This window comes from Streptomyces sp. NPDC003943 (assembly GCF_053605265.1).
Window position 1 is genome coordinate 1 of record NZ_JBSGIW010000065.1, and the last position, 46,927, is coordinate 46,927.

Here is a 46,927-nt window from a genome sequence, read left to right on the forward strand (position 1 = left end):
GCACCCACGAGTCCGTGGGTGCCGCCCTCTCACGCGTCCGGGATCCCTGTGTCTCAGCTGCGCGGCACGGCCTGCCCGCTCGCCCCGTCCACGACCGCGCGGCCGTCCAGCGGCGCGTCCAGCGTCACCGTCTTCGTGATCTCCATGGCGATCGCGATGCACGCCTTGCCCGGCTCCGCCGGCTTCTCGGCGATCCGCACGGTCACCTTCTGCGGGGTCTCGTCCGCCGTGACGGTGTACGTGCTGCACACCCCGCCCCAGAAGGTCACCGACAGCTGCCGGCCGCCCGCGTCCGTCCGGTACCCGCTGATCTGCCGCTCCGGCACCGCCGGCGGCGCCGGCTTCGCGGGCGGCTTCGGAGACAGGTCCTCCACCGCGGTCCGCACCACCGTGTACGGCTTGGCGCCGGGCTGCTCCCGCGCCTCGAACAGCCACGCCGGTACGAGGGAGACCTCGCCGCCCACGTCCTGCGCGGCCAGCCCGAAGACGGCGCCCGTGACGGTGACGACGTGCGGCTCCGGCGTCGGGCAGGAGGCGTCCGGCCGGCTCGGGTCGCCCTCGCCCTGCGCCTTGGCCGCCGGCGGGTCGATCGCGCAGCCGCCGATCGCGGCCGGGCCCGCGCCCTTCGCGTCCCTGTTCAGCTCGTCCAGGGCCTTCTTCGCCCCGATCACCGGATACGTGGCGCCCTTCGCCGGTTCGAGCAGCCGCCCGCTCCCGGCCACCACGGAGCCGTCGGGGCCCACCTGGACGCCGGTCGACCAGCCGTACGTGGGCAGGCCGTCGACGACCGGGTCCGCGTTCACCACCCGTACCGAGCCGTTCATGATCTGGCTCGCGTCCAGCTTGGCGTCGTCCTGGCCGATCGCCTTGAGGACCGGCGCCACCGCCGCCTTCGCCGCGGCCTCGCTCACCGGAGAGCCGCCGCCCGTCGGCGGCTTCGCCTCGCCCGGCGGCGGGCACGCCTTGCCCTTGAGGCAGGTGTCGCCGACCGGGCCGCCGGCGTAGCGGCTCACGGTCCAGCTCCCCGGCGCCCGCTCCGACACGTCGAGCCGCAGCCCGTCGCTGTCCTTCTCGGGCGTCAGCTGCCACACCCCGGACACCAGCCGGGGGGTTCCCGCGAGTCCGAGGGCCCGGGCCAGGCGGGTCACCTCGGCCGAGGTGACCCGGCCCTCGGGCCGGTGGACAGCGGCCGAGGAGGGCCCTTGGGGGAGGGGGCCCCGGGCCCGGTAGACGGTCCCGCCGGAACCGCTCGGGTCGGGTTCACCCGGCGCGATCCCCTGACCGCCGCCCTGCGTCGGTGCGGCGCGCACCGCCGCCGTACCCCCGGCCGCGCCGGCACCACCGCCGCCGGCACCGCCGTCGCCGCTGGCGGTGGCGGCGTAGTACACGCCTCCGCCGCCCACGAGGAGCACCGCCGCCGCCACCGAGGTGACAAGAAACGGGCGCTTTCCCGGCCGTGTCTCCGAACTGCTCACCATTCGCTCCTTCCCAAGGACACCCCTGGGACGGGAACGAGGGCCAACCGGTTCCGGTTCTGTGCTCAGATCCCGTACTCGGGGGTCGCGGCGATCAGCCGGGCCGACGCGGCCGGCACCTTCACGCCGTGGATCAGCGCGGGGGAGACCGGAGCGGCCTGCGGAACGGAGTCGGGGACCCAGTGCGGGGCCATCCGCGCGCCGTCCCCGCACAGCTCGGCGAGGCTGAACTCGGACTCCTGGGGCTCACGAGGAGCGGGGTACTCGGTCATGGCGGCACCGTACGCACGCCTCGGCTTCGGGGAAAAGCCCTACTCTGGGGTAGTTTCCACTGTTCGGCTTCCGCCCCCGCAGCCGGTAGCGTGAACTGTCATTACCGTCCTTCCCCACGGGAGCATCCAGCCGTGCGTATCGCAGTCACCGGCTCCATCGCCACCGACCACCTCATGACCTTCCCGGGCCGGTTCGCCGACCAGCTCGTGGCGGACCAGCTGCACACGGTCTCGCTCTCCTTCCTCGTCGACAACCTCGACATCCGACGGGGCGGCGTGGGCCCGAACATCTGCTTCGGCATGGGCCAGCTCGGGGGCAACCCGATCCTCGTGGGCGCGGCCGGTTACGACTTCGACGAGTACCGTGCCTGGCTCGACCGGCACGGCGTCGACACCGCCTCGGTCCGCATCTCCGAGGTCCTGCACACCGCGCGCTTCGTGTGCACCACCGACAAGGACCACAACCAGATCGGCTCCTTCTACACCGGCGCCATGAGCGAGGCCCGGCTGATCGAGCTCAAGGCCGTCGCCGACCGCGTGGGCGGTCTCGACCTGGTCCTGATCGGCGCCGACGACCCCGAGGCGATGCTGCGCCACACGGAGGAGTGCCGAACCCGCGAGATCCCGTTCGCCGCCGACTTCTCGCAGCAGATCGCGCGCATGGACGGCGAGGAGATCCGCACGCTGCTCGACGGCGCGACCTACCTCTTCTCCAACGAGTACGAGAAGGGCCTCATCGAGTCGAAGACCGGCTGGACGGAGGAGGAGATCCTCGGCCGCGTCGGCCACCGGGTCACCACCCTCGGCTCGCGCGGTGTCCGCATCGAGCGCGTCGGCGAGGACCCGATCGAGGTCGGCTGCCCGGAGGAGGACGCCAAGGTCGACCCGACCGGCGTCGGCGACGCCTTCCGCGCCGGCTTCCTGACCGGTCTGTCCTGGGGCGTCGGCCTGGAGCGCGCGGCCCAGGTCGGCTGCATGCTGGCCACGCTGGTGATCGAGACGCTGGGCACCCAGGAGTACACGCTGCGCCGCGCCAACTTCATGGAGCGCTTCACCAAGGCGTACGGCGACGAGGCCGCCGCCGAGGTCCAGGCCCACCTGGCCTGACCCGTACGACCCCTACGGGAGCCCCGGGGCGCGCGCCCCGGGGCTCCCGCGCGTCCACGGGCTACGCCACCCGCCGCACCACGTACGCCGTCCCGCCCTTCGGCGACGGCTGCTCGCCCACGTACTCCTGGCCCCGCATCTCGCACCACGCCGGGATGTCCAGTCGCGCCGCCTCGTCGTCCGAGAGGACCGTCACCGTGGCGCCGACCGGGACGTCGCCGATGACCTTGGCGAGTTCGATGACCGGGATCGGGCAGCGGCGGCCGAGGGCGTCGACCACGAGCGTGCCGGAGGTCTCCTCGGGCGGGGCGAACATCGCCGACGGGGCGCCGAGGCGGTCGCGCACGGAGGCCACCACGCCCGGGAGGACGTCGAGGAAGCGGTCCACGTCCGCCGCCGTCGTGCCCGCCGGCAGCGAGACCCGGACGTTGCCCTCGCTCAGCACCCCCATCGCGCGCAGCACATGGCTGGGCGTCAGCGTCGAACTCGTGCACGACGAACCGGACGAAACGGAGAAACCCTCCCGGTCGAGCTCGGCGAGCAGCGTCTCCCCGTCGACGTAGAGACAGGAGAAGGTGACGAGATGGGGGAGCCGGCGCACCGGATCGCCCACCACCTCCACGTCCGGCACCAGCTCCGGCACCCGCGCCCGGATCCGGTCCACCAGCGCCCGCAGCCGCGCCGCCTCGGCCGCCGCCTCCGCCCGTACCGCCCGCAGCGAGGCCGCCGCCGCCACGATCGCCGGCAGGTTCTCGAAACCGGGCGCCCGCCCCGACTCCCGTTCGTCCGACGGGCCTTGAGGGGCGAACCGGACACCCTTGCGCACCGCGAGCAGCCCGACCCCCGCCGGACCGCCCCACTTGTGCGCGCTCGCCGCGAGCAGCGACCAGCCCTCCGGCACCGGCCCCCAGCCCAGCGACTGCGCCGCGTCCACCAGAAGCGGCACCTCCGCCGCCCGGCAGGCCGCCGCGACCTCCGCCACCGGCTGCTCGGTGCCCACCTCGTGGTTGGCGGACTGCAGACAGGCGAGAGCGGTACGGGAGTCGAGCGCCGCCGCGAAGACCTCCGGGTCCACCGCGCCCGAACGCCCCACCGGCACCTCGGTCACCGTCCCGCCCGCCGCCGCGTGCGCCTCGCCGGCGTGCAGCACGGAGGAGTGCTCGACCGCCGACACCACGAGCCGCTCCCCGGCCCGCCGGCGCCCCGCGAGCGCCCCGGCGACGCCCGCGTGAACCGCGCGTGTCCCCGAAGGAGTGAACACCAGCTCGTCGGGTCGACAGCCGACCGCCTCCGCCGCGGCCTCCCGCGCCGCGTCGAGCAGCATCCGGGCCCGCCGCCCCTCCCGGTAGAGGCGGGCCGGATCGGCCCAGCCCTCGTCCAGGGCGGCGAGCAGCGCCTGACGGGCGACGGGGTGCAGCGGAGCCGCCGATGCGGCGTCGAAGTACGGCATCCCACGACGTTATCCCCGCCCACCGCCCGTGCCGTCGCCGCCCGCCGCCCGTGCCGTCCCCCACCCGGGACGACTCCCCGTCAGAAGGCCCGCCCGCGCCCCCGATAGGCGTGGCACACACGGCCGATCGGCCGCCCGGATCCCGCTTCCAACGCGCCGGAGTCCACCCCTTCGGGGGCCCGGACGGCGCGTTGGGCACCCTCCCCGCGCGACCCCAAATAGCGTCCAGTAGGGTTTGGTCCGCATAAACATCCAAACCCCTGCCCGCGGCCGGGGCGGCGACCGACCAGCGAGACGGACGGCCGTGGCAGCCGACCTCGCGGGCCGAGACTCTCGGGAAGGCGCTACGTGAGTCCCAACGGCTCCGACCGCTCGTCGCGGCGCCCGATGCGGCGGAAGCTGCCGCAGGTGCTGACTGCGGGCCTGATCCTGGCGACAGCCACCGGCTGCTCGTACAACTGGGAAGACTTCCCCCGCCTTGGTATGCCCACCCCGGTGACGGAGGAGGCTCCCCGGATCCTCTCCCTCTGGCAGGGTTCCTGGGCCGCCGCGCTCGTCACCGGCATCCTGGTGTGGGGCCTGATCATCTGGGCCACCATCTTCCACCGGCGCAGCCGCACCAAGGTCGAGGTACCTCCGCAGACCCGTTACAACATGCCCATCGAGGCGCTGTACACGGTCACGCCGCTCATCATCGTGTCGGTGCTCTTCTACTTCACCGCGCGCGACGAGTCCAAGCTCCTCGAGCTCACCCCGAAGCCGGCGCACACGATCAACGTGGTCGGCTACCAGTGGAGCTGGGGCTTCAACTACGTCGAGAACGTGCCCGGTGTGCCCGGCGACGCCCAGAAGGCTCCGAACCTCGCGGCGATTCCGGACAAGTTCAAGGCCGACTTCCCGGCGAACGCGGGCGGCGTCTACGACGCCGGCATCCCCGGCACCCGGAACCCGCAGACCGGCAACCCGGGCCCGACCCTGTGGCTGCCGAAGGGCGAGAAGGTCCGGTTCGTCCTGACCTCGCGTGACGTCATCCACTCCTTCTGGGTGGTGCCCTTCCTGATGAAGCAGGACGTCATCCCGGGTCACACCAACGCCTTCGAGGTCACCCCGACCCAGGAGGGCACCTTCCTCGGCAAGTGCGCCGAGCTGTGCGGTGTCGACCACTCCCGGATGCTCTTCAACGTCAAGGTGGTCTCCCCGGAGCGCTACCAGGCGCACCTGAAGGAGCTTGCCGCGAAGGGGCAGACCGGCTACATCCCGTCCGGCATCGCTCAGACGGACCCGGCCCGGAATGCGGAGAAGAAGAAGCTGTGAGCATTCTCAACGAACCCCACGGGGCGGCCGCGGCTGAGGACTCGTACGAGAACGAGCTCCCGGTACGCCGCAAGCAGCCCGGCAACGTCGTGGTCAAGTGGCTCACCACCACCGACCACAAGACGATCGGCACGATGTACCTGCTGACGTCGTTCGTGTTCTTCATCATCGGCGGCATCATGGCGCTCTTCATGCGCGCCGAGCTTGCCCGTCCGGGCACGCAGATCATGTCGAACGAGCAGTTCAACCAGGCGTTCACGATGCACGGCACGATCATGCTGCTGATGTTCGCGACGCCGCTGTTCGCCGGTTTCGCGAACTGGATCATGCCGCTGCAGATCGGCGCGCCCGACGTGGCGTTCCCGCGGCTGAACATGTTCGCCTACTGGCTCTACCTCTTCGGCTCGATCATCGCCGTGGCCGGCTTCCTCACCCCGCAGGGTGCCGCCGACTTCGGCTGGTTCGCCTACTCCCCGCTGTCGGACGCCGTCCGCTCGCCGGGTGTCGGCGCCGACATGTGGATCATGGGTCTGGCCTTCTCCGGCTTCGGCACGATCCTCGGCTCGGTCAACTTCATCACCACGATCATCTGCATGCGCGCTCCGGGCATGACGATGTTCCGCATGCCGATCTTCACCTGGAACGTGCTGCTGACCGGTGTCCTGGTCCTGCTCGCCTTCCCGGTCCTGGCGGCCGCGCTGTTCGCCCTGGAGGCGGACCGCAAGTTCGGTGCCCACGTCTTCGACGCGGCCAACGGCGGCGCACTGCTCTGGCAGCACCTCTTCTGGTTCTTCGGACACCCAGAGGTGTACATCATCGCCTTGCCCTTCTTCGGCATCATCTCCGAGGTCATCCCGGTCTTCAGCCGTAAGCCGATGTTCGGCTACATCGGTCTGGTGGCCGCGACCATCGCGATCGCCGGTCTGTCCGTGACCGTGTGGGCGCACCACATGTACGTCACCGGTGGCGTGCTCCTCCCGTTCTTCTCCTTCATGACGTTCCTCATCGCCGTCCCGACCGGCGTGAAGTTCTTCAACTGGATCGGAACGATGTGGAAGGGCTCGCTGTCCTTCGAGACCCCGATGCTCTGGGCCGTCGGCTTCCTGGTCACCTTCACCTTCGGTGGTCTGACCGGCGTCATCCTGGCCTCGCCCCCGATGGACTTCCACGTCTCCGACTCGTACTTCGTCGTGGCGCACTTCCACTACGTCATCTTCGGCACCGTGGTCTTCGCGATGTTCTCCGGCTTCCACTTCTGGTGGCCGAAGTTCACCGGCAAGATGCTGGACGAGCGCCTCGGCAAGATGACCTTCTGGACGCTGTTCGTGGGCTTCCACGGCACCTTCCTGGTGCAGCACTGGCTGGGTGCCGAGGGCATGCCGCGTCGTTACGCGGACTACCTCGACGCCGACGGCTTCACCACGCTGAACACGATCTCGACGATCTCGTCGTTCCTGCTCGGCCTGTCGATGCTGCCGTTCTTCTACAACGTCTGGAAGACCGCCAAGTACGGCAAGAAGATCGAGGTCGACGACCCGTGGGGCTACGGCCGTTCGCTCGAGTGGGCGACGTCCTGCCCGCCGCCGCGGCACAACTTCCTCACCCTGCCGCGGATCCGTTCCGAATCCCCGGCGTTCGACCTGCACCACCCTGAGATCGCGGCTCTCGACCAGCTCGAGAACAAGCCTCACGAGGTGGCGGCCCTCAGCGGCAGCAAGGAGGCCGGCAAGTGAAGATCCAGGGCAAGATGTTCATCTGGCTGAGCGTCTTCGTCCTCGCCATGGCGATCGTCTATGGCGTGTGGTCGAAGGAGCCGGTCGGTACGACGGCGCTGTTCCTGGCCTTCGGTCTCTGCATCATGATCGGCTACTACCTGGCCTTCACGGCCCGGCGGGTCGACGCCATGGCGCAGGACGACAAGGAGGCCGACGTCGCGGACGAGGCCGGCGAGGTGGGCTTCTTCGCCCCGCACAGCTGGCAGCCGCTCTCGCTGGCCGTCGGCGGTGCGCTCGCGTTCCTCGCCATCGCGATGGGCTGGTGGCTGCTGTACTTCTCGGCGCCGCTGATCCTCGTCGGCATCTGGGGCTGGGTGTTCGAGTTCTACCGCGGTGAGAACCAGAACCAGTAGCGGCTTCGGCAGCAGCACGAGCAGTACCCGGTAACACCCCGAGGGGCCCGGTCACTTCACTGGAAGTGACCGGGCCCCTCGTTTGCTCCACTCGGCGCGCCGCGCGCGAGGATCGTTCTTACCGTGAGGTCATGAACGACACGCCGCGCATTCGGACTGTTCTGAGCTGCACCCTTCTGGCCCTCACCGTCACCGCCGGCGCCACCGCGTGTGCGGGCTCCGAGGACCATCCGCTGTCGGCGAGGCCCTACGACGCGTCCGACGAGATCGCCTTCAACGCGCCCGACGGCGGGAAGAAGGCGGACCCCGACAAGCCCCTGGAGATCACCGCCAAGGGCGACGACGGACGGATCACCGACGTCACCGCCACCGACGAGACCGGGCACCACCTGGCCGGCGAACTCACCGCGGACGGCCGGAAGTGGCGTTCCACGGCCGCCCTCGCGGCCGGCGCCCGGTACACCGTCCAGGTGGCCACCGAGGACGAGGACGGCGCTCCAGGGGCCCGTACGTTCACGTTCGAGACAGCACCGGCCAAACGGGCCCTGACCGTCACGTTCGGCCCCGAGGCGGGCACGTACGGGGTCGGGCAGCCGATCACGGCCGAGCTGAGCCTCCCGGTGAAGGACAAGGCGGCCCGCGCCGTCGTCGAACGGGCCCTCAAGGTCCGCTCCACGCCCGCCGTCGAGGGCGCCTGGTACTGGGTGGACGACAAGAACCTGCACTACCGCCCGAAGGAGTACTGGCCCAGCGGCGCCACCGTCACCGCCACCGGCAACCTCGACGGCCTGAAGGTCGGCGACAAGCTCTACGGAGGCGCGTCCAAGGCGCTGAAGCTCACCATCGGCGACCGCATCGAGGCGGTCGCGGACGCCGGCGAGCACTACATGACCGTGAAGAAGAACGGAGAAGTGATCAATACCATTCCGGTGACCACCGGAAAACCGGGCTTCTCCACCCGAAACGGCATCAAGGTGGTGCTCGGCAAGGAGTACTACGTCCGGATGCGGGGCACCAGCATCGGCATCTCGGAGGGCAGCTCCGACTCGTACGACCTGCCGGTGTACTACGCCACCCGGGTCACCTGGAGCGGCGAGTACGTGCACGCCGCCCCCTGGTCGGTGGGCTCGCAGGGCGTCGCCAACGTCAGCCACGGCTGCGTCGGCATGTCGACCGGCAACGCCGCCTGGTTCTACGAGAACGTCCGCCCCGGCGACATCGTCCAGGTCGTCAACAGCGAGGGCGAGATGATGGACACCTTCGGCAACGGCTTCGGCGACTGGAACATGCCCTGGGACAAGTGGCACAAGGGCAGCGCCCTGGTGACGGACGGCGGATCGGACCCCGCCGCCACCGAGGACGCCAAGGCCCGCCTGCGGCCCTCCCTCTAGCCCGTACGGGCGGGGCTACGCGTCCACGGAGAGACGCGAACGCAGCAGGGCCGCCAGCGACGCCGCGAACTCCACCGGTTCCACCGGATGGGTGATCGCGGCGTCCGCGCGGCTCCAGGTCGCCAGCCAGGCGTCCTGCGGACGGCCGATGAGCAACAGGACGGGAGGGCAGTGGAAGATCTCGTCCTTGATCTGGCGGCACACGCCCATGCCACCGGCCGGCACCGCCTCGCCGTCGAGCACGCACACGTCGATGCCGCCCCGGTCCAGCTCTTCCAGGACCGCCGGCAGCGTCGCGCACTCGACGAACTCGACCGGGGGAACATCGGCGGCGGGCCTGCGCCCGGCCGCGAGGCGCACCTGCGCCCGGGTGTTCGCGTCGTCGCTGTAGACCAGGACCGTGGCGCTCGACTGCATCGTTCCTCCGTGAAGGTGGTCGGTCGTTGCGCGGATGCTACTCCGGTCCACACCCCGTCAACACCCGTTCAACACCTGTTCGAAGGGTGCCCGAGCCCCGTTCCGATGGGCCGTTCGGGCAGGACACGCGGCCCGGACACTCCGAACGGCACCCCCCGGAGTGAGGGCGGGATAAGCGACCGACATAATGTCGGTCGTGGCGACAGTAACGACAGTAGATACCGGGCACGCGCACCCGTCGGTCAATCGACCGAACCTCACCAGCGTCGGAACCATCATCTGGCTGAGTTCCGAGCTGATGTTCTTCGCGGCCCTCTTCGCGATGTACTTCACCCTGCGATCCGTGATGGGTCCGGAGTTCTGGACGGAAAAGGCCGACGCCTTGAACCTTCCGTTCTCCGCGACGAACACCACGATCCTGGTGCTCTCCTCCCTCACCTGCCAGCTCGGCGTCTTCGCCGCCGAGCGGGGCGACGTGAAGAAGCTCCGGACGTGGTTCATCATCACCTTCGTGATGGGCGCGATCTTCATCGGCGGCCAGGTCTTCGAGTACACCGAGCTGGTCAAGAAGGACGGCCTCTCGCTGTCCTCGGACCCGTACGGCACGGTGTTCTACCTGACCACCGGCTTCCACGGCCTGCACGTGACGGGCGGTCTCATCGCCTTCCTGCTGGTCCTCGGCCGGACGTACGCCGCCAAGAGGTTCACTCACGAGCAGGCAACCGCCGCCATCGTCGTGTCCTACTACTGGCACTTCGTCGATGTCGTCTGGATCGGCCTCTTCGCCACGATCTACTTGATCAAGTAATCGGTCTCCGCCTCCGGGCGCAGACACATCCAGCAAGCATCGACGCAGAAGATCCTGACACCGGGGTAATCCGTGAAAAAGCTCTCCGCACGACGACGCCATCCGCTGGCGGCGGTCGTCGTCCTACTCCTCGCGCTGGCGGCAACTGGGGGGCTGTACGCCGCGTTCGCGCCCGCGGGCACGGCCAAGGCCGACGACACCGCCCAGTCCCTCGCCATCGAGGAGGGCAAGAAGCTCTACTCCGTCGGCTGCGCCAGCTGCCACGGAACCGGCGGTCAGGGCACCTCTGACGGCCCGTCCCTGGTCGGCGTGGGCTCGGCGGCGGTGGACTTCCAGGTCGGCACCGGCCGTATGCCCGCCCAGCAGCCGGGCGCCCAGGTCCCGAGGAAGAAGACGATCTACTCGCAGGCTGAGATCGACCAGCTTGCGGCGTACGTCGCCTCCCTCGGCGCCGGCCCGATCGCGCCCAAGGAAAGCCAGTACAGCCCTGACGGTGCCGACATCGCCAAGGGTGGCGAGCTGTTCCGCACCAACTGCGCCCAGTGCCACAACTTCACCGGCGAGGGCGGCGCGCTGACCTACGGCAAGTACGCCCCCACGCTTGAGGGCGTGGACCCGAAGCACCTCTACGAGGCCATGCAGACCGGCCCGCAGAACATGCCCTCCTTCCCCGACACCACGATGCCGGAGAAGCAGAAGAAGGACATCATCGCCTACGTCCAGGCCGTCAACAGCGACAAGGCCGACAGCCCGGGTGGTCTCAAGCTGGGTGGCCTCGGCCCCGTCAGCGAGGGTCTGTTCGCGTGGATCTTCGGTCTGGGCGCGCTGATCGCAGTTGCCATCTGGGTCGCGGCCCACACCGCTAAGGCCAAGAAGTCATGAGTACCCAAGAGAATCCAGAAGAGAACCTGCCGACCGTGCAGGACACCGCGCACGGCGCGGTGAAGGTCGCCGACGACCCGTTCGCCGACCCGGGCCTTCCGCCCCACAAGCCGCGCATCCAGGACATCGACGAGCGGGCCGCCCGCCGGTCCGAGCGTGCGGTCGCCTTCATGTTCACGCTGTCGATGCTGGCCACGATCGGCTTCATCGCCTCGTACGTGATCTTCCCCGTCGACGCGATCGTGTACATCTGGCCGTTCGGCCGGGTGTCCTCGCTCAACTTCGCCCTGGGTCTGACCCTCGGTGCGGCGCTGTTCTTCATCGGCGCGGGCGCGGTCCACTGGGCCCGCACCCTGATGTCCGACGTCGAGATCGCCGACGAGCGTCACCCGATGGCGGCGGAGCCCGAGGTCAAGGCGAAGGTCATGGCGGACTTCGCGGCCGGTGCCGCCGAGTCCGGCTTCGGCCGCCGCAAGCTGATCCGCAACACGCTCTTCGGAGCGCTCGCGATGGTTCCGCTGTCCGGCATCGTCCTGCTGCGTGACATGGGTCCGCTGCCCGAGGAGAAGCTCCGCAGCACGCTGTGGGCCAAGGGCAAGCAGCTCATCAACATGAACACGCACGAGCCGCTGCGTCCCGAGGACGTCGCGGTGGGTTCGCTGACCTTCGCGATGCCCGAGGGCCTCTCGGAGCACGACGAGCACTTCCAGACCGAGATCGCCAAGGCCGCCCTGATGATCATCCGGATCCAGCCGGAGGACATCAAGGACAAGCGCGAGCTCGAGTGGTCGCACGAGGGCATCGTCGCCTTCTCGAAGATCTGCACCCACGTCGGCTGCCCGATCTCGCTGTACGAGCAGCAGACGCACCACGTGCTCTGCCCGTGCCACCAGTCCACCTTCGACCTGTCCGACGGCGCCCGCGTCATCTTCGGCCCGGCCGGCCACGCCCTGCCGCAGCTGCGGATCGGCGTGAACGACAAGGGTTACCTCGAAGCGCTCAGCGACTTCGAAGAGCCCGTCGGTCCTGCCTTCTGGGAGCGCGGATGAGCACCGTGACCAACACGCGTAAGCAGGCGCCCCGCGGTGAGCGGATCGCCGACTGGGCCGACGGACGCCTGGGGATCTACACGCTGGCCAAGGCCAACATGCGGAAGATCTTCCCGGACCACTGGTCCTTCATGCTGGGTGAGGTCTGCCTCTACAGCTTCCTCATCATCATCCTGACCGGCGTCTACCTGACGATGTTCTTCCACCCGTCTATGAACGAGGTGGAGTACATGGGACCCTACGTCCCGCTGCAGGGTCAGCTGATGTCCGAGGCGTTCAACTCGACCATGCACATCTCCTTCGAGGTGCGCGGTGGCCTGCTCATCCGGCAGATCCACCACTGGGCGGCGCTGATCTTCCTCGCCGGCATGTTCGTGCACATGATGCGCGTCTTCTTCACCGGCGCGTTCCGCAAGCCGCGTGAGATCAACTGGCTGTTCGGCTTCCTGCTGTTCTTCCTGGGCATGTTCACCGGCTTCACCGGTTACTCGCTCCCGGACGACCTGCTCTCCGGCACCGGTGTCCGCTTCATGCAGGGCGCGATCCTGTCCGTGCCGATCATCGGCACGTACCTGTCGATGTTCCTGTTCGGCGGCGAGTTCCCCGGCGGCGACTTCGTCGCCCGGTTCTACTCGGCGCACGTGCTGCTGCTCCCGGGCATCATGCTCGGCCTGGTGGTCGCGCACCTCATCCTGGTGTTCGTCCACAAGCACACCCAGTTCGAGGGCCCCGGCCGCACGAACAAGAACGTCGTCGGCATGCCGCTGCTGCCGGTCTACATGGCGAAGGCCGGAGGCTTCTTCTTCCTGGTCTTCGGCGTGATCGCGGTCGTCGCGGCCATCGCCTCGATCAACCCGATCTGGGCCATCGGCCCGTACCGCCCGGACCAGGTGTCCACCGGCGCCCAGCCCGACTGGTACATGGGCTTCGCCGAGGGTCTGATCCGTGTCATGCCGGGCTGGGAGATCAACCTGTGGGGCCACACGCTGGTCCTCGGCGTGATGATCCCGCTGGCGATCTTCCCGCTGGTCCTCGCGGCCATCGCGGTGTACCCGTTCATCGAGTCCTGGATCACCGGCGACAAGCGCGAGCACCACATCGCGCAGCGCCCGCGCAACGCTCCGACGCGCACCGCCTTCGGTGTCGCCTGGATCACCGCGTACATGATCATGCTGGTGGGTGGTGGAAACGACCTCTGGGCGACCCACTTCCACCTGTCGCTGAACTCGATCACCTGGTTCGTGCGGATCTTCTTCTTCGCCGGCCCGGTCATCGCCTTCATCGTCACCAAGCGGATCTGCCTCGGCCTCCAGCGCCGCGACAAGGACAAGGTGCTGCACGGCCGCGAGTCCGGCATCATCAAGCGCCTGCCGCACGGTGAGTTCGTCGAGGTCCACCAGCCGCTCAGCCAGGGCCAGCGCTACAAGCTCACGGCGCACGAGCAGTACGCGCCGGCCGAGCTGCCGCCGGCCGTCGACGAGAACGGCGTCGAGCGCAAGATCGGCCGCATGGAGAAGCTCCGGGTCAAGCTGAACCGGGGTTACTACGGCGGCGACAGCCAGGTCGCCAAGCCCACCGTCGAGGAGTACCGGGAGATCGAGAGCGGCCACGGCCACCACTGATCACCACTGACCTCCTGACGTAGGTCGCCACGGCGAGAGCCCCGTCCATTCGATGGACGGGGCTCTTTGCCGTTGCCCGAGATCGATAGGGTGGGGTCATCACGCCATCGCGTGCCATACGTCGTAGACCAGGAGCTGTCATGAGCGCTGTGAACCCCGCTGGAGGCGACACCGCGGCGGGCCGCTCCTGGCCCGCCCTGCTGAACGGACTGCTCGAAGGCCGGAACCTGTCCGCCGACGACACCGCCTGGGCGATGGACCTGATCATGCGCGGCGAGGCGACCGACGTGCAGATCGCCGGCTTCATGGTGGCGCTGCGGGCCAAGGGCGAGACGGTCGCGGAGATCACCGGCCTCGTCCGGACCATGTACGAGCACGCCAACGTCATCGAGGTGCCCGGTCCGGCCGTGGACATCGTCGGCACCGGCGGCGACGGCGCCAAGACGGTGAACATCTCGACCATGGCGTCCATCGTGGTGGCCGGCACCGGCGTGAAGGTCGTCAAGCACGGCAACCGCGCCGCGTCCTCCGCCTCCGGCTCCTCCGACGTCCTGGAGAAGCTCGGCATCAACCTCGACATCACGCCGCGGCGGGTCGCCGAGGTCGCCGAGGAGGCCGGCATCACCATCTGCTTCGCGGTGAAGTTCCACCCCTCGCTGCGGTACGTGGCCACGGCCCGCGGCCAGCTCGGCATCCGGACCACCTTCAACGTGCTCGGTCCGCTGACCAACCCGGCCAAGGTGCGGGCCCAGGCCGTCGGCGTCGCCGACCCGCGGATGGCACCGATCGTGGCCGGCGTGCTCGCCGAGCGCGGCAACTCCGCCCTGGTGTTCCGCGGCGACGACGGCCTCGACGAGCTGACCACCACCGGCACCTCCCGGGTGTGGGTGGTCCGGGACGGCGCCGTGCGCGAGGAGCGCTTCGACCCGCGCGACGTCGGCATCCAGCCGGTGACCCTGGACGCGCTGCGCGGCGGCGACCCGTCGTACAACGCCGACGTCGCCCGGCGGCTGCTCGCCGGCGAGACCGGGCCGGTGCGGGACGCGGTGCTGCTCAACGCGGCGGCGGCGCTCACCGCCCTGGAGCCGGGCGAGGGCACCCTGGCGGAGCAACTGGCCGCGGGCATCGCGAAGGCCGCCGAGTCCGTCGACTCCGGCGCCGCCCGGCGGGCCCTGGAGCGGTGGATCGCCGCCAGCAACGCCTGACGCCTCGTTCGGAGGCATATGAACGGACTGTTGCGACCCCGTCCCGGATGCCGGGACGGGGTTGCGGCGTCGTGATCGTCTGGCATAGGTTTTTCGACAGGTCATGAGTGACAGCCACAAAGCCCCGGCTGGCTGTCCGGCAACCCTCCGTCCGTGGCGGGGTGCCCCGGGTGAAGACCAGGCCGCACGAGCAGAAGCCTGCGGCAAGCGCGGACCCCTGCGCGCCACCCTGGGGTCCTTGGTCCTCTAGGGAGCGGTGTCTCGTGAGCAAGCGAATGCGTTAGGGCCCTCGGCCCCTCACCGAAATCAACACCCGTCCGCGGCAACCCTTTTCCGCGCCTCCGCGCGCAGCCGCCGCACGGGCACTCGTACGCCTTTTCGCGCCCTTTTCATGCCGGGAGACACCGCTATGTCCGCACGCCCGAACGCCGCCGCCGTCGCCACCACCGTCACCGCCGACACCTCCGCCGACCCCTGCTGCGACGCCCCGCTGCCGGTCCTCGGCCGGGACGTCACCGTCCCGCTCGTCACCGGCGGCGAGGTCACCTACGCGGCGCTCGACTACGCCGCCAGCGCCCCGGCCCTCCAGCGCGTGTGGGACGACGTCGCCGCCTACGCCCCGTACTACGGCAGCGTCCACCGCGGCGCCGGCTACCTCTCCCAGCTCTCCACCGACCTCTTCGAGAACAGCCGCGCCACCGTCGCCGAGTTCCTCGACTGCCGCCCCGGCGACCAGGTCGTCTTCACCCGCTCCACCACCGACTCGCTCAACCTGCTCGCCCAGGTCGTCCCCGCCGACTGCCAGGTCTTCGTCTTCGAGACCGAGCACCACGCCTCCCTGCTGCCCTGGCGGGACGCGCAGGTCACCTACCTCAACGCGCCGCGCACCCCGCAGCAGGCCGTCGAGACCCTGGAGCGCGCCCTCGCCGACCGTGAGCCTTACGGCCCCGCCCTGGTCTGCGTGACCGGCGCCTCCAACGTCACCGGCGAGCTGTGGCCGGTGCGCGAACTCGCCGCCGCCGCGCACGCGCACGGTGCGCGGATCGTCCTCGACGCCGCCCAGCTGGCGCCCCACCACCCCGTCTCCGTAAGCGAGTTGGACGTGGACTGGGTCGCGTTCTCCGGGCACAAGCTGTACGCCCCGTTCGGCTCCGGCGTGCTCGCCGGCCGCGCCGACTGGCTGCAGGACGCCGAGCCCTACCTCGCGGGCGGCGGCGCCTCCCGCAAGGTGGCCCGCCGGGCCGACGGTGGTGTGGACGTGGAGTGGCACACCACCGCGGCCCGGCACGAGGCCGGCTCGCCCAACGTCATCGGCGTCTACTCCATCGCCTCCGCCTGCAAGGCGCTCACCGAGGCCGGCTTCGACCGGCTCGTCGCCCGCGAGCGGCACCTCATCGCCACGGTCCGGGCGGGCCTCGCCGAGGTCCCCGAGGTGCGGGTGCTCTCCCTCTTCGGCGACGACTCCGACCGCGTCGGCGTCATCTCCTTCGTCGTCGAGGGCTGGAACAGCTCGCACTTCGCCGCCGCGCTCTCCGCCGAGTACGGCATCGGCGTCCGCGACGGCCTGTTCTGCGCCCACCCGCTGGTGCGCACCCTGCTCGGCAGCGACCCGCAGGACCCGGGCGAGTGCGGCGCCCCCGAGGCGGCGCCGGGGGAGAGGTCGCTCAACGCGATCCGGGTCAGCTTCGGCGCGGGCACGCCCGACGAGCACGTGGAGCGGTTCGTCGGCGCGGTGAAGCAGCTGGTCCGCGAAGGAGCCCGGTGGAAGTACCGCACCGAGGACGGCCGCTGCGTCCCGGACCGCGGCTGATCGGTCACTCGAACGGGTGAAGCCGGCCTCCCGCGGGGGAGAGGCCGGCTTCAGCCGTGCGTACGCGGGGTCAGGACTCCAGGCCGATGGCGAAGGCCGCGTCCAGGTCGTGCTGCGAGTAGGCGCGGAAGGCGACGTGCGTGTCGGTCCCCTCGACGCCCGGGATCTTGGAGATCTGGCCCGGGATGACATCGGCCAGGTCGTCGTGCCGGCCCACCCGGACCATGGCGATCAGGTCGTACGTACCGGTCACCGAGAAGACCTCGCTGACGCAGTCGATCGCGGCGATCTCCTCGGCGATCTCGGGGATGCGGTCCACGCTGGTCTTGATGAGCACGATCGCGGTGATCACGGCTGGCTTTCTCCCTCGGTGGCCGCGGCTGGTGGCTTCACTCTAGCCCGCCCGTCACCCACCACCACCCTTCGAGCGAATCGCTTCGCGAGCCCCTGCCCTTCCCCTGAAACGCGCCCACGCGTAGAGGAAGCCGAGCGCGAAGCCGATCACGTGGGCCAGATACGCCACCCCCGGCCCCGCCCCCGCCGAGCGCGCCGCCAGCCACTGGAGCACGAACCAGAAGATCAGCACGATCCAGGCCGGGAAGCGCAGCGGCAGGAAGAAGAGGAAGGGGAACAGGCTGGTCACCCGGGAGCGCGGGAAGAGATAGAGGAACGCCCCGAGCACCCCCGAGATCGCCCCCGACGCCCCGACCAGCGTCTGCTCGCTGTCGGCGTGCGCCACCGCGTACCCGAACAGCGCCAGATAGCCGCAGCCCAGGTAGAACAGGCCGTACTCGGCCGCGCCCATCCGCTCCTCGGCCATCGCCCCGAACACGTACAGGAACAGCATGTTGCCGAGCAGGTGCAGCCAGCTGCCGTGCACGAAGAGCGCGGTCAGCGGGGTGAGCAGGGCGCTCGGCCGGCCGGCGGTGAGCTCGGCCGGGACCACTCCCCAGCGCTGGAAGTACGCGCCCTGCGCCGCGAGCAGGGTGTCGCCCGTGCCGTAGGCGGGGTTCAGGCCCGCCACCGGGCTCGCCGCGAAGAGCAGCACGCAGGCGGCGATGATTCCGTACGTCACGGTCGGTCCGCTGCGGGCACTCCGCCACGCGCCGAGGGCCGCGCCCCGCCAGTCGATCATGGACAGATCATGGCGTACCGGTGCCCACCTGGACAGAGTGCCTCGCCGTGACACGGGGTACCCGGGAGGCCGTAGGGTTACGGGCAGTACCCCCGCAGTTCGACGGCGCACCGCGGGCCCGTAATGCCTCGTGCAAAGCCCTCACACTGAGCCTCGTACGGAAAGAGGACGGCAACGATGACGACGGTTCCCCTGCCGACCGCCGAGACCCGCTGGCGCTGCACCCTGTGCGGCAACCTGACCCGCTTCGACGTGACGCGCTCGTCCAAGGTCGTCGAGTACGTCCATCTGGACCTCGCCGGAGAGCCGAAGGTGGAGGAGCGCGAGGTGGTCAGTGAGACCATCGAGTCGGTCCGCTGCCGGTGGTGCAACGCGGTGGACCAGATCGAACTGGTGGACAGGCCGGGCGCCGCTTCCTGAGAAGCGGCCCGGCGAGGGCTTCGGAGCCCCGGCGAGGGCGACGGACAGGGAGAGGGTGACGGATCGTGGAGCAGCCCGCGCGCGGTGATGAACCGGCGGGCGGCGGCCCGGCAGGCGACGCTGCCGCCGAGGCGCTCGACCGACCGCTGCCCGAGGCCGTGCGGCGCAAGGTCGTCGCGCTCGTCGCCGACGCCTTCGGCGGCCTGACCGTCGCCGAGCTGCCCGCGCCGCTGCGCCAGTACGCCCGCTTCACCGCCTCCCGGCGGGCCAAGTTCGCCGGGAACGCGATGGCCGCCGCCCTGGAGAGCGATCCGCTGTTCCGGCAGCGCATCGGCGAGCGCTTCAAGGAGGCCCAGCCCGAACTGGCCGGCGCCGTCGAGTCCGGCGCCCCGCCCGCCGCCGCCGACCCCGTCGACGTGGCCGCGGCCGCCTATGTGCTGCGCCCGGCCGGCTGGGGCAAGCTCGTCGCCGCCGCCGGCGAGGAGGCCGAGCGCGCCGACGCCGAGCGCGCCGACGAACTGAGCCGGCGCGAGCTGGAACGGCTGCGCGAGGAGGTCCTGGCCGCCAAGGAGCGGGCCAGGTCCGAGACCGAGCAGCTGCGGCACGACCTGGAGGCCGCCCGCAAGGAAGCGGAATCGCTTCACCGCAAGCTGCGCAGCGCCCAGAGCGACGTCAAGCGCGGCGAGGCGGCGCTGCGCCGGGTGCAGGCCGAGATCGACACCGCCCGCACCGAGGCCGCCGCCCAGGTGTCCGCCGCCGAGAGCGAGACCCGGCGGCTCAAGGCCCGGCTCGGCGAGGTCGAGGCCGCCCTGGAGGCGAGCCGGCGGGCCGCCCGCGAGGGGCGCTCGGTGGAGGACATGCGGCTGCGGCTGCTCCTGGACACGGTGCTCGACGCCGCGCAGGGCCTGCGCCGCGAACTCGCCCTGCCCCCGGTGTCGATGCACCCGGCGGACACCGTGGACGCGGTGGAGCCCGGCCGGATGTCGCCGAAGGACATCGCGGCCCGCGCGCTGTCCGAGACCGACCCGGCGCTCCTGGACCAGCTGCTCGAACTGCCGCAGGCGCACCTGGTGGTGGACGGCTACAACGTCACCAAGACCGGCTATCCGACGATGCCGCTGGAGAAGCAGCGGCTGCGGCTGCTCGGCGGTCTGTCCGCGCTCGCGGCCCGCTCGGGCGCCGAGATCACCTGTGTCTTCGACGGCGCGGAGCTGGCCGCGCCGGTGCTGCTCGCGCCGCCGCGCGGGGTGCGGGTGCTGTTCTCCAAGCCCGGCGTCACGGCGGACGAGTTGATCCGCCAGCTGGTCCGGGCGGAGCCGCCGGGCCGTCCGGTGGTCGTGGTGTCCACCGACCGCGAAGTGGCCGACGGGGTCGCCAAGTCCGGTGCGCGGCCGGTCGCGTCCGCCTTGTTGCTGAAGCGGCTTTCGCGCCTCTCGTAAGACCTTGCCCTGTCTGCCTGTTGCGTCCGTTTTCTGCTCCGCGCAGGGTCAACCGGCCACTACTGCCCGTGCGGTGTCGGTAAATAAGTTGTGGCGTGAGGCAGATTTTGACCCTTGGGATTTGAACTGATCACAAGATGGTCACTAGGGTCATGGCTCGAACCTACGCGCGGTCGATCATCCATCCGGGATGGCAGCGTCGGTCCCGCCTGCCCCTGACCGGTTGGGCGGCTCTGAGGAAGAAGGAGCTCGCCTTCGTGGCGTCCCACCGTCGTCCCAAGCAGCCGAGCCGCACCCGTGTGACCGTGCTCACCGCGACCGCCGCCGCGGCCGTCGCGCTCTCCGCCCAGTCCGGTGCCCAGGCGGCCCCGAAGCCGAAGATCGACGAGGTCAAGGCCAAGGTCCACACCCTCAACGAAGAGGCCGAGGTCGCCACCGAGCAGTACAACCAGGCCAACGAGCGCCGGGAGACGCTGCAGAAGGAGATCAGCGCCCTCCAGGACAAGGTGGCCCGCGGCCAGCAGGAGCTCAACACCCTGCGCGGCCAGATCGGTTCGGTCGCCACCGCGCAGTACCGCTCCGGCGGCATCGACCCGGCGCTCCAGCTCTTCCTCTCCGCCGACCCGGACACCTACCTCGACAAGGCGTCCGCGATCGACCAGATCGGCGCCAAGCAGGCCGACGTGCTGGCCACCATCCAGGCCAAGCAGCGCACCCTCGCGCAGGAGCGGGCCGAGGCGGCGGGCAAGCTCGCCGACCTCGAGGACGTCCGCAAGACCCTCGGCGAGAAGAAGGCGAAGTTCCAGGGCAAGCTCGCCGAGGCGCGCAAGCTCCTCAACACGCTGACCGCCGCCGAGCGCGCCAAGATGCAGGAGGACGAGCAGCGCGCCAGCCGCTCCGCCGGTGACCGGGTCAACCTCGGCAACGAGGTGCCGGCCTCGCAGCGCGGTGCCGCCGCCCTCAACGCCGCCGCCACGCAGCTCGGCAAGCCGTACGTCTCCGGAGCCGAGGGCCCCAACTCGTACGACTGCTCCGGCCTCACCATGTGGTCCTACCGCCAGGCCGGCGTCAGCATCACCCGCACCACCTACACCCAGCAGAACGACGGCGTGAAGATCGGCCGCAGCCAGCTCAAGCCGGGCGACCTGGTCTTCTTCAACAACCTGGCGCACGTGGGCCTCTACGCCGGCAACAACACCGTCCTGCACGCCCCGCACTCGGGCGCGGTGGTCCGCTACGAGTCGATGGACACCATCGGCAGCTTCATGTTCGGCGTGCGCATCTGACGCACCGCCTCCAGGCGGACTCCGCCCCGGTGACACGCCCCTCCGAACGGGTGGTTTGCCGGAACCCCGGCTGACGCGACGCCCCGCTGGTGACCTGTGGTCTCCGGCGGGGCGTCACTTTGTGTGCCCGGCACCTTCGTTGGACGGGGGTTGATCACCGGCTACTGTCTGGCGCCTGCCAGTCCGCCGAGCAGTCCGCCGAGCCGAACGGAGCGCGATCCGTGGCGTCCCACCGACGACCCACCAGGGTCACCGTCCTCACCGCAGCCGCGGCCACCGCGGCCACGGCCCTCGGTGCCGTCCCCGCGCACGCCGACCCGGGCGGCGCGCTGCCGCAGACCACCCGCGCCACCCGCGCCACCGTCGACCGGCTTTTCGAGGAGGCCGAGCAGGCCACCGAGGGCTACAACAGGGCCGACGAGAAGGCCGACCAGCTGCGCCGCACGGTCTCCCAGGCGCAGGACCGGCTCGCCCGCGGCCAGGAGCGGATCAACCGGATGCGCGGCGCGCTCGGTTCGGTGGCCGGCGCCCAGTACCGCTCCGGCGGCATCGACCCGGCCCTCGCCCTGCTGCTCTCCGCCGACCCGGAGAACTACCTGGAGCGGGCCTCCGTGCTCGACCGGGTCACCGCCCGGCAGGGCGCCGCCCTCGACGAACTCCGCGGCGAACTGCGCAAACTGGCGCAGGAGCGCACCGAGGCCGGTCTGGCCCTCGCCGAACTGGAGCGCAGCCGCGCCGACGTGGCCCGCCACAAGCGCACCGTCGAACGGAAGCTCGCCGAGGCGCGCCGGGTGCTCGCCTCGCTCACCCCGGACGAGCGGGCCGGCTTCGACCGGGCGTCGCGCTCCGGCCGCGCCGCCCTCGACGAGGAGCTGCCGCCGCTCGGCGACCTCGGCCCCTCGCGCGCCTCCGCCGCGGTGATCGCCGCGCGCAGCGCCATCGGCAGGCCGTACGTGTGGGGCGCCGCCGGGCCGTCCGCCTTCGACTGCTCGGGCCTGATGGTCTGGTCGTACCGCCAGGCCGGCATCGCGCTGCCCCGCACCTCCCAGGCGCAGCGCAACGCGGGCCGGCACATCCCGCTCTCCCAGGCCCAGCCCGGCGACCTCGTCACCTACCGCAGCGACGCCAGCCACGTGGCCATCTACGCCGGCAACGGCCAGGTCATCCACGCCCCCTATCCGGGCGCCCGGGTCCGCTACGACCCGGTGAACATGATGTCCCACGTGACGGTGACCCGGGTCTGACCGGTTCCCGGCCTCCGCCCGTACGATCGAGGGCGTGGCAGGTCAGGGGAGGGGAGCGGCGCGCGGCGCGGGAGCGTGGCTGCTCGGCGCCCTGCTCCTGGTGGCCGGGTGCGCCGCCCCCGGGCCCTCCGGGCCGCCCCGCGGCGAGATCCAGACGCTGCTCGACCGGCACGCCGAGGCGTTGCTCGACCGCGACGAGCCCGGCTATCTCGCGGACCTCGACCCCGCCCTCGTGCCCGCCGCGCGCACCGAGTTCGAGCGGGTCGGGAAGATCCCGCTGGGCGGCTGGAGCTACCGCGTCACCGGTGTCGAGGCGGCCGCCGCGGGCCGGGCCACCGCGCGGGCCGAGCTGGGCTACCGCATCAAGGGCTACGACTCCGCGCCCGCGACCAGCGAGCGGATCGTGGACCTCGCCGAGCGGCGCGGCCGCTGGTACGTCACCGGTGACCGTCCCGCCGACGGCGCCCCGCAGCAGCTCTGGCAGCAGGGCGACGTGCGGGTGGTGACCGGCCGCCGCAGCCTGGTCCTCGGCGTCGGCCAGAGCGCGCGGCGGCTCACCGAGATCGCCGACGCGGCCGACCGGGCGGTGCCCGCCGTCGGCGACGCCTGGCCCGCGCCCTGGGCCGGCCGGATCGTGGTCCTCGTCCCGGCCTCGCTGGACGCCATGGGCAGGCTGCTCGGCGCGCCCGCGGCCTCGTACCGGGGCATCGCGGCCGTCACCACCGGCGAGATCGGCGGCGGCCCCAAGGCCCCCGCGGACCGGGTGATCGTCAACCCGGACGCGTACGCGGTGCTCGGCGCCTTCGGCAAGGGCTTCGTGCTCACCCACGAGACCACCCACGTCGCCACCCGCACCCAGACCACCGCGGCCACCCCGCTCTGGCTCTCCGAGGGCTTCGCCGACTGGGTCGCCTACCGCGGCACCGGCCGCACCGCCGTCCAGGCCGCCCCCGAACTGGCCCGCGCGGTGCGCGCCGGCAGGACGCCCGGGGCGCTGCCGGACGACAGGGCGTTCGCCTTCGGCGGCGACGCGGAGGCGATGGCCCGCGCCTACGAGGGCGGCTGGCTGGCCTGCGCGATGATCGCCGACCGGTGGGGCGAGGAGAGGCTGACCGCGTTCTACCGGGCGGTCGGTGCCCATCCGCAGCGCGAGGGCGCGGTGGAGAAGGCGCTGAACGACGTCCTGGACACCACACCGGAGGAGTTCACGGCGCGGTGGCGGACGTATCTGGCCGAGCGGCTCGGCTAGCCTCGGCGCTCTTCCGGTCCAGCTCGGCCAGGGTCTCGGCGAGCCAGGCCTTCTCCTCCGTGCCCGTCGCCCGGGCGATCCGCAGCATCCCGCGCCGGAACAGGTCGGGCTCGTCCTCGACGCGGACCGGCGCCCCGCCGTCGTAGAAGAAGCTGGCCGGTGCGTCGAGGAACGCCTGGCGGCGGCGCAGCACGGCGGCCTGCTCGGCCGGGTCGGGGAGGAGGCCCAGGAAGGCGAGCAGGGTGAAGAAGCGCTGGCCGTCGGTGATCTCGGCGTCCTTGGGTGAGCGCAGCCGGGCGAGCAGCTCGGCCCGGCCGTCCGGGGTGAGCGAGAGCATGCGGCGCTGGGCCGCGCCGCTGCCCGGCTCCGTACGGCTGTCGACCAGGCCGTTCTTCACCAGGCGGGTGATGGCCGGATAGAGCGCGCCGTCGCTGACCGGGCGGACGTGGCCGCTCAGGCCCTGGATGCGCTCCTTGAGCTCGTAGCCGTGCAGCGGCCGCTCGTAGAGGAAGCCGAGGATCGACAGCTCCAGCACCGTTCTGCTCCTTCGTCTTCGCGCTTGTCGGGAACCCGAGCGGCATGCTACCTCTTTTCGCTGTACCTCGAATCGAGGTACAGCGAAAAGAGGGGGAGATCTGTGAACCACCGCCGTACGCTCGTCCGGCTCGCCGGACCCGTCTACCTCGAACTCCTCGCCGGAGTCGCCGCCGGGATCATCAACATGGTCTGGGTCGCCCGGCTCGGCGGGGACGCCGTCGCCGCCGTCGCCGTGGCCACCAACGTCGAGAACCTGCTCCTCGGCGTCGTGCTCATGGCCGCCTCCGGCACCACCGTCCTCGTCGCGCGCGCCCGCGGCGCCGACGATCCAGGAGCCCTGCGCTCCGCGGTGCGCGGCGGCGCCGCACTCGGCGCGCTGCTCGTCCCGCCCGTCGCCGTCGGCGGCTGGCTGCTGCGCGACCCGCTCGCCGCGCTGCTGCTCGGCGGCTCCGGCCACCCCGCGCACGCCCTCGCCACCGCCTACTTCGCGATCTCGCTGCCCGGCATGGCCGTCTTCTTCGCCACCACCGTCCTCGACGGCGTCCTGAAGGGCACCGGCGACACCCGCACCCCGATGCGGCTCGCCTTCCTCGCCAACGGACTGATCCTGGTCCTCGACCCGCTGCTGGTGCACAGGTACGGGGTGGAGGGCGCCGCCGTCTCCACGGTCGTCGGCCGCACCGCCGCCCTTGCCGCCGGGCTCCTCGCGCTGCGCCGCAACGCCCTCCTGAAGGCCGCCCGAGCCGCCCGCCCGGCCGGCGGCACGCTCGCCGCGCTGCGTGGCACCGCCGCCCTCGGACTGCCCATGTCCGTCGACTTCGTCGTCCGGATGGGCGGCGCGCTCGCGCTCGTCTCGGTCATCGCCCGGCTCGGCGTCACGGAGATCGCCGCCTACGGCATCGCCACCAAGGCCATGTACGTCGCCACCATGGCCTTCTACGCCGTCCGCCAGGCCGCCTCCATCCACACCGCCCACCTGCTCGGCGCCGGACACGACGAGCGCGGGCCCGTCGGCCGGCAGGCCCTCGTCCTCGGCGGACTGCTCGGCGCGGGCGCGGCCGCGCTGCTGCTCCTCGGCGCCGGGCCGGTGATGCGCGGCTTCGGCGCCGAGCCGGCCGTCGCGGCCGCCGGCGCCCTGTTCCTGCGCTGCCTCGGGCCGTATCTGCTGCTCATGGCCGGGTTCATCGCCCTGGCCGGGGTCTTCGAGGGCAGCGGCGACTCACCGCGGCTCGCGCGGATCACCGTCGCCGGCGTGCTGCTGCAGCTGCCGCTCGCGTACGTGCTGTCCGGACCGCTCGGCCTCGGTCTCGCCGGGATCTGCCTGGCCATGGCCCTGGCGATGGCGGCCCAGTGCACCGCCCTCGGCCTGCTGCGCCACCGGACGCACGGCGCGGCCGCCACCGGTCAGCGGGCGGAGGCCGAGACCCGGGTCCTGTCGAGGTCGGTCTGAGGGTCGCGGTCGGTCTGACGGCCGGTCTGTCGGCTGCCGCCCGGCTGCACGGGGATCCGTGCCGCGGCCGCGGCCGCGGCCGCGGCCGCGAGTCGCGGCTCGGTGACCGTCTGCCGCCACAGGATCCGGCAGGCCGACAGCGAGGCCGCGACGAGCAGACCGTTGCGCAGGAGCAGCAGCGCGATGCCCAGCAGGTCGCTGTGCGAGACGTGCGAGAACCACACCGGGAACTCGAACTGGGTCACCGCCGTCGCCCACAGCACCAGATGCGCGGGCCGGCGCATCCGGCTCGCCCGGTACACCAGGCACACCGCCGCGAGCCCGACCAGCCAGATCATGTACTGCGGGCTGATCACCCGGCTCGTCGTCACGAACAGCAGCACCGCCGTGAAGGCCGCGTCCGCCACCGTCGTCGACGTGCGGTGGCGGGCCCGCAGCCGCCACACGAGCAGCCAGGCGAAGGCGGCGCCGGTCAGCACCATCGCCGCCGCCGACACCACGTGCACACCCGGGCCCAGGAACTCGATCGAGCCGTAGTTCATCCGGGCCTCGCCCGGCCAGCCGAAGTTCCGGGCCACATGGAAGACCAGCGCGCCCAGCGACTCGACCTCCGTGCCCCGGTCCCGCTGGAAGCCCAGGAACGCGAGGGCCCCCGGCGCGGCGAGCACGCACAGCGTCACCACTCCGGCCGCCGCGCCGACGGCCGTCGCCCACGAACGGGCCGTGGCCCGGCCCCGCCGGCAGCCCGTCAGCAGCAGCACCGGCCACACCTTGAGCGTCGCGCCGAACCCGGCGAGCGCGCCGAGCACCGCCGGGCTGCGCACCGCCGCGAGCAGGCCCGCGACCGCGACGGCGGTCACCATCAGGTCGTAACGGGAGTACGCGGTCGGGCCGAGCAGCGGCACCGCGGCCAGCCACAGCCAGGCGCCCCGCATCGACCGGCCCGGGCGCCGGCCCGCGAAGACCAGGAGACCGAAGACGAAGGCGTCGCAGAGCAGCGCGAGCACGAAGAAGGCGGCCGAGTAGCCGAGGAAGGGGAGGAGCGCGGGGGAGAGGATCGCGAGGGCGGCGGCCGGCGGGTACTGCCAGGTCACGTCGTCGAGGGGGTACGTGCCGGTCCGCAGGACCTCGTACCAGCCCTGGTAGATCTGCTCGACGTCGCTGGTGACGTCGGGGCCGGGTATGACGACGATCCGGAAGACGGTGAGGAGTATCAGAAGACGGGTGAGGCCCCAGAAGATGAGGGGCTTGCGTATGCCGGTGTCGTCGGCGCTCGCCGTGGTGCCGGCGACCGCACCCGCAGCCGTGTCCGAACCCGTTCCCGCGGCTGTGGCCGTACCCGCGGCCGTGTCCGTAGCCGTTTCCGTAGCCGTGACAGTGCCTGCTCCGCCGCCCGTCATCCTGTCTTCGTCCTGTCCTGTCGGTCCGCCGGGGCGGAGGGTGGTGGTGCCGGGCTCGGGGCGCGATCGCGGTACTGTCGGCCACGATGCACAAGACCCTGATCGTAACCAACGACTTTCCGCCACGCCCTGGCGGAATCCAGGCATTCCTGCACAACATGGCGCTGCGTCTCGATCCCGATCGGATCGTGGTCTACGCCTCCACGTGGAAGCGCAGCCGCGAGGGGATCGAGGCGACCGCCGCGTTCGACGCGGACCAGCCTTTCACGGTGATCCGCGACCGCACCACCATGCTGCTGCCGACGCCCCGGGTCACCGCGCGGGCCACGGCGCTGCTGCGCGAGCACGGCTGCGAGTCGGTCTGGTTCGGCGCGGCCGCCCCGCTCGGCCTGATGGGCCCGGCGCTGCGGCGCGCGGGTGCGAAGCGGCTCGTCGCCACCACGCACGGGCACGAGGCGGGCTGGGCGCAGCTGCCGGCCGCCCGGCAGCTGCTGCGACGCATCGGCGAGGGCACGGACACCCTCACGTACCTCGGCGAGTACACGCGCTCGCGGATCGCCTCCGCCCTCACGCCGGCCGCGGCGGCGCGGATGACGCAGCTGCCGCCGGGCGTCGACGAGAAGACCTTCCACCCCGACTCCGGCGGCGCCGAGGTGCGCGAACGGCTCGGGCTCAGTGACCGCCCGGTGGTCGTGTGCGTGTCGCGGCTCGTGCCGCGCAAGGGGCAGGACACGCTGATCCTCGCCATGCCGGAGATCCTGCGCCGGGTGCCCGACGCGGTCCTGCTGATCGTCGGCGGCGGCCCGTACGAGAAGGAGCTGCGCGCCCTCGCGGACCGCACCGGCGTCGCCGCCTCCGTCCGCTTCACCGGCGCCGTCCCGTGGTCCGAACTCCCCGCCCACTACGGCGCCGGCGACGTCTTCGCCATGCCGTGCCGCACCCGCCGCGGCGGCCTCGACGTCGAGGGCCTCGGCATCGTCTACCTCGAAGCCTCCGCCACCGGCCTCCCGGTCGTGGCCGGCGACTCCGGCGGCGCCCCCGACGCCGTCCTCGACGGCGAGACCGGCTGGGTCGTCCGCGGTGGAGTCCCGGAGGAGACCGCCGACCGCGTCGCCACCCTCCTCCTCGACCCCGACCTGCGCGCCCGCATGGGCGAGCGCGGCCGCCGCTGGGTGGAGGAGCGCTGGCGCTGGGACCTCCTGGCGGAGCGCCTGCGGGAACTGCTGTAGGGACGGGCGCCAGGCGCGCGGCCCGGCGCCCGGCTCCGCCGGGCCGTGCCGCGCTACCCCGGCAGGTAGTCCGTCAGCGCGCACCCCGCCACGAGCAGCTTCTCGTTGCGGTAGCCGTCCGGGACCTTGAAGCCCTTCTCGCAGGTGAAGAGCAGCAGGCCGGCCTTCACCAGGGACTTGGCCGCCGCCGGGTCCGTCGTGGCCACGGCGAAGTCCTGGCCGAGCAGGAAGCGGGTGGCGTGGCCCGCGGCGGCGGCCTTCTTGGCGGCCTGCTGGAACTTCTCCATGTCGGAGAGGGACAGCAGGGTGAGCGTGTCCTCGGCGTCGTTGCCGCACACGCCGCGCTCCTTGACGGCCCAGGCCGGGTCCTTCGCCTCCAGGCCCATGGTGCCGCTGTCGCCGGTGCCGGTGCGCAGGTCGCTGCACATGGCGTGCGCGCCGACCAGCTTCTCGATGGCCGCCATGTCGCCGGCCGCGGGCAGGCCGGCGTCCTCGCCCCAGGAGCTGCACCCGGTGAGCGTGACGAGGGCGGTGAGGGCCGTGCCGAGGACGGCGGCGGTGCGCTTGAGCCGCATGACTGCCTTTCATGTCGTGTGATCGGAACGCCTGTACGGAGCCGTCCGATCCGAACGGCCGTAAGGAGCCGTCCGTACGGAACGGTCTGTGCGGAATGGTCCGTTCCGGACCGAGGTGCGCGAAACGCCCCCGGCCGGCCCGTGCCCGGGCCCACCAGGGGCGTTTCGACGACCGTCAGACCGGTCGGACCAGTCGGACTGTCAGGCCGAGTAGATCGCCTCGATCTCGTCGGCGAAGTCCTTCGCCACCACATTCCGCTTCAGCTTCAGCGACGGGGTGATGTGCCCCGCCTCCTCCGTGAACTGCGCCGACAGGATACGGAACTTCCGCACCGACTCCGCCTTCGAGACCGCCGCGTTGCCGTCGTCCACCGCCCGCTGGACCTCGGCGAGCAGCTCCGGGTCCTCGCGCAGCGACGCCGCCGTCGAACCGGCCGGCTTGCCGTGCTCGGCCGCCCAGCGGCCCAGGAACTCCTCGTCGAGCGTGACGAGCGCGCCCACGAACGGACGCCCGTCGCCGACCACCATGCACTCACCGACGAGCGCGTGCGCGCGGATCCGGTCCTCGATGACCGCCGGGGCGACGTTCTTGCCGCCCGCCGTCACCAGGATCTCCTTCTTCCGGCCGGTGATCGCGAGGTAGCCGTCCTCGTCGAGCGTGCCGATGTCACCGGTGTGGAACCAGCCGTCCGCCAGCGCCTCCGCCGTCGCGGCCTCGTTGTTCCAGTAGCCGGTGAAGACGTGCTCGCCGTGCAGCAGCACCTCGCCGTCGTCGGCGATCCGGACCACCGAACCCGGCAGCGGCTGCCCGACCGTGCCGATCTTCTGCCGGTCCCACGGGTTGAACGCGGTCGCCGCGCACGACTCCGTCAGGCCGTAGCCCTCCAGGACCGTGAAGCCGATGCCCCGGAAGAAGTGGCCGAGCCGCTCGCCCAGCGGCGCGCCGCCGGAGATCGCGTACTCGCCGCGCCCGCCGAGGACGGCGCGCAGCTTCCCGTACACCAGCTTGTCGAAGATCTTGTGCTTCAGCCGCAGACCGAAGGACGGGCCCTGCGGGGTGCTCAGCGCGCGGCTGTACGCGATCGCCGTGTGCGCGGCCCTGTCGAAGATCTTGCCCTTGCCGTCGGCCTGCGCCTTGGCGCGGGCCGAGTTGTAGACCTTCTCGAAGACGCGCGGGACGCCGAGGATCAGCGTCGGCTTGAAGGACGCCAGCTCGTCGGTCAGTGTCTTGATGTCCGGCAGACAGCCCAGCTTGATCGGCGCCATCACGCAGCCGACCTCGATCAGCCGGCCGAAGACGTGCGCGGCCGGCAGGAACAGCAGCGCCGAGGACTCGCCGGTCCGGAACAGCGGCTTCAGCCGCTCCACCACGTTGCCGCACTCGGCGAAGAAGGCACGGTGGGTCAGCACACAGCCCTTGGGGCGGCCGGTGGTGCCCGAGGTGTAGACGATCGTCGCCGGGTCGTCCGCGTGCGCCGTGGACATCCGCTGGTCGAGCAGCTCGTCGGAGACGTCCGCGCCGGTGGCCGTGAGCTGCGCGACCGCGTCGTCCTCGATCTGCCAGAGGCCCTTGAGGCCCGGCAGGTTCGCCTGCACGGACTCCACGGCGGCCCGGTGCGCCGCGCTCTCGACGAGCACCAGCGTCGCGCCCGAGTCACCGAGGATCCACTGGATCTGCTCCGGCGAGCTGGTCTCGTACACCGGCACGGTCACCGCGCCCGCGCTCCAGATCGCGAAGTCGAGCAGCACCCACTCGTAGCGGGTACGGGAGAGCAGCGCGACCCGGTCGCCCGGCTCGATCCCGGCCGCGATCAGCCCCTTCGCCGCGCCCCGGACCTCGGCGAGGAACTGCTTCGCGGTGACGTCGACCCAGGCGCCCGCCACCTTCTTCGCCATCACGGCGACATCTGGGTGCTGGGAGGCGTTGCGGCGGATGAGATCCGTCAGGTTGCCGTCCGTGGGGACCTCGTACAGGGCCGGAAGGCTGAACTCGCGCAAGACTGCTGCTCCTCATCGGGCGCCGGGGCCACGGCTCTGTGTGATGCACCGGTGCGGTCCAAGATCGGGCAGGGTGCTCTGGGTGGGGGTGAGCACGACTGGACTGCCCGGACGTTACCCATCAGTACGTGGTTCCCGATAGGGGGTCCTGGCCAGATGTTCCATGCGTCACACATATATGGCGTTCCTGGCCGCACAGTAGTCGACCGCTTTCCCGACTCCCAAGTAACCGCAGGTCGCAACCCCTAGGCTGACGTCATGAGGATCAACGTGGTGAGCGACGTGCACGGCAACACCGCAGCCCTCGCCCGGGCGGGGGACGGCGCCGACGCGCTGATATGCCTCGGCGACCTGGTGCTCTTCCTCGACTACGCCGACCACAGCCGCGGCATCTTCCCCGACCTCTTCGGCGTCGAGAACGCCGACCTCATCGTCGAGCTGCGCACCGCCCGCCGCTTCGACGAGGCCCGCGACCTCGGGCGACGGCTCTGGGGCGAGCTCGGCATCGACCGCGCCGCCGCCATCGAGTCCGCCGTCCGCCGCCAGTACGCCGAGATGTTCGCCGCCTTCCCCGACCCGACGTACGCCACCTACGGCAACGTCGACGTGCCCGGCCTCTGGCCCGAGTTCGCCGGCCCCGGCACGAGGGTCCTCGACGGCCAGCGCGTCGAGCTCGGCGGCCTCGTCTTCGGCTTCGTCGGCGGCGGCCTGCACAGCCCCATGCGCACCCCGTACGAGATCTCCGAAGAGGACTACGCGGCCAAGGTCGAGGCCCTCGGCGAGGTCGACGTGCTCTGCTCCCACATCCCGCCGGACGTCCCCGAGCTCACCTACGACACCGTCGCCCGCCGCTTCGAACGCGGCAGCCGCGCCCTCCTCGACGCCATCCACCGCGTCCGCCCCCGCTACGCCCTCTTCGGCCACGTCCACCAGCCGCTCCACCGCCGGATGCGGATCGGCGCGACCGAGTGCGTCAACGTCGGGCACTTCGCGGCGACAGGGCGCCCGTGGACGCTGGAGTGGTGACAGCGGAGTGGTGACGGGGCCCCGAGAGCGGCGCGATAGCCTTCACGCTGAAGACTGAAGACGAGTCGCGTCCATACGAGGAGCCCCCGCGATGGCGGAACACACCAGCTCGAGCATCACCATCGAGGCGGCCCCGGCCGAGGTCATGGGCGTCATCGCCGACTTCGCCCGCTACCCCGAGTGGACGGGCGAGGTGAAGGAGGCCGAGGTCCTGGAGACCGACCCGGCCGGCCGCGCACAGAAGGTCCGCCTCCTCCTCGACGCCGGCGCCATCAAGGACGACCACACCCTCGCGTACACCTGGACCGGCGACAACGAGGTCTCCTGGACCCTCGTCAAGTCCCAGATGCTCCGCGCCCTCGACGGCTCCTACCGCCTCGCCCCGGCGTCGGGCGGTGCGGCCACCGAGGTCACGTACCAGCTGACGGTGGACGTCAAGATCCCCATGCTCGGCATGATCAAGCGCAAGGCGGAGAAGGTCATCATCGACCGCGCACTGGCGGGCCTGAAGCAGCGCGTCGAATCGGGCAAGTAGCCCCGACCCGACCCAGGCACCCGGGCTGCCCCCACGCCCGCTGCGGGGTTGCCCCCGCCTCGGGGCGTCGCTCACCCCACCACCCCCGTTGTGGGCATTCGTTCCGCTGGGGCGGAACGGGTGGGCACAACGGAACGGCGTCCCGTGCCGGGCCTAGGCTCCTCGCGCGTTGACGCCCGCCCCGACGGCGACGCGGTCGTGGTGCGGGTCCAGGCACAAGGGGCGGAGGCGCTGCCAAGCGCGATGTTCCGTGTGCCCACCCGTCCCGCCCTGCGGGACGATTGCCCACACAAGGGGGGCGGGGGTGGGCGGCGGACGGCTGCCCACGCCGGCCGGGCGGGGCGAGACGGTTGACCACGGCGAAGGCCGCGCGCGAGGCGCGCCCGGGCGCCGGGGCCGGCGGGCGCCGCCGGTACCGTCGGCGCATGCGGATCATTCTTGTCACCGGTACGGGCGGCGCCGGCCGTACCACCGTCGCCTCAGGCACCGCCCTCGCCGAGGCCCGCGCAGGCCATCGCGTGCTCCTCGTCTCCGGCGAGGAGTCCGGGCTCCCGGTGGGCGAGGCCCCGGCGGGGAGCCCTCGCCCGGTGCGGCTGACGGAGCCGGGGAGTCCCGAGGGCGGCGGTACGGCCGAGGAAGGCATCGCGCACCCCGCCGGCGGCGCGGCCGAGAGCGGAGCCCCGGGCGCCACCGGCGGCGGCGCGGCCGAGCAAAGCGCCCCGCCCGCCGCCGCGCGCCCCGCCGGCAGTCTTCACGTCCTCGTTCCCGACCCCGTCGGCGACTTCCGGCGTGAGTTCCTCGCCTTCCAGGCCCGCTCCACCGCCGCGCTCGACCTGCTCGGCGCCGCGCCCCTGGAGGAGGCCGAGCTGACCGAGCTGCCCGGCAGCGGGCAGGTCGCGCTGCTGCGGGCGCTCAGGGACGCGGCGGCCGGGGACTGGGACCTGGTCGTGGTCGAGCTGCCGCCGGTGCGCGAGGCGCTGACGCTGCTCGCGCTGCCCGAGCAGCTCCGCCGCTATCTGCGCCGCCTGCTCCCGCCCGAGCGCCAGGCCGCCCGCGCGCTGCGCCCGATGCTCGCCCAGCTCGCCGGCGTACCGCTGCCCGCGCAGTGGCTGTACGAGACCACCGGCCGCTGGGAGGCGGAGCTGGCCGCCGTCCAGGACGTCGTCGACTCCCCGCGCACCGCCGTCCGGCTCGTCGTCGAACCGGGCCCCGCCGCCACCGGCGCCCTGCGCACCGCCCGCCTCGGGCTCGCGCTCCAGGGCCTCGCCCTCGACGGCGTCGTCGCCAACCGCGTACTGCCCGACGGCTCGGCCGACCCGTGGTTCGCCGGGCTCGCCGCCGAACAGCACCGCCACCTCGCCGCCCTGCGCGAGGACCACCCGGAGCTGCACGAGCTGCCGCACCTCGGGCGCCAGGTCCGCGGCCCCGAGGACCTCGTCCTGCTCGCCGTGCCGGTCGCCCTGGCCCGTACGAAGGCGCCCGCCTGGACCGTCGAGGACCGGCGCGCCGAGGACGGCATCCTCGTCTGGCACGTCCCGCTGCCCGGCGCCGTCAAGGACGGGCTCTCCCTCGTCCGCCGCGGCGACGAACTCCTCCTCGCCGTCGGCCCGTTCCGCCGCGCCGTCCCGCTGCCCGCCGCACTGCGCCGCTGCACCGTCACCGGCGCCGGACTCGTCGACGGCGACCTGCGGATCCGGTTCACCCCCGACCCCGGCCTCTGGCCGAGGACCGCTCCCTGAGCCCCTCCCGGGCGTGTACCGTCGACCGTAGAAGCCCAAAGGAGTACGCCATGAGCGACAGCGACCAGGACGCCTGGGCCAAGGCCTGCGCCGAGGACCTGGAGGCCGAGAAGGCCCGTCGCCGCGCCCGGCAGGGCGAGGAGCCGGGCACCCCGGCCGAGGAGTTCCGCAAGCTCTTCGAGGCAGTCGCCGACAAACTCTCCGGAACCCTGGGCGGCACGCTCGGCGGCCCCGCCGCCGGCCAGGCCGCGGCCACCGTCCAGCAGGTCGTCCAGCAGGCGAAGGCCCTCGTCGAGCCCGTCATCGAGCGCAACCCGCAGGTCTTCGACCACCTCGCGGCCGCCGGGAACGAGCTGCTCGCCGCCTACCGCTCCGCCGTCCAGGGCCACGAGTCGCGCTGGACGCGCGGCGACACCCGGGAGGCGACGGGAGCCGGCGCCGACACCGACACCACCCCGAAGGACGAGGTCAAGGACGAGGGCAGGGACGACCGCAAGGACGAGGGCCCCGGTACCGGCCAGCACATCGACCTGGACTGATCCCGGACTGCTCAGGAGGCCGGTCCTCCTCGGGTACGGTGGGCCTTAGCGGGGCTCGACCGAAAACTGAGGGACACATGGGACTCACCATCGGCGTCGACATCGGCGGCACGAAGATCGCGGCCGGCGTGGTCGACGAGGAGGGCAACATCCTCGACACGCACACCGTGCCCACGCCGCCGACCCCCGAGGGCATCGTCGACGCCATCTGCGCCGCGGTCTCCGAGGCCGGCAAGGGGTACGAGATCGAGGCCGTCGGCATCGGAGCCGCGGGCTACGTCGACGACAAGCGCGCCACCGTCCTCTTCGCGCCGAACATCCACTGGCGGCACGAGCCGCTGAAGGACAAGGTCGAACAGCGCGTCGGCCTTCCCGTCGTCGTCGAGAACGACGCCAACGCCGCCGCCTGGGGCGAGTACCGCTTCGGCGCCGGCCAGGGCCACGAGGACGTCATCTGCATCACGCTGGGCACCGGCCTCGGCGGCGGCATCATCATCGGCAACAAGCTGCGCCGCGGCCGCTTCGGCGTGGCCGCCGAGTTCGGCCACATCCGGGTCGTCCCGGACGGCCTGCTGTGCGGCTGCGGCAGCCAGGGCTGCTGGGAGCAGTACGCCTCCGGCCGCGCCCTGGTCCGCTACGCGAAGCAGCGCGCCGCCGCCACCCCCGAGAACGCCACGGTGCTCCTCGGTCTCGGCGACGGCACCCCCGAGGGCATCGAGGGCAAGCACGTCAGCGAGGCCGCCCGCGCGGGCGACAAGGTCGCCATCGACTCCTTCCGCGAGCTCGCCCGCTGGGCCGGCGCCGGCCTCGCGGACCTGGCGTCGCTCTTCGACCCGTCGGCGTTCATCGTCGGCGGTGGCGTCTCCGACGAGGGCGAGCTGGTCCTCGACCCGATCCGCAAGTCCTTCCGGCGCTGGCTGATCGGCGGCCGTTACCGGCCGCACGCCCAGGTCCTCGCCGCGAAGCTCGGCAACAAGGCCGGACTCGTCGGCGCGGCCGACCTGGCCCGCCAGGGCTGAGCAGGCCCTTCACGCCGGTGCCCGCCGCGCCCTCTGGGGCTCGGCGGGCACCGGCGTCTATGTTGACCGCATGGCGATCAGTGAGCTGCCCAACTCCCGCACCGAACCCGACGGTTCGGCCGTCGTCCGGGTCCTCTCGTACAACGTGCGCTCGATGCGCGACGACGAGGACGCCCTCGCCCGGGTGATCCGGGCCTGCGCCCCCGACCTGGTCTTCGTCCAGGAGGCCCCGCGCTTCTTCCGCTGGCGCAAGCACGCGGCCCGGCTCGCCGCCAAGTGCGACCTCGTCATCCTGAGCGGCGGCGCGACCGCCGCCGGGCCGATGCTGCTGTGCTCGCTGCGGGCCACCGTCGAGCACACCGAGGACGTGCTCCTTCCGCTCACCCCCGGCCGGCACCGACGCGGCCTCGCCACCGCCGTGGTCCGCCTCGGCGGCGCGCGCGTCGGGCTCGTCAGCTGCCATCTGAGCCTGTACGCGGACGAGCGCCACGCCCAGGCCGGCCTGCTCCTGGACCGGGTGGCCGCGCTCGGCACGCCGTACGCGATCGTCGCCGGCGACCTCAACGAGCGCCCCGGCGGCCGCGCCTGGACCCGCCTGACCAAGGAACTCCAGGACGGCCGCGCGGCCGCCCCCTGGGGCACCGAACCCACCTGGCCGGCCCAGGCCCCCGACCGCCGCATCGACGCGATCCTCGCCACCCCGGGCGTCGAGTTCCTGGCCTGCGGCGTCCCGACCGACCTCGACCCGAAAGACCTGCAAACGGCGACGGACCACCTGCCGGTGCTGGCGGTGGTCCGTATCCCGGCGAGCCCGGCCGGGGCGTCGGCCTGAGCCCCGGCGTCGGCGGCCGGAGGCGGCCGCAGCCCTCCGAAGCCCGTGAGGCGCCCCGGCGCCGAGCGGTGCGAGCGCGGGCGTCGGGAGGCCCCGGCGGCTACACCACCGCGCCCCGGCCCGGGTCGTCGAAGCCGTCGTCGTCCTCGTCGTCGCTCTTCATCCGGGCCACCAGGGTCACGAAGCCGCCCAGGAAGCCGCCCACGCACAGCGTGGTCAGCCACCAGGTCATGTCCCACTGGAGCAGCACGGCGAGCAGCATCAGGACCGGGCCGCCGACCACCGCGAGCCAGGCGAACTTGGTCGTGGTGTCGGCCTCCGGCAGCGGCGGCGGCTCCGGCGGGACGAAGTGGCCCTCGTCGGCCGCGCCGCCGTCGCCCTCGTCCGGTTCGGCCGGCGAGTAGTCGCGCGGGCCGCCCGTGCCCACGCCCGGCGCGAACACGATCGACGAGCCGAGCGCCGGCCTGTCCGGCTCGGCGGGCGGCTCCGGCTTGCGGAACTTGTCCGGCTTCTCCGGCGACTCGGAGGCGGCGCCGCGCCCCGGCGCCACCGTCCCGCCGTCGTCGGGCGCGTCCGGCAGGTCCGGCAGCGCCAGGTCCTGCACCGGACGGTCCGGACGGAAGGGGCGCGCGCCCGGAGGGTCCGCGGGCTCCTCGCCGTACCCGGCGACGATCGCGGCCCAGGCCGCCTCCTCGTCGATGGGCTGCGGCTCGCGCTCCCCGTCCTGCTGATCAGCCACCGCTCGCGCTTCCCTTCTCGACGTCCTCGACCATGCCGACGTACTCGGCCTTTCCGACCTGCTCGACCTGCTCGACCTATGTGGTCGTCTCGGCCAGCTCGACCTGCTCGACCCACGTGGTCGTCTCGGCCTTGTCGGCCTGCTCGACCTACTTGGTCTTCTCGGCCTTCCCGGCCTTCTCACCGGAGAGCTCCGGAGCGAGCCGGGTCACGAACGCCCAGCTCTCCTCGAAGATCCGCTCCGCGTCATGGTCCAACGTCGCCACGTGGTAGCTCTGTTCCAGCAGGATCTCCTTGACGTCCGTCGACGACACCCGGCTGAGGATGCGCGCCGAGTCGGCCGGCGGCACCACATGGTCCTGCGGGCTGTGCAGCAGCACCATCGGCTGCGTGACCTGCGGCAGCTCTCCGTCGACGACCTGGAAGAAGCGCCGCAGCGAGTGCGCCGCGTGCAGCGGCACCCGCTCGTAGCCGGTCTCGGCCACGCCCGGCTTCGCGATGTCGCTGGCGATGCCCTTCGTGGACGGGACGAGGTGACGGACGACCGGCAGCGCGCGCGCCATGACGCCGTGCACCTTGTTGCCCGGGTTCACGAGCACGATGCCGCTGATCGCGTCGCCGTGCCGCGCGGCGAGCCGCAGCGTCAGCGCGCCGCCCATCGACAGGCCCATCACGAAGACCCGCGTGCAGCGCGCGGTGAGCTCGCGCAGCTCGCGGTCCACCTCCGCGTACCAGTCGTGCCAGGTGGTGAGCTGCATGTCCTGCCAGCGGGTGCCGTGTCCGGGCAGCAGCGGCAGCGAGACCGTCAGCCCGCGCCCGGCCAGATACTCGGCCCAGGGGCGCAGCGACTGCGGGGAACCGGTGAATCCGTGACAGAGGAGGACGCCGACCTCTCCGCCCTCGTGGCGGTACGGCTCGGCTCCAGGAAGGACCGACACGGGGTCTCCTGTTCGGTGTTCGACTACGGAAGGGGAAGGGTTTCACCGTACGCGACCGGACCGACACCGACCAGGGCCGTTCGCACGAAGCAGCGGCGCCCGCGGCGGTCCCGTCCCGCCCTCAAGGGATAAGGTCGTCGTGACGGCACACGGAAGGCATGACGAGTTGATCTACGGCGCTATGAAGTTCTCCCTCGGAGGGTCCCTGAAGATCGCCTTCAGGCCCTGGGTGGAGGGCCTCGAGAACATTCCCGCCGAGGGGCCGGCGATCCTCGCGAGCAACCACCTGTCCTTCTCGGACTCCTTCTTCCTGCCCGCCGTGCTCGACCGCAAGGTCACCTTCATCGCCAAGGCCGAGTACTTCACGAGCCCCGGCGTCAAGGGCAAGCTGACGGCCGCCTTCTTCAAGGGCGTCGGCCAGCTCCCGGTCGACCGCTCCGGCGCGCGCGGCGCGGGCGAGGCGGCGATCAAGGCCGGCATCGAGGTCATCGAGTCGGGCGGCCTGTTCGGCATCTATCCGGAGGGCACCCGCTCGCCCGACGGACGGCTCTACCGCGGCAAGCCCGGCGGTCTCGCCCGCGTGGCGCTCGCCACCGGCGCGCCGGTGATCCCGGTCGCCATGATCGACACCGAGAAGATCCAGCCGCCCGGCAAGATCGTGCCCAAGCTGATGCGCCCGGGCATCCGGATCGGCAAGCCGCTCGACTTCAGCCGCTACCAGGGCATGGAGGGCGACCGCTTCATCCTGCGCTCGGTGACCGACCAGGTCATGTACGAGATCATGAAGCTGTCCGGCCAGGAGTACGTGGACATCTACGCGACCGCCGCCAAGCGGCAGATCGCGGACGCCGAGAAGGCCGCCAAGGAGGCCGTCAAGGCCGAGATCGCGGCACGGGAAGAGTCCGGCGCCTGACCCTCTAGGAGGGGGCGCCCGGGGGTGGTGGGGGAGATGGCCAGGCGCGAACGTGTCGTGCGCATGTCGGTGGAGCAGCCGCTGTGGCGCGCGCTCACCGCGTACCGCGTCCTCACCATGGGGTACGCCGTACTGCTGTGCGTCTTCGGCTGGCGGCACTACGAGCGGCCCTGGGTCGCGGTCGCGTACCTCGCCGTGCTGTGCCTGTGGACCCTCGCCACGCTTCCCCAGGTGGCGAACGCGGCCAGCTGCACGAGGCGCTTCCTGGTCGCCGACCTCACCATCGCCCTCACCGGCATCCTGCTCACCCCGCTCGCGGACGAGCAGGTGCGGTCGGTGGACAGCTCCACCCTGCCGTCGATATGGACCGCCGGTGCCGTCCTCGCCTACGCCATCAAGGGCGGCTGGCGCTGGGCCGGCCTGGCGTCCTCGCTGGTCGCCGTCGCCAACGTCGTCGAGCGAGGCCACCCCACCCGCGACACCCTGCACAACGTGCTGCTCGTCTGGGTCGCCTCGATCGCCATCGGTTACGTGGTCGAGGTCGCCCGCGCCTCCGAGCGCACCCTCGCCCGCGCCCTGGAGATCGAGGCCGCGACCCGCGAACGGGAGCGGCTCGCCCGGGACATCCACGACAGCGTGCTCCAGGTCCTCGCCATGGTGCAGCGGCGCGGCACCGCCCTCGGCGGCGAGGCCGCCGAGCTGGGCCGGATGGCCGGCGAGCAGGAGGTCGCGCTGCGCACCCTGGTGGCCGGCGGGCTCATCCGTACCTCGTACGTCTCCGAGGACGAGTCCGAGGGCGCGGTCGTACGGCTGGTGGAGGAGCCGGAGGGGCCGGAGTCCGCGTCGGAGGACGTCGACCTGCGCACCCTGCTCGCCCCGCGCGCCGGTGCCCGGGTCACCCTCGCCGACCCCGGTGCCCCCGTTCCGCTGCCCGCCCCGGCCGCCCGCGAACTGGCCGCGGCCGTCGGCGCCGCCCTGGACAACGTGCGGGTGCACGCGGGCGAGGCGGCCCGGGCCTGGATCCTGGTCGAGGACTGGGGCGACGAGGTGATCGTGACCGTACGGGACGACGGCCCCGGCATCCCCGAGGGCCGGCTGGTGCAGGCCGAGGGCGAGGGGCGGATGGGCGTGGCCCTGTCCATCCGGGGCCGGCTGCGTGACCTCGGCGGCACCGCCGAGCTGATCTCGGTCCCGGGCCAGGGCACCGAAGTGGAACTGAAGGTCCCGCGCGCGCCGCGGGAACAGCGGGGGAAGGCAGGAGCGAAGTGAGCGAGCAGCAGGCAGTGGAACAGCAGCGGCCGATCAGGGTCATGGTGGTCGACGACCATCCGATGTGGCGGGACGCGGTCGCCCGCGACCTCGGCGAGGCCGGCCTCGACGTCGTCGCCACGGCGGGCGACGGCGAGCAGGCCGTCCGCCGCGCCGCCGCGGCCGACCCCGACGTCCTCGTCCTCGACCTGAACCTGCCGCTCAAGCCGGGCGTCCAGGTCTGCAAGGAGCTCGTCGGCGCCAACCCGCGGCTGCGCGTCCTCGTGCTCTCGGCGAGCGGCGAGCACGCCGACGTCCTGGAGGCCGTGAAGTCCGGCGCCACCGGCTATCTGCTGAAGTCGGCCAGCACGGAGGAGCTGCTCGACGCGGTCCGCCGCACCGCCGTCGGCGACCCGGTCTTCACGCCGGGCCTGGCCGGCCTGGTCCTCGGCGAGTACCGCCGGCTCGCCTCCGAGCCCGCCCCGGCCACCGGCGCCGACGAGCCGAAGGCCCCGCGGCTCACCGAGCGCGAGACCGAGGTGCTGCGCCTGGTCGCCAAGGGCCTGAGCTACAAGCAGATCGCCGAACGGCTCGTCATCTCCCACCGCACGGTGCAGAACCACGTGCAGAACACCCTCGGCAAGCTCCAGCTGCACAACCGCGTGGAGCTCGTCCGGTACGCCATCGAGGTCGGCCTCGACGACGCCTGACCGCCGGGATCCCCCTCGGGATTCACTCTCTTCGCCGTCTCGGGGCGGCCCGCGCCACCACTAGCGTGGGCCGCATCCCCTCAGGAGCCCCACGTACGGCGAAGGAGCGTGCCCATGCGCGTCGGTGTGCTGACCGGCGGAGGCGACTGCCCCGGACTCAACGCGGTGATCCGCGCCGTGGTCCGCAAGGGCGTCCAGGAGCACGGCTGGAGCCTCACCGGCTTCCGCGACGGCTGGCGCGGGGTGGTCGAGGGCGACACCGTCCCGCTCGACGTCCGTGCCGTCCGCGGCCTCCTGCCGCGCGGCGGCACCGTGCTCGGCTCCTCCCGCACCGACCCCTTCGCCCTCCCCGACGGCGTCCGCCGGATCCGGGAGCAGCTGGCCAAGCACCGCACCGACGCGCTGGTCGTGGTCGGCGGCCGCGGCACCCTCGGCGTCGCCGCCCGGCTGCACGCCGAGCACGGGCTGCCCTGTGTGGGCGTCCCCAAGACCATCGACAACGACCTGTCGGCCACCGACTGGACCTTCGGCTTCGACACCGCCGTCGGCATCGCCACCGAGGCCATCGACCGGCTCCACACCACCGCCGACTCGCACCGCCGGGTCCTGGTCGTCGAGGTGATGGGCCGCCACACCGGCTGGATCGCGCTGCACGCCGGACTCGCCGGCGGCGCCAACGTCATCCTCGTGCCCGAGCAGCGCTTCGACCTCGACCAGGTGCTCGCCTGGGTCGCCTCCCGCTTCTCCGCCACCTACGCCCCGATCCTCGTCGTCGCCGAGGGCGCCCGGCCGCGCGCCGGCGGGCCCGGCGCGGGCCCGGTGGGGGCGTGGCTGGCCGCCGAGATCGAGCGGCGCACCGGCAAGGAGGCCCGCACCACGGTCCTCGGCCACGTCCAGCGCGGCGGCAGCCCGAGCGCCTTCGACCGCTGGCTGGCCACCCGGTTCGGACTGCACGCGGTGGACGCGGTCAGGGACGGGGCGTACGGGACGATGGTCGCCCTGCGCGGTACGGAGGTGGTCCGGGTCCCGCTGTCGGCGGCGACCGGCCGGCTCAAGACGGTCGACCCGGGGCGGTACGCGGAGGCGGGGATCTTCTTCGGCTGAGCCGCCCGCGACGCCGAGCCGTATATTCACCCTTGAGCGGACAAAACCGGCACGACCCAGGAGGGGCCCGTGGAGATCCTGGCATTCGGCGTGCAGACGGACGAGAAGCCGCTCATGGAGAAGGCGTTCGAGGGCCGTCACGAGGTCCGCTGCCTGGGCGTCTTCCTCACCGAGGACACCGCCGCCATCGCCGCCGGCCACGAGGTCATCTCCACCAGCGTCAACGCCGACCTGAACCACCGGGTGCTGCGGACCCTCGCCGCCGGCGGCACCCGGATGATCGCCCAGCGCTCCACCGGCTTCAACAACATCGACCTCGACGTGGCCGAGCGGCTCGGCCTCACCGTCGCCCGCGTCTCGTACTACTCCCCGTACTCCGTCGCCGAGTTCGCCTGGACCCTCGCCATGGCGGTCAACCGGCGGATCGTCCGCGCCTCCAACCGGACCCGCGACTTCGACTTCCGGCTCGACGGACTCATGGGCCGCGACCTGCGCGGCCGGACGGTCGGCGTGCTCGGCACCGGCAAGATCGGCGAGGCGTTCACCCGGATCGCCCACGGCTTCGGCATGCGGCTGCTCGGCTGGGACATCGCCGAGAACCCCGCCTGCGTCGAACTCGGCATGAAGTACGTGGACAAGGAGCGCATCCTCACCGAGGCCGACCTCGTCAGCCTGCACGTCCCGCTGCTCCCGGCCACCCACCACCTCGTCGACGCCGCCGCCCTGCGCTCCATGAAGGACGACGCCATCCTGGTGAACTCCAGCCGCGGCGGCCTCGTCGACACCGAGGCCCTCGTCGGCGAACTGCGCGCGGGCCGCTTCACCGGGGTCGGCCTCGACGTGTACGAGGCGGAGGCCGGGCTCTTCTTCCTCGACAAGTCCCTCGCGGGCGTCGAGGACGACACGCTGGCCCGCCTGGTGACCTTCCCGAACGTGGTGGTCACCTCCCACCAGGCGTACTACACGGCCGAGGCGGTCGGCCAGATCATCGACACCACGGTCCAGAACGTCCTCGACTACCGCGCGGGACGGCACAGCGAGAACGTCCTGGTACCGAGGGGCTGACCCTCAGACGAGCACACCCGCCAGGAGCGACGCGGTCACCGCGGCCCCGTCCATCGTCAGCACCGACTCCGGATGGAACTGGACGCCCGCGAAGCCGGGTCCGCGCAGCGCGTGCACCTCGTCCGTCGCCGTGTCCCGGCTCACCTCGATCCGGTGCAGCGCCAGCTCCGTCGCCGTGCGCTCGTCGCACCGCGCCGTGAAGCTGTTGTAGAAGCCGACCGTCTGCTCCTGCCCGAACAGGTCGATCCGCACCTGCGCGCCCTGGAACGGCGTCTGCTTCCGCACGATCTCCAGGCCCAGCTCGGCCGCGATCAGCTCGTGGCCCAGGCACACGCCGAGCAGGCCGTGCCGGTGCTCGCGCAGCAGCTCCGCGGTCAGCCCGCGCAGAAAGCGCATCTTCGGGTCGGCCGCGTCCTGCGGGTCGCCCGGGCCGGGGCCGAGGACCACCGGACCGTCGTGGGCGAGGGCCAGCTCGCGAAGGCCCGGCTCGTCGTAGCGGAGGACGGACACGTCCAGGCCGGACGAGCGCAGCAGATGCGCCAGCATCGCCGTGAACGTGTCCTCGGCGTCGACGACCAGCGCGTGCCCGGACAGCTCCGCCGAGCTCCCCCAAGCTCTCAACTCCGTTCGAGCAGGGGGGTCCCCCATCTGCATCCGCAGCCAGAACGGCGCCAGGTCCGCCCGCCGGGCGTCGAGCGCCGCCCGCACCCGCGGGTCCTCGGCCAGCCGGGCCGGCGCCGCGCCCTCCTCGCGCGGCCGCCCCTCCCGCACCCCGAGCGCGGCCAGCACGCCCGCCGCCTTCGCGTGCGTCTCGGCGACCTCGCCCGCGGGGTCCGAGTGCCGGACGAGCGTGGCGCCGACGGGTACCCGCAGGGTGCCGTCGGCGGCGATGTCGGCGGTACGGATGAGGATGGGGGAGTCCAGGGTCTGCGCCCCGTTCTCGTCGGTGCCGAGCAGCGCGAGCGCGCCGGCGTAATAGCCGCGGCCGCCGACCTCGTGGCGCCCGATGACCCGGCACGCGTTCTGCAGCGGTGAGCCGGTCACGGTCGCCGCGAACATCGTCTCGCGCAGCACCTCCCGCACGTCGAGCGAGGAGCGGCCGCGCAGCTCGTACTCCGTATGGGCGAGATGCGCCATCTCCTTCAGCCGCGGTCCGATCACCACCCCGCCCCGGTCGCCGACCGTGCACATCATCTTCAGCTCCTCGTCGACGACCATCGACAGCTCCTCGGTCTCCTTGCGGTCGGCCAGGAACGCGAGCAGGTCCTCGGGCGTCGGCGCGGCGCCCGCCGGATAGCGGTAGGTGCCGCTGATCGGGTTCATCACGACCGTGCCCCCGGACATCCGCACGTGCACCTCCGGGCTGGCGCCGACGAGCGTGCGGTCCCCGGTGTGGACGACGAAGGTCCAGTACGCGCCGCGCTCGCCCGCGAGCAGCCGCCGGAACAGCGCCAGCGCGTCGGCCCGCCCGAAGCCCGGGATCTCGCCGGTGAAGGTGCGCCGGATGACGAAGTTCGCGCCCTCGCCGCGCCCGATCTCCTCGTCGATCACCCGCCGCACGATCCGCCCGTACTCCTCGTCGGACACGTCGAAGCCGCCGCCCTCGACCCGTACGGCACGGTCCGGGAGCTGCGCGAGGGCGTCGGCGAGCGGCAGCTCGTACGCCTCCTCGGCGGCCAGGACGGCCAGCGGCGTGCCGTCGTCGCGCACGTCGAACCCGCGCTCCCGGATCTGCCGGAACGGCACGAGCGCCAGCGTCGGCAGCTCACGGCGCACGGGCAGCTCGGCGAGCCGCTCGGCCTCGTGCACGGGGCCGATGAGCACCTCGACGGTGTCGTGGTCACGGCCGGGGGTGCGGCGGCGCAGCAGCGCGAACGGGGGGCAGGAGTCGTCGAGGAGACGGGAGAGGTCGAAACGGGGGAGATCCATGGGCGTTCCTTCCGGGGATCGGGGCGATCGGGGAGAGGAACGGCCTCGCGGGTACGAGAAAGGCCGCCCCTCGGGCGGCCTTCGCGTGGTTTCGGTGTACGCGCAGTCAGTGGGCCGCCGGATGAGCGGTCCACCACCAGTTCTGGGTCGTCTGCGTGAACATGGCGCCGATCGTAGCCCACGCCCCCGTGTCGGGTCCGTCTGTTTCGTCGCTTCCGCTGTATTCGTCTCATCAGGCGGTCACTGGCGTGGACGAGGGCCTCGGACCCGTACTGTGGTGACGTGACCGTGAACGCTGATACCCACGCCGTCGCCAAGGCGACCTGGCGAGACCTGCCCGCGGCGCAGCAGCCTGAGTACCCCGATGCCGAGGCTCTGCGCGACGTCGTCGCGGAGCTCGAGTCCTATCCTCCGCTCGTCTTCGCCGGCGAGTGCGACCAACTGCGCGCCCGGATGGGAGCCGTCGCCCGTGGCGAGGCGTTCCTCCTCCAGGGTGGCGACTGCGCCGAGGCCTTCGACGCCGTCTCCGCCGACCACATCCGTGCCAAGCTGAAGACGCTGCTCCAGATGAGCGCCGTCCTCACGTACGCGGCCTCCGTGCCCGTCGTGAAGGTCGGCCGCATCGCCGGGCAGTACTCCAAGCCGCGTTCCAAGGGGACCGAGACCCGCGACGGCGTGACGCTCCCGACCTACCGGGGCGACTCCGTCAACGGCTTCGACTTCACCGAGGCCGCCCGGGTCCCGGACCCGGAGCGCCTGAAGCGGATGTACCACGCGTCCTCGTCGACGCTGAACCTGGTCCGCGCCTTCACCACCGGTGGCTACGCCGACCTGCGCCAGGTGCACGCCTGGAACCAGGACTTCGTGAAGTCGTCCCCGTCGGGCCAGCGCTACGAGCAGCTGGCGCGCGAGATCGACAACGCGCTGAACTTCATGAAGGCGTGCGGCACCGACCCGGCCGAGTTCCGCGCGGTCGAGTTCTACGCCTCGCACGAGGCGCTGCTGCTCGACTACGAGGGCGCGCTGACCCGTACCGACTCGCGCACCGGCAAGCTGTACGACACCTCCGGCCACATGGTCTGGATCGGTGAGCGCACCCGCCAGCTGGACCACGCGCACATCGAGTTCTGCTCGCAGATCGCCAACCCGATCGGCATCAAGCTCGGCCCGACCACCACGGTGGACGAGGCGCTGACGTACATCGACCGCCTGGACCCCGAGCGCGAGCCGGGCCGGCTGACCTTCATCGTCCGCATGGGCGCCGACAAGGTCCGCGACAAGCTCCCCGAGCTGGTCGAGAAGGTCACCGCCTCGGGTGCGACGGTCGCCTGGGTGACCGACCCGATGCACGGCAACACCTTCGAGGCCGCCTCCGGCCACAAGACGCGCCGCTTCGACGACGTGCTCGACGAGGTCAAGGGCTTCTTCGAGGTGCACAAGGAGCTGGGCACCCACCCGGGCGGCATCCACGTCGAGCTCACCGGTGACGACGTCACCGAGTGCGTGGGCGGCGGCGACGAGATCTTCGTCGACGACCTGCACCAGCGCTACGAGACGGCCTGCGACCCGCGGCTCAACCGCAGCCAGTCGCTGGACCTGGCGTTCCTGGTGCACGGTCTCGCCCAGGTCGCTGATGCGCACCGTGATCGGCCCGGCGATCTCGCGCAGCAGCTCGCGGCGCCCGGCCTCGTCCCGCCGCG

General features: G+C 72.1%; 43 protein-coding genes, 1 pseudogene and 1 riboswitch. Of the genes and pseudogenes, 30 read left to right on the forward strand and 14 right to left on the reverse strand.

The genetic code is table 11. From position 1 onward, the window contains the following. Positions 1-53: 53 nt before the first annotated feature. Both ACWEV0_RS24585 and ACWEV0_RS24590 read right to left on the reverse strand, forming a co-directional pair. On the reverse strand, positions 54-1,478 hold the full coding sequence (locus ACWEV0_RS24585) for a hypothetical protein (RefSeq protein WP_453151592.1): 1,425 nt from the start codon (positions 1,476-1,478) through the stop codon (positions 54-56). A 62-nt stretch (positions 1,479-1,540) separates the two neighbouring features. Further along, entirely contained in the window at positions 1,541-1,747 is a 207-nt protein-coding gene (locus tag ACWEV0_RS24590; protein ID WP_403798473.1) for a hypothetical protein, read from the reverse strand. A 132-nt stretch (positions 1,748-1,879) separates the two neighbouring features. Between ACWEV0_RS24590 and ACWEV0_RS24595 the strand changes: the two genes are divergently transcribed. Next, on the forward strand, positions 1,880-2,854 hold the full coding sequence (locus tag ACWEV0_RS24595) for a carbohydrate kinase family protein (RefSeq protein WP_453151593.1): 975 nt from the start codon (positions 1,880-1,882) through the stop codon (positions 2,852-2,854). Between the two features lie 61 nt (positions 2,855-2,915). Here the strand turns inward: ACWEV0_RS24595 and ACWEV0_RS24600 are convergent, their stop codons facing one another. After that, positions 2,916-4,304, reverse strand: coding sequence for an aminotransferase class V-fold PLP-dependent enzyme (locus tag ACWEV0_RS24600; RefSeq protein ID WP_453151594.1), 1,389 nt, complete (start codon positions 4,302-4,304; stop codon positions 2,916-2,918). 348 nt (positions 4,305-4,652) lie between these two features. On the opposite strand from ACWEV0_RS24600, the gene ctaC reads away from it, so the two are divergent. From ctaC to ACWEV0_RS24620, 4 genes are all read left to right on the forward strand, one after another. Beyond that, positions 4,653-5,618 (forward strand): aa3-type cytochrome oxidase subunit II, encoded by a 966-nt coding sequence (gene ctaC / locus ACWEV0_RS24605; protein ID WP_451610310.1) that lies wholly within the window; start codon positions 4,653-4,655, stop codon positions 5,616-5,618. Next, positions 5,615-7,351 carry an aa3-type cytochrome oxidase subunit I gene (gene ctaD, locus ACWEV0_RS24610; protein WP_453151595.1) on the forward strand — a complete coding sequence of 579 codons (1,737 nt, stop codon included), beginning with the start codon at positions 5,615-5,617 and terminating at the stop codon, positions 7,349-7,351. The genes ctaC and ctaD overlap by 4 nt, the downstream gene beginning before the upstream one ends. Beyond that, on the forward strand, positions 7,348-7,746 hold the full coding sequence (locus tag ACWEV0_RS24615) for a cytochrome c oxidase subunit 4 (RefSeq protein WP_453151597.1): 399 nt from the start codon (positions 7,348-7,350) through the stop codon (positions 7,744-7,746). The genes ctaD and ACWEV0_RS24615 overlap by 4 nt, the downstream gene beginning before the upstream one ends. Before the next feature lie 131 nt (positions 7,747-7,877). Then, on the forward strand, positions 7,878-9,137 hold the full coding sequence (locus ACWEV0_RS24620; protein WP_453151598.1) for an Ig-like domain-containing protein: 1,260 nt from the start codon (positions 7,878-7,880) through the stop codon (positions 9,135-9,137). Between the two features lie 15 nt (positions 9,138-9,152). On the opposite strand, the gene ACWEV0_RS24625 is transcribed toward ACWEV0_RS24620, so the two are convergent. Beyond that, positions 9,153-9,554: a hypothetical protein gene (locus tag ACWEV0_RS24625; protein ID WP_451610306.1), complete on the reverse strand. Its 402-nt coding sequence runs from the start codon at positions 9,552-9,554 to the stop codon at positions 9,153-9,155. A 187-nt stretch (positions 9,555-9,741) separates the two neighbouring features. On the opposite strand from ACWEV0_RS24625, the gene ctaE reads away from it, so the two are divergent. From ctaE to ACWEV0_RS24655, 6 genes are all read left to right on the forward strand, one after another. Further along, positions 9,742-10,362, forward strand: a complete 621-nt coding sequence (ctaE, locus tag ACWEV0_RS24630) for an aa3-type cytochrome oxidase subunit III (RefSeq protein ID WP_453151599.1) — start codon at positions 9,742-9,744, stop codon at positions 10,360-10,362. 72 nt (positions 10,363-10,434) lie between these two features. After that, positions 10,435-11,244, forward strand: coding sequence for a cytochrome bc1 complex diheme cytochrome c subunit (gene qcrC, locus ACWEV0_RS24635; protein ID WP_453151600.1), 810 nt, complete (start codon positions 10,435-10,437; stop codon positions 11,242-11,244). Next, the gene (gene qcrA / locus ACWEV0_RS24640) at positions 11,241-12,293 is read left to right on the forward strand and encodes a cytochrome bc1 complex Rieske iron-sulfur subunit (protein ID WP_451610305.1); all 1,053 of its coding nucleotides are present in this window, start codon (positions 11,241-11,243) and stop codon (positions 12,291-12,293) included. The genes qcrC and qcrA overlap by 4 nt, the downstream gene beginning before the upstream one ends. Beyond that, on the forward strand, positions 12,290-13,915 hold the full coding sequence (gene qcrB, locus ACWEV0_RS24645; RefSeq protein WP_403798444.1) for a cytochrome bc1 complex cytochrome b subunit: 1,626 nt from the start codon (positions 12,290-12,292) through the stop codon (positions 13,913-13,915). The genes qcrA and qcrB overlap by 4 nt, the downstream gene beginning before the upstream one ends. A 140-nt stretch (positions 13,916-14,055) precedes the next feature. Further along, a complete protein-coding gene (gene trpD, locus ACWEV0_RS24650) occupies positions 14,056-15,120 on the forward strand; it encodes an anthranilate phosphoribosyltransferase (protein WP_453151601.1) in 1,065 nt (354 codons plus the stop codon). 99 nt (positions 15,121-15,219) lie between these two features. Beyond that, positions 15,220-15,336: riboswitch (SAM riboswitch) on the forward strand. Between the two features lie 193 nt (positions 15,337-15,529). Continuing rightward, complete coding sequence (locus tag ACWEV0_RS24655; protein WP_453151602.1) at positions 15,530-16,930, forward strand: aminotransferase class V-fold PLP-dependent enzyme; 1,401 nt, start codon at positions 15,530-15,532, stop codon at positions 16,928-16,930. A gap of 70 nt (positions 16,931-17,000) precedes the next feature. Here ACWEV0_RS24655 and ACWEV0_RS24660 read toward each other — a convergent pair whose 3' ends face one another. Beyond that, positions 17,001-17,282: an Lrp/AsnC family transcriptional regulator gene (locus tag ACWEV0_RS24660; RefSeq protein WP_403798437.1), complete on the reverse strand. Its 282-nt coding sequence runs from the start codon at positions 17,280-17,282 to the stop codon at positions 17,001-17,003. Next, positions 17,279-18,065 (reverse strand): annotated as a pseudogene (locus tag ACWEV0_RS24665) (rhomboid family intramembrane serine protease). Before ACWEV0_RS24665 ends, ACWEV0_RS24660 begins: the two are co-directional and overlap by 4 nt. Before the next feature lie 177 nt (positions 18,066-18,242). Between ACWEV0_RS24665 and ACWEV0_RS24670 the strand changes: the two are divergent. The 5 genes from ACWEV0_RS24670 to ACWEV0_RS24690 all read left to right on the forward strand — a co-directional run bounded on the left by ACWEV0_RS24670 (position 18,243) and on the right by ACWEV0_RS24690 (position 23,703). Continuing rightward, positions 18,243-18,485: a hypothetical protein gene (locus tag ACWEV0_RS24670; RefSeq protein ID WP_128976779.1), complete on the forward strand. Its 243-nt coding sequence runs from the start codon at positions 18,243-18,245 to the stop codon at positions 18,483-18,485. Positions 18,486-18,550: 65 nt separating this feature from the next. Next, a complete protein-coding gene (locus tag ACWEV0_RS24675) occupies positions 18,551-19,924 on the forward strand; it encodes an NYN domain-containing protein (protein ID WP_453151603.1) in 1,374 nt (457 codons plus the stop codon). 257 nt (positions 19,925-20,181) lie between these two features. Continuing rightward, complete coding sequence (locus ACWEV0_RS24680; protein WP_451610299.1) at positions 20,182-21,210, forward strand: NlpC/P60 family protein; 1,029 nt, start codon at positions 20,182-20,184, stop codon at positions 21,208-21,210. Positions 21,211-21,431: 221 nt separating this feature from the next. Continuing rightward, positions 21,432-22,454 carry an NlpC/P60 family protein gene (locus ACWEV0_RS24685; protein WP_453151604.1) on the forward strand — a complete coding sequence of 341 codons (1,023 nt, stop codon included), beginning with the start codon at positions 21,432-21,434 and terminating at the stop codon, positions 22,452-22,454. A 34-nt stretch (positions 22,455-22,488) separates the two neighbouring features. Next, positions 22,489-23,703 (forward strand): hypothetical protein, encoded by a 1,215-nt coding sequence (locus ACWEV0_RS24690; RefSeq protein WP_453151606.1) that lies wholly within the window; start codon positions 22,489-22,491, stop codon positions 23,701-23,703. On the opposite strand, the gene ACWEV0_RS24695 is transcribed toward ACWEV0_RS24690, so the two are convergent. Next, a complete protein-coding gene (locus ACWEV0_RS24695) occupies positions 23,660-24,238 on the reverse strand; it encodes a PadR family transcriptional regulator (RefSeq protein WP_453151607.1) in 579 nt (192 codons plus the stop codon). The genes ACWEV0_RS24690 and ACWEV0_RS24695 overlap by 44 nt on opposite strands. A gap of 102 nt (positions 24,239-24,340) precedes the next feature. On the opposite strand from ACWEV0_RS24695, the gene ACWEV0_RS24700 reads away from it, so the two are divergent. Beyond that, entirely contained in the window at positions 24,341-25,690 is a 1,350-nt protein-coding gene (locus tag ACWEV0_RS24700) for an MATE family efflux transporter (RefSeq protein WP_453151608.1), read from the forward strand. On the opposite strand, the gene ACWEV0_RS24705 is transcribed toward ACWEV0_RS24700, so the two are convergent. Then, entirely contained in the window at positions 25,645-27,090 is a 1,446-nt protein-coding gene (locus ACWEV0_RS24705; protein WP_453151609.1) for a glycosyltransferase 87 family protein, read from the reverse strand. The genes ACWEV0_RS24700 and ACWEV0_RS24705 overlap by 46 nt on opposite strands. Positions 27,091-27,176: 86 nt before the next feature. Between ACWEV0_RS24705 and ACWEV0_RS24710 the strand changes: the two genes are divergently transcribed. Next, complete coding sequence (locus tag ACWEV0_RS24710; RefSeq protein ID WP_453151610.1) at positions 27,177-28,319, forward strand: glycosyltransferase family 4 protein; 1,143 nt, start codon at positions 27,177-27,179, stop codon at positions 28,317-28,319. Positions 28,320-28,372: 53 nt separating this feature from the next. On the opposite strand, the gene ACWEV0_RS24715 is transcribed toward ACWEV0_RS24710, so the two are convergent. Next, complete coding sequence (locus ACWEV0_RS24715) at positions 28,373-28,894, reverse strand: hypothetical protein (RefSeq protein WP_453151611.1); 522 nt, start codon at positions 28,892-28,894, stop codon at positions 28,373-28,375. A gap of 201 nt (positions 28,895-29,095) precedes the next feature. Beyond that, positions 29,096-30,892: an AMP-dependent synthetase/ligase gene (locus tag ACWEV0_RS24720; RefSeq protein WP_453151612.1), complete on the reverse strand. Its 1,797-nt coding sequence runs from the start codon at positions 30,890-30,892 to the stop codon at positions 29,096-29,098. Between the two features lie 270 nt (positions 30,893-31,162). On the opposite strand from ACWEV0_RS24720, the gene ACWEV0_RS24725 reads away from it, so the two are divergent. The 6 genes from ACWEV0_RS24725 (at position 31,163) to ACWEV0_RS24750 (ending at position 36,582) form a co-directional block, all read left to right on the forward strand. Beyond that, the gene (locus ACWEV0_RS24725; protein ID WP_453151628.1) at positions 31,163-31,918 is read left to right on the forward strand and encodes a metallophosphoesterase family protein; all 756 of its coding nucleotides are present in this window, start codon (positions 31,163-31,165) and stop codon (positions 31,916-31,918) included. 91 nt (positions 31,919-32,009) lie between these two features. Continuing rightward, positions 32,010-32,453: an SRPBCC family protein gene (locus ACWEV0_RS24730; protein WP_453151613.1), complete on the forward strand. Its 444-nt coding sequence runs from the start codon at positions 32,010-32,012 to the stop codon at positions 32,451-32,453. Between the two features lie 425 nt (positions 32,454-32,878). Beyond that, positions 32,879-34,192 carry an ArsA family ATPase gene (locus ACWEV0_RS24735; protein WP_453151615.1) on the forward strand — a complete coding sequence of 438 codons (1,314 nt, stop codon included), beginning with the start codon at positions 32,879-32,881 and terminating at the stop codon, positions 34,190-34,192. A gap of 50 nt (positions 34,193-34,242) precedes the next feature. Next, positions 34,243-34,731, forward strand: a complete 489-nt coding sequence (locus tag ACWEV0_RS24740) for a DUF5304 domain-containing protein (RefSeq protein WP_453151617.1) — start codon at positions 34,243-34,245, stop codon at positions 34,729-34,731. 77 nt (positions 34,732-34,808) lie between these two features. Continuing rightward, positions 34,809-35,750 carry an ROK family glucokinase gene (locus tag ACWEV0_RS24745; protein ID WP_453151618.1) on the forward strand — a complete coding sequence of 314 codons (942 nt, stop codon included), beginning with the start codon at positions 34,809-34,811 and terminating at the stop codon, positions 35,748-35,750. 70 nt (positions 35,751-35,820) lie between these two features. Beyond that, a complete protein-coding gene (locus ACWEV0_RS24750; RefSeq protein WP_453151619.1) occupies positions 35,821-36,582 on the forward strand; it encodes an endonuclease/exonuclease/phosphatase family protein in 762 nt (253 codons plus the stop codon). Between the two features lie 100 nt (positions 36,583-36,682). Here the strand turns inward: ACWEV0_RS24750 and ACWEV0_RS24755 are convergent, their stop codons facing one another. Both ACWEV0_RS24755 and ACWEV0_RS24760 read right to left on the reverse strand, forming a co-directional pair. After that, positions 36,683-37,321, reverse strand: coding sequence for a hypothetical protein (locus ACWEV0_RS24755; RefSeq protein WP_453151620.1), 639 nt, complete (start codon positions 37,319-37,321; stop codon positions 36,683-36,685). Positions 37,322-37,469: 148 nt separating this feature from the next. After that, positions 37,470-38,258, reverse strand: coding sequence for an alpha/beta hydrolase (locus ACWEV0_RS24760; protein WP_453151621.1), 789 nt, complete (start codon positions 38,256-38,258; stop codon positions 37,470-37,472). Between the two features lie 181 nt (positions 38,259-38,439). On the opposite strand from ACWEV0_RS24760, the gene ACWEV0_RS24765 reads away from it, so the two are divergent. From ACWEV0_RS24765 to ACWEV0_RS24785, 5 genes are all read left to right on the forward strand, one after another. Beyond that, the gene (locus ACWEV0_RS24765; RefSeq protein ID WP_453151622.1) at positions 38,440-39,171 is read left to right on the forward strand and encodes a lysophospholipid acyltransferase family protein; all 732 of its coding nucleotides are present in this window, start codon (positions 38,440-38,442) and stop codon (positions 39,169-39,171) included. Positions 39,172-39,207: 36 nt separating this feature from the next. After that, entirely contained in the window at positions 39,208-40,440 is a 1,233-nt protein-coding gene (macS, locus tag ACWEV0_RS24770) for a MacS family sensor histidine kinase (RefSeq protein WP_453151623.1), read from the forward strand. A 41-nt stretch (positions 40,441-40,481) separates the two neighbouring features. After that, entirely contained in the window at positions 40,482-41,129 is a 648-nt protein-coding gene (locus tag ACWEV0_RS24775) for a response regulator (protein WP_453151630.1), read from the forward strand. 114 nt (positions 41,130-41,243) lie between these two features. Further along, on the forward strand, positions 41,244-42,233 hold the full coding sequence (locus ACWEV0_RS24780; RefSeq protein ID WP_453151624.1) for an ATP-dependent 6-phosphofructokinase: 990 nt from the start codon (positions 41,244-41,246) through the stop codon (positions 42,231-42,233). A gap of 69 nt (positions 42,234-42,302) precedes the next feature. Continuing rightward, complete coding sequence (locus ACWEV0_RS24785) at positions 42,303-43,298, forward strand: 2-hydroxyacid dehydrogenase (protein ID WP_453151625.1); 996 nt, start codon at positions 42,303-42,305, stop codon at positions 43,296-43,298. Between the two features lie 3 nt (positions 43,299-43,301). On the opposite strand, the gene ACWEV0_RS24790 is transcribed toward ACWEV0_RS24785, so the two are convergent. Both ACWEV0_RS24790 and ACWEV0_RS24795 read right to left on the reverse strand, forming a co-directional pair. Beyond that, positions 43,302-45,227 carry an anthranilate synthase family protein gene (locus tag ACWEV0_RS24790; RefSeq protein WP_453151626.1) on the reverse strand — a complete coding sequence of 642 codons (1,926 nt, stop codon included), beginning with the start codon at positions 45,225-45,227 and terminating at the stop codon, positions 43,302-43,304. Positions 45,228-45,333: 106 nt separating this feature from the next. Beyond that, complete coding sequence (locus ACWEV0_RS24795) at positions 45,334-45,390, reverse strand: trp operon leader peptide (protein ID WP_123954659.1); 57 nt, start codon at positions 45,388-45,390, stop codon at positions 45,334-45,336. A 119-nt stretch (positions 45,391-45,509) separates the two neighbouring features. Between ACWEV0_RS24795 and ACWEV0_RS24800 the strand changes: the two genes are divergently transcribed. Next, positions 45,510-46,927: class II 3-deoxy-7-phosphoheptulonate synthase (locus ACWEV0_RS24800; protein WP_453151627.1), on the forward strand; the 1,418-nt coding region annotated here is incomplete at its 3' end.

Excerpts from the sequence above, each read along its gene's own strand:
- ACWEV0_RS24585 (WP_453151592.1), bottom strand. The coding sequence starts at position 1,478 with ATGGTGAGCAGTTCGGAGACACGGCCGGGAAAGCGCCCGTTTCTTGTC.
- ACWEV0_RS24590 (WP_403798473.1), bottom strand. The coding sequence starts at position 1,747 with ATGACCGAGTACCCCGCTCCTCGTGAGCCCCAGGAGTCCGAGTTCAGC.
- ACWEV0_RS24600 (WP_453151594.1), bottom strand. The coding sequence starts at position 4,304 with ATGCCGTACTTCGACGCCGCATCGGCGGCTCCGCTGCACCCCGTCGCC.
- ACWEV0_RS24620 (WP_453151598.1), top strand. The coding sequence starts at position 7,878 with ATGAACGACACGCCGCGCATTCGGACTGTTCTGAGCTGCACCCTTCTG.
- ACWEV0_RS24625 (WP_451610306.1), bottom strand. The coding sequence starts at position 9,554 with ATGCAGTCGAGCGCCACGGTCCTGGTCTACAGCGACGACGCGAACACC.
- ctaE (WP_453151599.1), top strand. The coding sequence starts at position 9,742 with ATGTCGGTCGTGGCGACAGTAACGACAGTAGATACCGGGCACGCGCAC.
- qcrA (WP_451610305.1), top strand. The coding sequence starts at position 11,241 with ATGAGTACCCAAGAGAATCCAGAAGAGAACCTGCCGACCGTGCAGGAC.
- qcrB (WP_403798444.1), top strand. The coding sequence starts at position 12,290 with ATGAGCACCGTGACCAACACGCGTAAGCAGGCGCCCCGCGGTGAGCGG.
- trpD (WP_453151601.1), top strand. The coding sequence starts at position 14,056 with ATGAGCGCTGTGAACCCCGCTGGAGGCGACACCGCGGCGGGCCGCTCC.
- ACWEV0_RS24655 (WP_453151602.1), top strand. The coding sequence starts at position 15,530 with ATGTCCGCACGCCCGAACGCCGCCGCCGTCGCCACCACCGTCACCGCC.
- ACWEV0_RS24670 (WP_128976779.1), top strand. The coding sequence starts at position 18,243 with ATGACGACGGTTCCCCTGCCGACCGCCGAGACCCGCTGGCGCTGCACC.
- ACWEV0_RS24705 (WP_453151609.1), bottom strand. The coding sequence starts at position 27,090 with ATGACGGGCGGCGGAGCAGGCACTGTCACGGCTACGGAAACGGCTACG.
- ACWEV0_RS24710 (WP_453151610.1), top strand. The coding sequence starts at position 27,177 with ATGCACAAGACCCTGATCGTAACCAACGACTTTCCGCCACGCCCTGGC.
- ACWEV0_RS24715 (WP_453151611.1), bottom strand. The coding sequence starts at position 28,894 with ATGCGGCTCAAGCGCACCGCCGCCGTCCTCGGCACGGCCCTCACCGCC.
- ACWEV0_RS24730 (WP_453151613.1), top strand. The coding sequence starts at position 32,010 with ATGGCGGAACACACCAGCTCGAGCATCACCATCGAGGCGGCCCCGGCC.
- ACWEV0_RS24735 (WP_453151615.1), top strand. The coding sequence starts at position 32,879 with ATGCGGATCATTCTTGTCACCGGTACGGGCGGCGCCGGCCGTACCACC.
- ACWEV0_RS24740 (WP_453151617.1), top strand. The coding sequence starts at position 34,243 with ATGAGCGACAGCGACCAGGACGCCTGGGCCAAGGCCTGCGCCGAGGAC.
- ACWEV0_RS24745 (WP_453151618.1), top strand. The coding sequence starts at position 34,809 with ATGGGACTCACCATCGGCGTCGACATCGGCGGCACGAAGATCGCGGCC.
- ACWEV0_RS24750 (WP_453151619.1), top strand. The coding sequence starts at position 35,821 with ATGGCGATCAGTGAGCTGCCCAACTCCCGCACCGAACCCGACGGTTCG.
- ACWEV0_RS24765 (WP_453151622.1), top strand. The coding sequence starts at position 38,440 with ATGAAGTTCTCCCTCGGAGGGTCCCTGAAGATCGCCTTCAGGCCCTGG.
- macS (WP_453151623.1), top strand. The coding sequence starts at position 39,208 with ATGGCCAGGCGCGAACGTGTCGTGCGCATGTCGGTGGAGCAGCCGCTG.
- ACWEV0_RS24775 (WP_453151630.1), top strand. The coding sequence starts at position 40,482 with ATGGTGGTCGACGACCATCCGATGTGGCGGGACGCGGTCGCCCGCGAC.
- ACWEV0_RS24780 (WP_453151624.1), top strand. The coding sequence starts at position 41,244 with ATGCGCGTCGGTGTGCTGACCGGCGGAGGCGACTGCCCCGGACTCAAC.
- ACWEV0_RS24790 (WP_453151626.1), bottom strand. The coding sequence starts at position 45,227 with ATGGATCTCCCCCGTTTCGACCTCTCCCGTCTCCTCGACGACTCCTGC.